Source organism: Patescibacteria group bacterium, from assembly GCA_035529375.1.
GTDB lineage: Bacteria > Patescibacteriota > Microgenomatia > PFEM01 > JAHIFH01 > DATKWU01.
On the sequence record DATKWU010000009.1, the window covers coordinates 57672 to 115342 of the forward strand.

General features: G+C 38.4%; 50 protein-coding genes and 2 tRNA genes (2 of these 52 cut by a window edge). 8 read left to right on the forward strand and 44 right to left on the reverse strand.

The window, feature by feature from the left end:
* The 4 genes in view from VMY36_01480 to VMY36_01495 are tightly spaced (at most 8 nt apart) and all read right to left on the reverse strand, a layout consistent with a single transcriptional unit that may run on beyond the window.
* A protein-coding gene (locus tag VMY36_01480) for a glycosyltransferase family 2 protein (GenBank protein HUV42557.1) crosses the window boundary here: on the reverse strand, positions 1-161 show its 5' end (the start). 748 nt of this gene lie to the left of the window's left edge; the window shows 161 of its 909 coding nt (coding positions 1-161); it begins with the start codon at positions 159-161; its stop codon lies off the left edge, out of view.
* Positions 161-1063 carry a glycosyltransferase family 2 protein gene (locus VMY36_01485; GenBank protein HUV42558.1) on the reverse strand — a complete coding sequence of 301 codons (903 nt, stop codon included), beginning with the start codon at positions 1061-1063 and terminating at the stop codon, positions 161-163. Before VMY36_01485 ends, VMY36_01480 begins: the two co-directional genes overlap by 1 nt.
* An 8-nt stretch (positions 1064-1071) precedes the next feature.
* Positions 1072-2766: a hypothetical protein gene (locus VMY36_01490; protein HUV42559.1), complete on the reverse strand. Its 1695-nt coding sequence runs from the start codon at positions 2764-2766 to the stop codon at positions 1072-1074.
* Positions 2744-4237: an oligosaccharide flippase family protein gene (locus VMY36_01495; GenBank protein HUV42560.1), complete on the reverse strand. Its 1494-nt coding sequence runs from the start codon at positions 4235-4237 to the stop codon at positions 2744-2746. The genes VMY36_01490 and VMY36_01495 overlap by 23 nt, the downstream gene beginning before the upstream one ends.
* Positions 4238-4284: 47 nt before the next feature.
* Between VMY36_01495 and VMY36_01500 the strand changes: the two genes are divergently transcribed.
* A complete protein-coding gene (locus VMY36_01500; protein HUV42561.1) occupies positions 4285-5046 on the forward strand; it encodes an alpha/beta fold hydrolase in 762 nt (253 codons plus the stop codon).
* Here VMY36_01500 and VMY36_01505 read toward each other — a convergent pair.
* The 7 genes from VMY36_01505 to VMY36_01535 are packed head-to-tail and all read right to left on the reverse strand — an operon-like array spanning position 5043 to position 16226.
* Complete coding sequence (locus VMY36_01505) at positions 5043-6743, reverse strand: 6-pyruvoyl-tetrahydropterin synthase-related protein (GenBank protein HUV42562.1); 1701 nt, start codon at positions 6741-6743, stop codon at positions 5043-5045. The two genes, VMY36_01500 and VMY36_01505, sit on opposite strands and share 4 nt — an antisense overlap.
* Positions 6721-8400: a 6-pyruvoyl-tetrahydropterin synthase-related protein gene (locus tag VMY36_01510; GenBank protein HUV42563.1), complete on the reverse strand. Its 1680-nt coding sequence runs from the start codon at positions 8398-8400 to the stop codon at positions 6721-6723. Before VMY36_01510 ends, VMY36_01505 begins: the two co-directional genes overlap by 23 nt.
* Positions 8397-9983: a glycosyltransferase family 39 protein gene (locus VMY36_01515; protein HUV42564.1), complete on the reverse strand. Its 1587-nt coding sequence runs from the start codon at positions 9981-9983 to the stop codon at positions 8397-8399. Before VMY36_01515 ends, VMY36_01510 begins: the two co-directional genes overlap by 4 nt.
* Positions 9976-10728, reverse strand: a complete 753-nt coding sequence (locus tag VMY36_01520; GenBank protein HUV42565.1) for a glycosyltransferase — start codon at positions 10726-10728, stop codon at positions 9976-9978. The genes VMY36_01515 and VMY36_01520 overlap by 8 nt, the downstream gene beginning before the upstream one ends.
* 30 nt (positions 10729-10758) lie before the next feature.
* The gene (locus tag VMY36_01525; protein HUV42566.1) at positions 10759-13953 is read right to left on the reverse strand and encodes a 6-pyruvoyl-tetrahydropterin synthase-related protein; all 3195 of its coding nucleotides are present in this window, start codon (positions 13951-13953) and stop codon (positions 10759-10761) included.
* Positions 13928-15508, reverse strand: coding sequence for a glycosyltransferase family 39 protein (locus VMY36_01530; protein HUV42567.1), 1581 nt, complete (start codon positions 15506-15508; stop codon positions 13928-13930). The genes VMY36_01525 and VMY36_01530 overlap by 26 nt, the downstream gene beginning before the upstream one ends.
* A complete protein-coding gene (locus tag VMY36_01535) occupies positions 15495-16226 on the reverse strand; it encodes a glycosyltransferase family 2 protein (protein ID HUV42568.1) in 732 nt (243 codons plus the stop codon). Before VMY36_01535 ends, VMY36_01530 begins: the two co-directional genes overlap by 14 nt.
* Positions 16227-16275: 49 nt before the next feature.
* Between VMY36_01535 and VMY36_01540 the strand changes: the two genes are divergently transcribed.
* Positions 16276-17439, forward strand: coding sequence for a phospholipid carrier-dependent glycosyltransferase (locus VMY36_01540; GenBank protein HUV42569.1), 1164 nt, complete (start codon positions 16276-16278; stop codon positions 17437-17439).
* On the opposite strand, the gene VMY36_01545 is transcribed toward VMY36_01540, so the two are convergent.
* The gene (locus VMY36_01545) at positions 17434-18333 is read right to left on the reverse strand and encodes a PEP-utilizing enzyme (GenBank protein ID HUV42570.1); all 900 of its coding nucleotides are present in this window, start codon (positions 18331-18333) and stop codon (positions 17434-17436) included. The two genes, VMY36_01540 and VMY36_01545, sit on opposite strands and share 6 nt — an antisense overlap.
* Before the next feature lie 10 nt (positions 18334-18343).
* Entirely contained in the window at positions 18344-19510 is a 1167-nt protein-coding gene (locus tag VMY36_01550; GenBank protein ID HUV42571.1) for a glycosyltransferase, read from the reverse strand.
* Between the two features lie 40 nt (positions 19511-19550).
* Between VMY36_01550 and trmD the strand changes: the two genes are divergently transcribed.
* Complete coding sequence (gene trmD / locus VMY36_01555; protein ID HUV42572.1) at positions 19551-20216, forward strand: tRNA (guanosine(37)-N1)-methyltransferase TrmD; 666 nt, start codon at positions 19551-19553, stop codon at positions 20214-20216.
* Here the strand turns inward: trmD and VMY36_01560 are convergent.
* Genes VMY36_01560 through VMY36_01580 form a run of 5 tightly spaced genes read right to left on the reverse strand, consistent with a single transcriptional unit; the run spans position 20213 to position 23627 of the window.
* Complete coding sequence (locus tag VMY36_01560; protein ID HUV42573.1) at positions 20213-21100, reverse strand: NAD(P)-dependent oxidoreductase; 888 nt, start codon at positions 21098-21100, stop codon at positions 20213-20215. The genes trmD and VMY36_01560 overlap by 4 nt on opposite strands.
* Positions 21097-21645: a dTDP-4-dehydrorhamnose 3,5-epimerase family protein gene (locus VMY36_01565; protein HUV42574.1), complete on the reverse strand. Its 549-nt coding sequence runs from the start codon at positions 21643-21645 to the stop codon at positions 21097-21099. The genes VMY36_01560 and VMY36_01565 overlap by 4 nt, the downstream gene beginning before the upstream one ends.
* Before the next feature lie 6 nt (positions 21646-21651).
* Positions 21652-22542, reverse strand: a complete 891-nt coding sequence (locus VMY36_01570; GenBank protein ID HUV42575.1) for a TPM domain-containing protein — start codon at positions 22540-22542, stop codon at positions 21652-21654.
* Positions 22539-23111, reverse strand: a complete 573-nt coding sequence (locus VMY36_01575; GenBank protein ID HUV42576.1) for a LemA family protein — start codon at positions 23109-23111, stop codon at positions 22539-22541. The genes VMY36_01570 and VMY36_01575 overlap by 4 nt, the downstream gene beginning before the upstream one ends.
* 18 nt (positions 23112-23129) lie before the next feature.
* On the reverse strand, positions 23130-23627 hold the full coding sequence (locus VMY36_01580) for a ribonuclease H-like YkuK family protein (protein HUV42577.1): 498 nt from the start codon (positions 23625-23627) through the stop codon (positions 23130-23132).
* Between the two features lie 41 nt (positions 23628-23668).
* Here VMY36_01580 and VMY36_01585 point away from each other — a divergent pair, with 41 nt between their 5' ends.
* Positions 23669-25081, forward strand: a complete 1413-nt coding sequence (locus VMY36_01585) for an RtcB family protein (GenBank protein ID HUV42578.1) — start codon at positions 23669-23671, stop codon at positions 25079-25081.
* A gap of 42 nt (positions 25082-25123) precedes the next feature.
* A complete protein-coding gene (locus VMY36_01590; protein ID HUV42579.1) occupies positions 25124-26371 on the forward strand; it encodes a hypothetical protein in 1248 nt (415 codons plus the stop codon).
* On the opposite strand, the gene VMY36_01595 is transcribed toward VMY36_01590, so the two are convergent.
* The 26 genes from VMY36_01595 to VMY36_01720 all read right to left on the reverse strand — a co-directional run bounded on the left by VMY36_01595 (position 26368) and on the right by VMY36_01720 (position 54672).
* Positions 26368-26619: a hypothetical protein gene (locus VMY36_01595; protein HUV42580.1), complete on the reverse strand. Its 252-nt coding sequence runs from the start codon at positions 26617-26619 to the stop codon at positions 26368-26370. The genes VMY36_01590 and VMY36_01595 overlap by 4 nt on opposite strands.
* Positions 26616-27554 (reverse strand): CAP domain-containing protein, encoded by a 939-nt coding sequence (locus VMY36_01600; GenBank protein HUV42581.1) that lies wholly within the window; start codon positions 27552-27554, stop codon positions 26616-26618. The genes VMY36_01595 and VMY36_01600 overlap by 4 nt, the downstream gene beginning before the upstream one ends.
* Positions 27555-27598: 44 nt before the next feature.
* Positions 27599-30913 (reverse strand): SdrD B-like domain-containing protein, encoded by a 3315-nt coding sequence (locus VMY36_01605; protein HUV42582.1) that lies wholly within the window; start codon positions 30911-30913, stop codon positions 27599-27601.
* A gap of 108 nt (positions 30914-31021) precedes the next feature.
* Complete coding sequence (locus VMY36_01610) at positions 31022-33136, reverse strand: DUF4215 domain-containing protein (protein HUV42583.1); 2115 nt, start codon at positions 33134-33136, stop codon at positions 31022-31024.
* An 84-nt stretch (positions 33137-33220) separates the two neighbouring features.
* Positions 33221-33796 carry a sortase gene (locus VMY36_01615; protein ID HUV42584.1) on the reverse strand — a complete coding sequence of 192 codons (576 nt, stop codon included), beginning with the start codon at positions 33794-33796 and terminating at the stop codon, positions 33221-33223.
* The gene (tsaB, locus tag VMY36_01620; GenBank protein HUV42585.1) at positions 33789-34088 is read right to left on the reverse strand and encodes a tRNA (adenosine(37)-N6)-threonylcarbamoyltransferase complex dimerization subunit type 1 TsaB; all 300 of its coding nucleotides are present in this window, start codon (positions 34086-34088) and stop codon (positions 33789-33791) included. Before tsaB ends, VMY36_01615 begins: the two co-directional genes overlap by 8 nt.
* Entirely contained in the window at positions 34085-34525 is a 441-nt protein-coding gene (gene tsaE / locus VMY36_01625) for a tRNA (adenosine(37)-N6)-threonylcarbamoyltransferase complex ATPase subunit type 1 TsaE (protein HUV42586.1), read from the reverse strand. The genes tsaB and tsaE overlap by 4 nt, the downstream gene beginning before the upstream one ends.
* Positions 34459-34872, reverse strand: coding sequence for a VanZ family protein (locus VMY36_01630; GenBank protein ID HUV42587.1), 414 nt, complete (start codon positions 34870-34872; stop codon positions 34459-34461). Before VMY36_01630 ends, tsaE begins: the two co-directional genes overlap by 67 nt.
* Entirely contained in the window at positions 34859-35935 is a 1077-nt protein-coding gene (locus tag VMY36_01635; GenBank protein HUV42588.1) for a hypothetical protein, read from the reverse strand. Before VMY36_01635 ends, VMY36_01630 begins: the two co-directional genes overlap by 14 nt.
* 49 nt (positions 35936-35984) lie before the next feature.
* Positions 35985-37220, reverse strand: coding sequence for a hypothetical protein (locus VMY36_01640; GenBank protein ID HUV42589.1), 1236 nt, complete (start codon positions 37218-37220; stop codon positions 35985-35987).
* Position 37221: 1 nt separating this feature from the next.
* On the reverse strand, positions 37222-38091 hold the full coding sequence (locus VMY36_01645) for a permease-like cell division protein FtsX (protein ID HUV42590.1): 870 nt from the start codon (positions 38089-38091) through the stop codon (positions 37222-37224).
* Positions 38092-38099: 8 nt separating this feature from the next.
* Positions 38100-38780 carry a cell division ATP-binding protein FtsE gene (ftsE, locus tag VMY36_01650; GenBank protein HUV42591.1) on the reverse strand — a complete coding sequence of 227 codons (681 nt, stop codon included), beginning with the start codon at positions 38778-38780 and terminating at the stop codon, positions 38100-38102.
* Positions 38781-38782: 2 nt separating this feature from the next.
* Positions 38783-39304, reverse strand: coding sequence for a hypothetical protein (locus VMY36_01655; GenBank protein HUV42592.1), 522 nt, complete (start codon positions 39302-39304; stop codon positions 38783-38785).
* A gap of 62 nt (positions 39305-39366) precedes the next feature.
* Positions 39367-40371 (reverse strand): peptide chain release factor 2, encoded by a 1005-nt coding sequence (gene prfB / locus VMY36_01660; GenBank protein ID HUV42593.1) that lies wholly within the window; start codon positions 40369-40371, stop codon positions 39367-39369.
* Between the two features lies 1 nt (position 40372).
* Positions 40373-40765, reverse strand: coding sequence for a hypothetical protein (locus VMY36_01665; GenBank protein ID HUV42594.1), 393 nt, complete (start codon positions 40763-40765; stop codon positions 40373-40375).
* Between the two features lie 5 nt (positions 40766-40770).
* Entirely contained in the window at positions 40771-41583 is an 813-nt protein-coding gene (locus tag VMY36_01670; GenBank protein ID HUV42595.1) for a hypothetical protein, read from the reverse strand.
* A 19-nt stretch (positions 41584-41602) separates the two neighbouring features.
* Entirely contained in the window at positions 41603-44269 is a 2667-nt protein-coding gene (gene secA / locus VMY36_01675; GenBank protein HUV42596.1) for a preprotein translocase subunit SecA, read from the reverse strand.
* Positions 44270-44301: 32 nt separating this feature from the next.
* Complete coding sequence (locus tag VMY36_01680) at positions 44302-44931, reverse strand: methyltransferase domain-containing protein (GenBank protein ID HUV42597.1); 630 nt, start codon at positions 44929-44931, stop codon at positions 44302-44304.
* Positions 44932-46761, reverse strand: a complete 1830-nt coding sequence (locus tag VMY36_01685) for an ABC transporter ATP-binding protein (GenBank protein HUV42598.1) — start codon at positions 46759-46761, stop codon at positions 44932-44934.
* The gene (gene serS, locus VMY36_01690; GenBank protein ID HUV42599.1) at positions 46758-48002 is read right to left on the reverse strand and encodes a serine--tRNA ligase; all 1245 of its coding nucleotides are present in this window, start codon (positions 48000-48002) and stop codon (positions 46758-46760) included. The genes VMY36_01685 and serS overlap by 4 nt, the downstream gene beginning before the upstream one ends.
* A 1-nt stretch (position 48003) precedes the next feature.
* Positions 48004-48570, reverse strand: coding sequence for an HDIG domain-containing protein (locus tag VMY36_01695; GenBank protein HUV42600.1), 567 nt, complete (start codon positions 48568-48570; stop codon positions 48004-48006).
* Entirely contained in the window at positions 48567-50048 is a 1482-nt protein-coding gene (gene lysS, locus VMY36_01700) for a lysine--tRNA ligase (GenBank protein ID HUV42601.1), read from the reverse strand. Before lysS ends, VMY36_01695 begins: the two co-directional genes overlap by 4 nt.
* 35 nt (positions 50049-50083) lie before the next feature.
* On the reverse strand, positions 50084-50557 hold the full coding sequence (greA, locus tag VMY36_01705; GenBank protein ID HUV42602.1) for a transcription elongation factor GreA: 474 nt from the start codon (positions 50555-50557) through the stop codon (positions 50084-50086).
* Positions 50558-50687: 130 nt separating this feature from the next.
* Positions 50688-50760, reverse strand: a tRNA-Glu gene (locus VMY36_01710).
* 706 nt (positions 50761-51466) lie between these two features.
* Positions 51467-53905: an endopeptidase La gene (gene lon / locus VMY36_01715; protein HUV42603.1), complete on the reverse strand. Its 2439-nt coding sequence runs from the start codon at positions 53903-53905 to the stop codon at positions 51467-51469.
* A gap of 65 nt (positions 53906-53970) precedes the next feature.
* Positions 53971-54672, reverse strand: a complete 702-nt coding sequence (locus VMY36_01720) for a L,D-transpeptidase (protein ID HUV42604.1) — start codon at positions 54670-54672, stop codon at positions 53971-53973.
* Positions 54673-54738: 66 nt separating this feature from the next.
* Between VMY36_01720 and VMY36_01725 the strand changes: the two genes are divergently transcribed.
* The 3 genes from VMY36_01725 to VMY36_01735 all read left to right on the forward strand — a co-directional run.
* Positions 54739-54812, forward strand: a tRNA-Gln gene (locus VMY36_01725).
* Positions 54813-54848: 36 nt separating this feature from the next.
* Entirely contained in the window at positions 54849-55997 is a 1149-nt protein-coding gene (locus tag VMY36_01730) for a hypothetical protein (protein HUV42605.1), read from the forward strand.
* Between the two features lie 161 nt (positions 55998-56158).
* Positions 56159-57671, forward strand: the 5' portion of a protein-coding gene (locus VMY36_01735) for a hypothetical protein (GenBank protein ID HUV42606.1). 401 nt of this gene lie beyond the right edge of the window; the window shows 1513 of its 1914 coding nt (coding positions 1-1513); its start codon is at positions 56159-56161; its stop codon lies beyond the right edge, outside the window.

The following is a 57671-nucleotide window of genomic DNA, read 5'->3' on the forward strand; positions in this document are numbered from 1 at the left end:
AATTTTTTCTTCAAATCATTAATCTTCTCTTGAGGATTATTATTAACAACAATTGTTTCCAGCTCAAAACCTTTGCTTTTCAGTTTATTAATTGATTGAAGGCATTGAAGAGTTAAATCCTTACTTTTATAGTGAACCGTAACAATCGTAATTTTCTTCATTAACTTAATTTGCGTTTAACTCTTAGCTGAAGCTTTTTCAGGGGATTCTTGAGCTCTTTTATGGCGGTGGTTGTCCACCAATAGGCTGTTTCCTTACCCAGAGCCTTCATTTCACTAACAAAATCTTGCAAAGGCAGTTCTTCGGCTTTAAAACCTTGTTTTTCCCAAATTTTGAGATACAAGATAAACTCGGAAAAAGCTTGGAGCAAAGCCAAAACCAAACCATGGAGACCATCTTTGTAACCTTCACCCGCAAAAAAACGGCTCAAAAATTCACCTGTTGGTTTCTTAATTAGATCCGGCCATTGAAATTTATAACCAGATTCAACTAACCCCTCAAGTTGAATATCAGTATAACGATTAACTCTCTCTAAATACTGGGAAATTGATTGATAGTGATAGTGAACAATCGCTTGGCTTTCTTTAGCTTCTAAATCTTTCCCCTTACCTCTGGTCAGGGGAATACTATGAATCTTATCAGACCATTCAACCGCGCCTTTTTTGAAAAAACGAATATTCCAATCCGGCCACCAACGAGAATGTTTAATCCATTTACCAAAAATAATGTTTTTTCTGGGCAAACGGAAGAAACTCGCTCCTTGAGGCTTGGTCGCTAATCTTTTTAGCGTCTTGGCTAGTAAAGGAGGCACTTCTTCATCAGCATCGAGGATAAGAAACCAATTCCCTTTCGCCTTGGCAATAGAAAAATTTCTAACGGGTTCAACATAGCGAGGATAAGGATGAGAAAAAACCTTGGCCCCAAGCTTCTTGGCGATCGCCGCTGTCTTATCGATTGATTCAGTATCGACCACAATCATTTCATCCGCCCATTTAACTGAATCAAGACAGCGTCTAATATTTTTTTCTTCGTTATAAGCAACAATAACCACCGAAATTGACATATTTCTCCTTAAATGATACCACGAACCTGATAAATTCTCGCCTGATCATTCCCAAAAACCTGATCGATGCCTAATTGCTCTTCCGTCAGCCTAAATTCCTGTTGATCAACCAGATAAATGTAGCCAATCTGATTATTTAACAAAAAGCCCCTGGCCCAGATCTCGTTATCAGTGGTAAAAAATTTAATTTCATCTTCAGCTCTTTTTTCAAAATCATAGCCAGAAATAATCAGATTCATTTCGTCTTCTAAAAAAGTTTGTTTATTAGCCAAAGCCGAAACATAGGCCGTTGTTTCATAAGCATATAAGGGAATTGGGGTCTGCTTAAATCTTTGTTTTTCAAAAGGATTGTAAAAATAAGTCAAAACCACGGCTTTTTTCTGATTTTTGAGAAAGGAGAGGGCCTCTAATTCACCTTGAGAGATGGCCGTGGGCGGTGGCCAGCCTAAATAGCCTCTAAGGGTCGCTAAGCTCGTAGGTATGGTTAATAAAATAACTAAGCCTAATAAAAACCACTTGAAATTGGCCTTGATTTTCATTAAATCAGCTAGAGCTACGGCCGCATAAAAATTAGCAAAAAACAAGAAATAATAGAAAAACTGAATCGTGTTCCAGGCCGTGCCTTTTTGAACAAAAACAAGGGGAATCAATAAACCAAGAGCACCACCAATCATAATCAAGACATCAAGTTCCGTGAAATCTTTTTTAAGATTTTTCTTAATTAAAGTTACCAAACCAACCATTCTCATTCCCAAATTTCCCACTAGAAAGATAATCAATCCTCCCAGTTCCAACACAAAAAGCCTGAAAACCATTTTATTTTCAGTAAAAGCATATCTGGCAACCGCTAATCTGGGTAAGTAAAGCCGATCAGGCGTTTCGATCATCGTATGAATAAACCAGAAAGGCTGGAAAACGAGTAAAGAAGCGGCTTCCCGATTAATAAGTAAGAAGGTAATCAAAGAAGTTATCAAAGCAATCAAAAAGATCAACCAAAACTCTTTCTTTTTCTTAAAAAGAGCAAAAACAAACAGCGCTGGTAAAGCAATAATGCCGGCATAAACCTTAATATTAATCAAAATCCCAAAAAGCAAACCTAAACTAATTATCTGCCAAAGCTGTCCTTTTTTTAGCCGCAACAAACCTAAAATCCCAGCCAATAAAACTACTAAGGATAAGGCAAAAGAGGGATTAATCAAAGTGGAAATTGACTGCATTGACCAAAACAAAGATTCGCCCCCTAATTCTTTGGTCCGCCATAAGGTAATCAAAAAACCAAAAGAGCCAGCAAAATAATTGAAAAAGGCCAACCAAAAACCAGTCCAAAAATCCTTGCGCCAAAAATAACCAACTAAAAACGAAAGCAAGCCAATACCCAGAGCCAAGAAAACAGGGAAAACCTGAAAATAGAGATAGCGAATCGGAATTGTGGTTAATCTATTAAAAACAGCTAAGAAAAGGTCGTAAAAATAGTGGTAATTAGTTAATTCAAAACCAGCTAGAGTTGGATGAGGCGGTGGAAAACCTTCTAAAACTTGATTCGCTAGGGCTAGGTGCCAAACCGCGTCATGACCATTGGGTCCCCAAAAACCCATGCCAAAATCATAGATTAAACCGCTCCGGAACATGGTGACTCCTTGAGCTAGAACGCCGAAAAAAAGGAGAATGGCTAAAAAGATTTTAGATTTTCTTTTTAATTGCATAGATTAATTTCTGACTATCAATAATCAATTGCTGGCCGACCATTAGATAAATAACCCCAAAATAAACTAAGCCGCCTAAGATAATAGAAAAAATCAGACCAAAAAGACCTTTAGCTAAGAATGATTCAAAAAGGAAAACAACGACTGCCATGATTAAACTGGCGATTAAAGGTTTGATAATCGAACCAATAAAATTAAATTTAATATGTTGCTTGGTAATCCAAATCGCCACCACCGAACTAAAGGCAACCAGAGCCGAGGCCGCGGCGACGCCGTTAAAACCAAACTTAAGTGCTAAAAGAGGAAAGAAAATCCAAGTTAAAATTGTCCACATGACCATTAATTTAAAAACGGTTTTAATCTTGCCAATCGCCGTCAAAGCATTGGTCAGAGGTGTCGTCACCGCTCCCCAAAGACTGTTAATGGCGTAAAGATACAAAGCCAAGATCGCTATTTCCCACTTACTGTAACGAGGTATAATCATCACCAAAGGCCGGGCTACCAAACAAAGACCAATCACTAAAGGAAAAACTAAGAGGGTAATAAAAAACAAGGTTTTTTCAATTGCCCGAGTTAACTCTTTCTTGTCATCTTGCATTCGGGCATAAGCGGGAAAAGTAACTTTAATAACCGCATCCATCACAAAACGAAGGGGCATTTGGGCCCACTTTTGCGCCCAGCCAAGGATACCAACACCAGTCGCCCCGATAATCTTCCAAAGAAAAACATTCATTAAACGATCTTTAATCACGGCTAAAAAAGAGTTGGTCTGATAAGGAACACCAAAGCGAAGCAGATGTTTTAAAGAATCTTTTTCAAAAGCAAAACCAATCTTCCAAGGAGAAAGCAAATAAATCAAGATAACACCAACAAAGCCCCGAGCTAAAACGGCCCAGGCATAACTGGTGACGCCAAAGCCTTGCCAAGCTAAGAAAACGGCTAAACCATAAAAAAGCAAACTTTCAACAATTTCGACGACAACTAATAAATCAAATCTTAACTTTCTTTCTAACAAAACCGAAGGAATTGTTTTTAAAGAAGCTAGGAAAAAACCAACTGTCAAAGCCCAAAGTAACCAAATTCCAGACTGACTAATATTATAAAAACCGCGCAACCAGGGGGTGAGGAGGAAAACCAAAATAACTAAAGTTAAGACTAGAGCTTGTTGAATCGTAAAAGTACTCCGAATATCCGCTAATTTCGGCTTCTCTTTTTTCTGAATCAAGGCTGCCGCCAAACCAATGTCAGAAAAATAGCCTAGAATGGCAATTAATTCAGAAACAGCAAAAAAAAGACCAATCTCGGCCTGATTTAAAAAAACAGTCAGAATAAAAAAACCAAGAAAAGAAATAATTTGAAGAATAAAAGTCCGTCCGGTTAGAGCCACGACCCCTTTGACGGCCCGTCCCTTAACTGTCTCTAAATCAATCTCCAGAGCGCTTTCGGGCATGCCTGCGATCATTTCTTCCATGCCCATATTTTAGCATAAAGCTAATGAAAGGTGATAAAATATCAACAATGAAAAAAGTTAGTTTCAAAAGTAATGGTTTTAAGCTTGTCGGCATTCTTCATTCACCTTCTAAATCAACAAAAAAAGCAATTATTATGGCTCACGGATTAAAGGTTGATAAAGACGAAGGTGGTATTTTTATTCGAACTGCTAACAAACTAACTCAATTAGGAGTAGCAGTCTTCCGATTTGATTTTAGAGGTTGTGGTGAAAGCGAAGGAAAATTCGCCGATAGAACTATTCGCAGTGATATCCAGGATTTAGCCAATGCCTTCGGATTCATGGAATATGAAGGTTATCAGAAATTCAGTTTATTAGGAGCCAGTTGGGGTGGTGGTATTGGAGTTTTGTTTCTTAAAGATAATCCTAAGTTTATTAAATCATTAGTATTATGGAATCCTGCTCTTGATTATAAAAGCGGAATAAACAAACTTATCATTCCTTATTTAAAAAGGAAAATTATTGAAATGATTAAAAAACGCACTTTTAAGATAAAAGCAGAAAAATTTGATTTCAACAAAAAATTAGTTATCCAGATGATAAAATATAAACCTTATCAAGCTCTCAGACAAATTAGTTGTCCAACTTTAATCATTCATGGCGATAAAGACGAAAAAGTTCCGTTAGAAGACTCAATTAAATACTACAAATTAACCAAAGGTCCATCAAAGCTAGAAATAATTAAAGGTTCCTCACATGGATTCCATATACCAGAGGCCGAAAAGAAAGTAATGGAGCTTACCTTAAACTTCTTCAAAGAAAACTGTTAATTTCTCTTTCTCTCCTGCCAAGCAAGCACAAAAAACAAACAAACAAAACTTAAGAGACTAATAGCATTAGCTATTCCCCTTAATCTTGTGTTCCTGAACCAGCCAGTGACGGTCCGTTTGTTGACCGGCACCTCAACTTGAATTAAGCCTGTCTCTGGATTAACTTGGTGGTTTACTTTTTCTGAATCAACAAAAATCTCCCAATTGGGAAAATCGAAAACAGGCACTTCAACAATTGAATTCTGATCACCGATAACATCAATGGTAAAACGCCAAAAATTTGACCTTTTATTAAAATCTCTCACCTTTGCTTCACCGGCAATCACCCAGGGTTCTGTTGGCGCCAGGTCGGTGGGAATTTTTTCTACCTGCTTTGGTACATAATCTGAAAGGGTGGCCATTGATTGGAGCCGCCATTCTTCTCCAGAAAGCTTCTCCTGATCAGTGAGTGGTGAATAATATTCTTCCGGATGAAAATAATCCAGATTCAAAACTAGAACCAAAAGGATTAAAACCAGACTTAAAAACAATTGGCTTCTTTTCTTTTCCGAAAAGGCGACTAAGCCGCCAACTAAGAATGAGCTGGCAAACATCGCTAAAGCTAAGAAGCGCCAGGGAAATTGGACGAATGATAAAAGGGGAATTGCTTCCCAAATAAAAACTGATTTAGCATGAGTCATAAAAACAGTGATGGCAAAAAGAAAAAAGAAAAAAACCAAGGACCAAGAAAGCTTTCTTTTTCGTTGCCACCAAAGATAAAGAAAAATTCCGCCAGTAATAATGACCAACCACCAGTGCGGCCAGCCGATTTGAAAGGCAAGATCATCATCAGGCCCAAGCCGAGAAGGACCATAACCCCAGCTTCGATCTAAGAATAACTGTCTCACCGTGGCAAAATGATGACGAAAATCATAATAACCTGAAGTATGCATCTCGATCGTCACCAGCGATTTCTCAAAAAAGGCTGGCAAGATAAAGAAAGCCGCCAGACCCGCCGCCCAAACAAAAACAATGCCTAAAGGAATAATTTTTTTCCAATCTTTTGTTTGAACAAGCCAATAGAAACCCCAAACAAAGGCAATGGGAACAAAAAGCAAGGCCATGATATTGTGAGAAAGAAATAAAAAAGTCAAAGAAAAAAGACTGGTTAAAAAGAAGGAAAATTTACCCGTCTTAACAAATTTGTAAATTCCCCAGAGAATCAGAGGGAAAAAAACAATCGCCCAAGATTCGGTCAAGGCCCCCCGAACATAAACATCAACCGCGTGATAAGGAGCGAGAACATAAAAGACACCAGCTACCATTCCTGCCCACTTGCCAAAAAACTCTTTAGTCAGAAGATACATAAAGATTCCTGATAGCAAAAAACTTAGGAAAAAAAGAATCTTAGCCACGTCAAGGAAATTCATCCCCAGTAAACGGAAAACCATGCCTAAATAGTAGGGAAAAACAGGGTGATAGTTATAAATCGGATGACCATAACCAGCCCCCATGTCAGGCACCCAGCGACAAGGAATTTGGCCATCCTGAAAACATCTTTCCATCTCATAGAGACGCATGACCTGGACATCATCATGCATCGAAAAATAACCTGGCCTAAGCAAAGCTAAGCCCGCCAAAATAGCTATGATTATTACCAAAATGAAAGGAATTTGATTTCTAATTTTATTTAATTTATTTAGGTTTTCTTTTTTCATTGATTAACCAACCGCCGATAAACAAAAGACTCGACAAAGTAAGAAAATCACCTATTATTCTGATTGGCGTTCTCTTTAGTTTGACATAAAAGTCATGTTCTCCTTCAGCGACGGCAAAGGTAATTAGCCCCAAATCATTTTGATAGTCAATCGGAGTTTCTTGACCATCAACCCGTAATTCAAATTTGGGAAAATAAAACAAAGGCAATTGAATCTTGGCTTGTTCAGAAATAACCTTAATTTCTCCTTTTTGCCAGTCAGTCCCCTTTTCAAAATAGAAAACTTCCGCCTCACCAACAATCACTTCTGGCTGGGCTGGCGCTTTTCCCGCCGGCGGCGCTTTAGCAAAAACCGGCAAGTAATCAAAGATACTCGCCGTTACTTGTTTCTCCCAAAGTTCTCCAGAAAACTTATCTTGGTCAGTAATATCGAGCCAACCTATCGGCCTAAAATAGTTAACATTCAAGATGATCACTCCTGAAATCAATAAAATCCCCACTAACAGAGAATATTTTTTAAAATAAGAAACTATTGCTCCCGCCATCGTGGAAAAAGCAAAAATAACTAAGGCTAAAAAACGCCAGGGAAACTGAAGGTAGGCTAAAAGGCTAATTTTATTCCAGATAAAAGTTGATCGCTGGTGAGCTAAAAAAGCACTGGCAAGCCCGACCGCTCCTAAAAAAATCAGGGTGAAAAAGGAAAACTTTTCCTTTTTCCAGAGTCGAAGACTAAAAACAAGAGCTAAAAAAGCAAAAAGCCAATGAAAAGTGCCGATCGCAAAAGTAAAATCATCGCCAGGCCCAAAGACGCTCGAACCATAGCCCCAATGGGTCGAAAAGAATAATTGGCGGAGAGAAACAAAGTGAGCCAGATAATTAAAGTAGCCGGAAAGCATTGATTCAACATGAACAAGATTTTTTTCAAAAACAACTGGTAAGATAAAAAAACCAGCCAGGCCGATACCAAGAATCGCCCCTCCAAGAATTTTGGGCAATAATTTCCACTCTCGATAATACCAAAGCAAAAACAGTCCCCAAAAAGCCGCGACGGGTGTAAAAATCAAAGAAGTAATATTATGAGTTAAAAGCAGTCCTCCGTAACTCAAAGCCAAAAAGATAAGATATTTCGTCTTTTTTTGACGAACAAATTCAAGGATCGCCCAAAAAATTAATGGCAAAAAAACCAGGGCTGTAAATTCTCCTACGGCTCCCCGACTGTAAATGTCAGTCGCTCGATAGGGTGCATAAACATAAAAAACAGCCGCCACTAACCCGCCAAAATCGCCCCAAAGGGACCTTGACAGTAAAAACATGGCTAATCCGGAGAAAATAAAGGTCAAAATAAATTCAATCTTAATTGAAGCCAGGAAAGAAAAACCAACCAAGTGAAAAACTTCCATCAGATAATAAGCTAAGGGAGGATAATAAATAAAGAGAGGATAGCCATAACCATAACCCAAATCAGGTACCCAGCGACAGGGAATTTGGCCATCCCGAAGACATTGATCAATCCCTAAAACCCTGATGGGCTGCATATCGTCATGCATCGGAAAATAACCAGGTCTCATCAGAGAATTAAAAGAAAAAAAGGCTAAAAAAAGCACCAGGAAAATAAAAAGAGGCAGTTTTAATTTTTTCATTAGTTTTAATTTTTTCATTTTTTCTGCCAAAATTCTTTCTTAACTTTAAAAAATAATAATTTATCCTCAATCCCCTTAGGGTTAATCGCTTTAGGATATTCTTGAATTAACTCCAACCCAGAAGCTTCCGGTGCTATCTGCAAACGACTCTGGTTGACCACCAGATAAACCTCATTATCAACCAAAGAATTGACTAAGCTGGGAGGAACACTAACAATTGGATAACCCACCCCAATCACGGTTACGCCTGGGACTTTTTCCAAATAAATCTGCAAACCATCAGGCAGGGTTCCAAAAAAGCCTTCTGTGCCGACCAAGACACTTTTTTCTTTGGCTTTTTCCTTAACCAAGTCAGCAATTTCCTTAATTCCTTGGCCGGCTGACCATTCTTCAAGATAACCAGAACGCATTCTTCTTGGCAACGGCGCTTTTTCTGGTTGGGTCAATAAGAAATAATTATAATAAAGAGAAGGAATGATAATTAACAAAATCAGCAACCAAGAAACTGATAAACTAGATTGGACTTTTTTTTGGAACGAAACAGCCAATTTCTCAATCACCGCCACATAGAAATAGGCCGCTAAGATAATTAAAGGCCAAACAGTGAAAAGAATATAACGGGGCGTAAAGACCTTGGCAAAAACGGCTTGACCAAATAAGGGCAAAGTACTGATGAGAAAAAGCCAAGTGGCCTGTTGCCAATTTTCTCTCTTAAGCCACATCCAGGCTAAAGCCGCCAAAGCCAAAATTAAGATTGGCCAAGTCAGAAGATTAGGTAACCATCTAACCAAATCAAAAAAATGGGGTTTAAGAGGATCGAGAGGGTGAGCCAGAATATCTTTAAACGAAAAGACGTAATCTTTATTTCGTAAAGCGATCATCTGGAAGTTAGCACCTAAACGGAGTAAATTATAAATCCCAAAAGCAAAAGCATAAACCACACCCCAAAGAGAAACTGCCTGGCCAAAATGACGCCACTTCGCCAATTTTTTCAGCCGTCTAGTGGGAAAGGGATGAAATAAAAAAACAGTTGGTAATAAAATGGCAAAAAAGAGCGCTGGTGATTTGGTGATTAAAGCGGCGCCCAAAATCATCCCGCTAATCATCGCCAGATCAAGACGCAAATGGCGAATTAAAAGAATCCCAAAATAAAAAACCCAAATCCCCCACATCGCCAATAAAGAATCAACTAAAGCCATCCGGTCAAAAAAAACAAAAAAGGGCACTATCGCATAAAACAGGGCAGCGATTAAAGCCGTCTTTTTATCTTTAAAAAGAGCCAGAGTTAAAAGAAAAATACCAATTAAGGAGCCTAAGCCGGCCATGACTGATAAAAATCTGCCAGCCGCCAGCGGGTTCTTAATCACCGCCAAAATTCCCATTAAAAGCCACATGAACAGGGGCTGTTTGCCGTCAGAAAGAGGTAAAAAACGCAGCGTCGGTTCGGCCTTCATTACTTGAGACCAGCGAATATAAATGGCCTCATCAGCAAAAATAGGGAGAATGGTTAAATTAATCAGTCGTAAGAAAAAGAAAATCACTAAAATAACCATCCCCAAGCCCAACACCCAACCATAATCTTTTTTTAGCCTTTTAATCATAATCGCCTCGCCAGTCATTGATTTTAACTCTTAAAATCTCGAAAAGCATTTCCTTCGACTCTTTGATAAAATTTTTTTGTTTGCCGCCAACCACATCTCTATCTTCCCAGGCCACCGGCACCTCTTTAATCCGATAGCCTTTTTTTTCAGCCACAAAAAGCATTTCGACATCCCAAGCACCTACCCGCCAACCTTTTATTTCAGTTATTTGTTTAAAAATCCGCATCTTTCTAAAAACCTCCTTACCGGCCTTCCTCTTAAAAGCCTTAAAACCACACTGGGTATCAATAATTTTGGGTAGGAAAAAGATTTGCCGAAAAGACCGGAAACCCCAGGAAATAATTTTCCGGTACCAAGGAAAGCGTTTCCTTTCTTTGCCTCGAGAGCCAATCACAATCTTAAAATCTTCTTCAAACCAGGGAAGTAATTTTTCCATCTCTTTAATGGGGACTGACAAATCCATATCCGTAAATAAGATAATCTCTCCTTTTGCTTTTTCCAAACCCGACTTAATGGCAAAAGGCTTACCAGCATGTTTATTTTTCTTTATTTTGAAACGAGAATGATATTGAGAGAATTTTTCAACCATTTTTAAACTCTTATCAGTTGAACCGTCATCAGAAACAATGACTTCACTAACATAATCTTGTTTTTTAAGATATTGATCAATTTCCTCTAAAACGCCTCTTTTGAGATTTTTCTCCTCGTTGAACATGGGAATAACAACAGAAAGATAGGGCTTCATTTTTCTTTAAAGAAATTATACCTTATCCGCCTAAGGTTTAAAACCTGGAGGGATTTTGAGCCCAATGCCTCCATAAATTTCCTCAACTTCTTGAGGAGGAATGACTATTTGAAAAAGAGGGTCATCAGGATTTTGGCTTGGTTTGACTTGATAAAAGTCAAAGAGATAACGATAGCCGGCATTCATTCCCAGAGGGACTGAATAAGAAACATTGAATTTTTCTTCCTTGGCAATCTCGCCAATTCTCAAAACTACTTTTTCCTTATAATTTAAGCCTAATTGTTTGGACCCAAGTTGATTGACTAACTGACTACCTCTGAATAATAAAAGAAACAAGATTAAGAGAAAAACCAGTTGCCATTTTCTCATCACTTTAATTAAAAAGAGAGTCAAAAACAAAGCTAAAAAGGGATAAAGGAAATTAAAATAATATTCTGAAGGTCTCTGGCCAAAAATAGTAAAACCAAAAGGAAAGATTAACCAAAGAATGGTGGTGGCTAAATAAAACTTTTTCTTAAACTCTTCCGATTCTTTCTGCCAAAGAAAGATAATTATTCCCAAGGGCAAAAGATAAAATAAGAGAGGGAAAAAAGGAAGGTTAAAACCGCCAAAACCAGAGCTAATATTTCGCCAAACGGGCAGCCAGGCAAATAAATCGACTCCCCCGTTTTTCGGGGTAAGAAAATTAATCAATGATCTGGTATTTAAGAACTGATGGCGCCAATCAAAAAGAAAAAGCGGTAAAAAAGTCAAGCCGATACCGATTAAAAAAGTAATTATTCTTTTGAAATTCAGTTTTTTATTAATCAGGAAAACTAAACTAAAAGGAATTAAATAGATTAATTGAAAATGAAAGTTAATTCCCATGCCGATTACTAAACCAAGGATTAAGCTAAAGACAAGAGAAGGTTTCTTAAAATACTTTGCCAAGAAAAACCAACTAAAGATAACCATTAAGGGCACTAAAATTGGATTCCAGGCAATTTGATCAATCTCAATTAAGGATGGATGGAGTGACCAAATCAGGAGAAAAATCAAAGCGATTTGGCGATCAAACAACTTTTGCAATAGCCAATAAGCCAAAGCAAAAAAAGAAAGATTATAAAAGACAATAAATAAAACAATTGCTTGGGGATGAAGGGTAGTGATGAAGTAAAAAGGAGTTAAAAGATAGGTAAAATAAGGACCAAGGAAAAAGCCTTCTGGCCCCAAAACTCGAGGACCGATTAAAGTCAACTTCCCTTCCGTCAAGATCTGCTTAACGACCAAGGCGTCTCGTTCTTGATCCCAATCAAAAATGACTCTTTCGTTAAGATGATAAAAACGGAAAAAAGAAAAAATTAGGAAAACAAGTAAAAGAGGAATCAGAAAAGAAAATTTTTTGAATTTTGGCAAATTTAATTTCGTTTTCCAAAAAAGTAAAACTAACCATGAAAGTAAAAAGAAGAGGCTAAGGCCATTGAAAAATTTCTGGGTTGGTGTTTGGACAATTCTCCATTCAACAGAATTATCACCTACATCTAACTTCACATTTTTTAAACAAATTCTGCCTTGACAATTAAAGTCATTTTGAACCAAATTTTGGTTAAAAAATAACTGATAAGCTCCAGGAAAATATTCCAAATTGAGCCTGATGTCAGTCTCCAGCTCAACTGGACTCTCAAGAGTGATTTTGCCAAAGGTGTTGCCGCGTTCTACCTGATACGGGATTTCCACTCCTTCTTCTAAAGTCTTTATTGTTCCGCTCTGTTGGGCAAAAGGCGGCGGTTGATATTCTTCTGGAGAAGGTTTAATTCTAGCAACGAAAGCATCGGCTTTTTCTATTGGGCCGACAAGAATGAAAGGTTCTTCAAAAGTACATCCCTTCTCGCTTTCACGATATAAAACATCATCTTCAAAAGTAGTGGTGGAAAACCGGTGAATGTGGCGGCTTTCAAATTGGTAATAGGGGGTGATATCGTTGGTCGGTTGGGATAAAAGATGATTTCTATTACCCACCAGGGCAAAAAAGATAAAAATAAAGGCTAAGCCTAAAGAAACCTTTTTCTCCTTTATCTTAGCTAAAAGAAATCCAGCGAGAGCGGCAATCGTAAAGCTAGTCACCCCCAAAAGTCGCCAAGAGAATTGAATTTTTTGAAGAAAAACTACTCTTTCCCAAAGAAAAAGCGAGTAAGGCAAGATAAGAAAAATTAAAAATAAGGAAAGAAAAAACCAGGAAAGAATCAGCGAATTTTCAAGGAAATATTGTCGTCTTTTTTTACTTCTTAGCCACTCCCAAACAAGAAACAAACCAGAGAAAAAAAGAACTAACCATTGGGCATAACCAAGCATAAAGGACATTTGATCATATTTTGTTCCCGGAGAAGAGTAATAATAGCCCCAAGGAGAACGAATTAACTGTCTTAAAGTAGGAAAATGGTCCTGATAATTAATTGTCTGGAGGGTCGCGAGTCTAGTTTGACCTTGTTCCACCCAGGCGGGACCAATAAAAAAGGCAGCTAAACCAAAAAAACTTAAAAAAACCAAAAGGATAAAAACAATTTTCGTTTTGTCAAAAAACTTAAGCAAAATCATTTTATAAAGAATAAAAAAAGCAATAATCGGCAAGAGAAACATCGCCGCAAAGTTGTGGGAAATTAATAATAAGCTACCAACAATCACGGTTAAAAATCCTTTTAAATAAAGCGATTTACCTTTGAGCTTGTCTTCAAACAAACCACTGATCAGAAAAAGCAATAACGGTAAAATCAGATAACTCATAAATTCGGGGCTGCCACGGACGAAAATTAGTAAAAAACGATAGGGGACAAAAAGATAGAGAATGGCGCCAACAAAACTGGCTAAGTAGTTTTTAGTCTCTCTTGAAAGCCAAAGATAAAAAAAGACGGGAGTCAAGAGAAGGGTGAAAAAATAAATAAACTTCAAAGAGAGAATCACATCGTTTACCAAAAAGTTGATAAGAAAAACGAGATAATAAATCAGGGGGTAGAAAAAATTATAGATAGGGATACCACCGTAATGATTTAAACTCCCGGCCCAGCGAAGAGGAAAATGGCCTTCTTTCAAAGTCGTAATTGCATCAAAACTCCGGGCGATATGGTGGTCGCCATCGTGGGTAAAAAAAGCATAGTGAGTAAAAAGACCTTTTGAGCAATAAACTCCCAGAAAAGCTAACACCAAAATAGCAATCAGCGAGAATTTATTTTTTTTCAAGAATTTCTTCATTAGGGTAAGAGTGGATCAATTTGTAAATTTTAATCCCTTTGACTTCCCACTCTTGGTCAATTTTAGACCAACCAAAATTAGCGATTTCTGCTTGAGGATCAGTGGTCGGCTGACAAGGCAGTTTTTCGCAGACAACAAAAAGCTGGTCCGTAATCGTCTCTTCAGTTCTTAGGGGTTCGATTGCCGTTGGCGGTATCCCCCACTTCTCCATAAAAAAGGCATAAGCCGCCGCGTAATTTCTTTCGGCAATTAAACCAAGATTAAAAGGCTTGCCCTTGGCTTGACCAACGAGAAATTGGGCTATTTCCTGAGTCCTCCCTAATTGATTATTCGAAGCTCTTTTTAAAAGATTGTTTTGACAGGCTAAAGAGATAAGAAAAGTGAAAATAACGAAAAAAATAATTTTCCCGTAGATTTTTTTCTGCCAAGTTTGAGACAAAACCCAACCAACTAAAAGAAAAGGCGCGGGAAAGAAAAAGCCGAAATAATGATCATAGATATGCTGTTTGTAATTACCTAAACCAAACAAACCAACAATTAACCAAATTAAGATGAGAAACAGGGGTTTGTTTTCCTGCCAAATCTTTGACCAGTTTGGCTTTCTAGAATAACGATTAAAACTAAAACCAACTAATCCTAAAATTGTTAGAATTACCAGCCAACCACCATAGGCTTCGTTTTTAGCGGCAATTAATCTTGTCCATACCTGTGAAGCTAAATTCCAGATTTGAGGAATAGCTTTATAAAACTTAAGATTAACGGTTGTCTGACGAACAGTGAAAAAGGCTTTAAAAGCCTTAAAATTAATAAAATTATGACGTAAATCAAACCAAGCTAAAGGAAGAATTGTCAGAACGCCAAAAATTAAAACACAGACCAGAGTGTAAAGAAACAAAGATTTTATTTTAGCCTTGTTTTTCAAGACGTCTTTTAAAGTTAAAAGCCAAAAGAAACTGACTGTCGGAATTAAAAGTAAACCCAGATAATGAGATTGCAGGGCAAAGGATAAACCAAGACCAACAATCGGAATCCACCAAAATCTTTGTTTGAGCCAAAATTGATAAACACCATAAATTGTTAGTAAAGCGAAAAAAGGCATAATATTAGGATTCCAAGAAGAACGAGAGTAAACAATGACCACCGGTGAAACCGCGTAGAGTAAGGCCGCAATTAAACCAGCTTGTTGATCAAACCATTCACGGCCGACCCACCAAACAAAACCGATAGTCACCACCCCTAAGAAAGCTACCATCGCACTCGGACCAATTGGTGATAAACCAAAAAGAAAAAACCAAGGTAAGGCAAAATAATAATATAAAGGGCCAAGATACATATTACCAATGGAAGTCACCGGACCAATTAAAACAAACTTTCCGTTTCTAATCATCCTTAACCAAACAAGAGCGTCTCGACCTTCATCACCCAAAAAAGTCATGTACTCAGGGAGGCGATAAAAACGTAAAAAAGCACCAACCAGAAGAATCAGACTTAAAATGATGACTTCAGTCTGATTATTTTTAACAAACTTGACTATTTTCTTTTTAAATATCTTCATTTTTTAATTTCTTTAATTTTTTTCTTAATCTAAAAAGATCAGTCAAACCACCCAGAATCACTTTTAAGCTTGCTCCCGTGGCTTGGCCTTCTTGCCTGGGAAGATGACGGACCCCTATTTCTACAATTTTGAAGCCCGCCTTTTTGGCTTTGATTAATAACTCACTGGTAATAAAAGGACCTCTTTCGGATTCAAGTGCCGGTATTTTTTCAATTACTTCTTTTTTAATCATTTTAAAACCACAATCAATGTCTTTTACTTTTAAACCAAAAAGAAAATAAACCGCTGGTTGCCATAAATATTTTGACCCCCAAATCCGATAAAAAGGCACTTGGCGCTTCAGGTAATAACCAATTACCAAATCCGCCTTAGTTTCCTGTTGAGTTTTAATGAATTCTGTCACTTCACTAAAATCAAACTGACCGTCACCATCAGTAAAAACAATCCAGGGATATTGAGAATGATAAAGACCGGATTTAAGCGCCGCCCCATAGCCACGATTGGGGGTGTGGGTAATCAAGCGAATACGGGATTCTTTTTTTATCAAGCTCCTAACAATCTCACCCGTCTTATCAGTTGAACCATCATCAATCACCATTACTTCCCATTTTTTGGCTACCTGGGGAATAATCTTAAGAGCTTTAGTGACGGTAGCCTCAATATTAGCTTCTTCATTGTAGGCCGGAAAGAAAACCGAAAGGGCGTCTAGCTTCTCCATCAGTTAGAATTATAGCAAATAGGAATGAGCTTATGCTATTATAGAGACGATGAAAGTCATCAAAAAATCTTGGCGCGATCTCCTGATTATTAGCCTGGTCAGCTTAGCTTCAACCGCCCTTATCTGGCTACCTTTTTTCTTAAGACTACCTCGCTTTTGGAATATTAACTTACCGGCCGGAGGAATGGCGACGATTATGAAAAATTTTGACGGCCTTTATTACGTGGTGATTGCCAAATCTCTTTACAATCCAGAGATTATTAAGAACCTTGTTCCTTTTGATTTACCGGTTATCTATTATGCCGCCCACTTTCCTCTTTATCCCCTTTTAATCAGAATTGGCAGTCTGGTTATCAATTCCCTTTGGTCAATGCTTTCGATTAGCGTTCTGGCGGCCCTCTTATCGGCTTTTGTTTTTTATCTTTTTCTTAAAGAATTCAGACTCTCAAAAGAACCTCTCTGGCTAGCAATTGTTTACCTTCTATTTCCGGCTCGCTGGCTGATTGTCCGCTCCGTCGGTTCACCCGAACCTCTATTCATTCTTTTCTTGCTTCTCTCCTTTTACTTTTTTAAGAAGAAAAATTGGTGGCTGGCTGGGAGTTTTGGGGCCCTGGCCCAACTAACCAAACCGCCGGGAATTTTGCTTTTTCTGGCTTACGGAATCTACATCTTCTGGCAAAATTGGCAGGCAATTAAAGAAGATTGGCAAACCAAACTAAGTCAGCTAACTAAAACCTATGCTCCTCTTTTCTTGATCCCTTTAGCTCTTTTAGTAGTCTCCCTATACTATTTATATATCTATGGCGATTTCTTTGCCTATTTTCATTCAGGTGACAATATTCATCTTTTCTGGCCACCCTTGCAAATTTTTAATGCGGCTGCCGCCTGGGTAGGCACTTATTGGCTAGAAGAAGCAATTTATATTTATTTAATAGGAATTTTAGGGGTGATTTATTTGTTTAAACAAAAACGTTATGAACTGGGATTTTTTACGGCGGTCTTTTATTTCACCACTCTTTTTATCTCTCACCGGGATATTAGTCGTTACAGCCTACCCATGCTCCCTTTCATTCTGATTGCTTTTGACAAATTTTTAGTCAGAAAAGAATTTAAAATTGCTTTTGGAGTAATTCTCTTACCAATCTATCTTTATGCTATCAATTTCATTACGGGGAATACTTTAGCCATTGCTGACTGGACTCCATTTTTATAACTTCCTCACAACCCCCTTCTCCGCATTAACATCAACTAGATCACCATCTTTCAAGGCTTTAGTCGCTATCTGCGTTCCCACTACGCAAGGAATTTTCATTTCTCTTGAAATAATAGCCGCATGACACAATATTCCGCCTTCGTCTGTCACAATTGCTGAAGTTTTTTGAATAATAGTGGTAAATTTAGGGGAAGTCATCTTAGTAACTAAAATCTCACCCTTATTAAACCTTTCTATTCTTGCAGGATCCAAAATAACCCGAACTCTACCACTGGCTTTTCCTTTAGAAGCAACTATTCCAGAGATTTTCTTAATTTTTTCCGGAGCTTTCGGAATTTTTCTTTTTTTAATAAGGAAGCTATATTTTTTGATTAAATCACCATAGGTTTCAGCTAGTTTTTTCTCTCCTCTCCTCAAAAATACTTTTCTTTGGTCATCAACAGAAGTAAGAACTCGTGCGCCCTTATCTTCTCCCCATCCCTTATCGTTGCACTGAGAGAGAAGGAGGTTTAATTCTCCCAAGCACCCCCACGGAGTGTGAACTAGGATTTGTTTTCTATTAGGAAGAGAATACCTGATAGTCTTCTTAGACCTTTTCTCAAAATCTAACGGTGATCCGGGAATAATATCAACCTCAAACCCCGTCTTTTTTACAAATTGGTGATATTGTCTAGCGGATTTTGTTCCTTTAGGCGGATGAATCTCAAGCCCCTCTCCCACTTTCCAGGGAAGTTTATTTTTATTGACTAGAATATTGAAATGCCCTTCCCTAACTTTTACTTCATAGCCTAAAAGTCTGTAGGCGTACTGAGAAGTAAACACCCAATCGTCTTGAGATAATCCCCAATCCTTGAGAAGCTCTTCTAAACTCTCTAATGCTTTTTCTATTCCCATAAAAAGACACCTATCCTATCCTTCTTTGAATCCGGCCAAAAAGTTTAGATTTTCTTGTTTTCCAGATAAAAGTGGTATACATAAAGAAATTGTAAGGAAGAACCAGAAAACCAATCGCCAAGATTAAGAATATTTGACGCCATTGATCGCCAAAGAAACTCGTCCCGGCCCAAACAACGATCGTCTGGATAATCAAAGCTCCCATCGAAGTTAAATTAAACTGAATGAATTTGTAGGGCAGTTGTTTTAGCGAAACAATCTTTTTCTCGGCAAAAGTCCAGATATTATTGAGAATAAAATTGCTAATAATAGCCAATTCGGTAGCAATGGCTGTGGCCGGACCAGGCGAAAAGCCAGCCCGATAGAAAACTTCTAAACCGATGGCGTTAACTAAATAACCAATAAAGCCAACTACGGCAAATTTCATGAATTGAATGGTCTTAGGATCTTGAAGCCGCAAAAGAATCACGGAAATAAGAGTCACAATCACGTCTTTGCTACTTAACTTAGATCTGCCGATTTCCCGAACTTTGAATCTCAAGGGAATTTCCACTATTTTAGCTTTATTTTGAACTAATTGATAAAGAATTTGGGTTTTGTAGAAAAAACCACTGGAAAGGCGAGAAAAATCAATCTGATCAAGAACGCCTCTAGTTCTGGTCAACTTCAAACCTGTGGTCGTGTCTTTAACAATATTAATCTTAGGAAAAAAGAGAACGATTCGACTAAAAAGACCACCAAAAGTGGTTAAAATCTTTCTAAAAAGACCCCATTCTTTGGGGATTAAGCCGCCTTTAATAAACCTTGAGCCGATAACATGATCATAACCTTGGTCAAATTTTTTGACTAAATCAATAATGTATTGAGGGTCGTGCTGAAAATCAGCGTCAAATTCAATTACCGCCACCGCCTCCATCTTTTCCATTGCCTGCTTCATTCCCCGAATATAAGCTGCCCCTAAACCCTCTTTCTTACCTAAAGAAAGCTCTACATTCTTGTACTTCTTCATCTTCTCTTTAACCACCTCCGCCGTCCCGTCAGGCGAATGATCATCAACCACTAAAATACTCATCTCATATTTCTTGATCTTAGGAAAAACCTCTTTTTCTAAGACTTCAATCATCTTGGCAATATTTTCTTTCTCGTTGTAAGTAGGAATAATGACAACAATCTTCATGGTTTTACTCTAACAGATAATCCTGATAAAATGCAAACGTATGAAGATCGATATTCTCACCCTCTTTCCAAAGATGTTTAAGGGCCCCTTTGCTGAGAGTATTATTAAACGGGCCCAGGAGAAAGAATTAACAAAGATTAAAATTCATGATCTGAGAAAGTGGACAAAAGACAAACACCAAACCGTTGATGACCGACCTTTTGGTGGCGGCCCAGGGATGATCTTAATGGTTGAACCTATCTACCAGGCTCTAAAAGAACTTCGGCAAAAACAAACTAAAACAATTCTTTTAACCCCTCAAGGTAAAATCTTTAAACAAACCATGGCTAAAAAACTGGCCAAGGAAAAACATCTAATTTTTATTTGCGGTCATTACGAAGGGGTGGATGAAAGAATCCGGAAACATTTAGTTGACGAAGAAATCTCGATTGGCGATTATGTTCTGACGGGTGGCGAACTACCAGCCATGATTGTCATTGACACCATTATCAGACTAATTCCTGGTGTTTTAAAAAAAGAAGAAGCGGTTAAAAACGAGTCTTTTACTAATAATCTCCTGGAGTACCCTCAATATACCCGACCGGCTAAATTTAAAGGCTGGCAAGCTCCAGAGATTCTTCTCTCCGGCAACCATCAAAAAATCAAAGAGTGGCGCCAAAAGAAAGCCAAAGAAAAAACTAAAAAAAGAAGGCCGGATTTGCTTTAATTAGACAATTGTATTTTCATCTTCTCCAGTCCTTCTCTTAAAGTCTTCATCTTAATACCTAATTCCTTCTCTATTTTTTCATTAGAAAGGCCTAAAAACTTATGCCAAGGACGATCTGATTTTGATTGTTTCTTTTGATATTCTGCTAAAGAACCTTTTTTGACTAACTTTTTATCAAAACCAAAAACATCAGCTATCTCCAGAGCTAAATCATAGGGTGATTGAAAACTTGAAGAGACTAAATGAAAAACGCCTTTTGGTTTTGATTCAAGAATCTTTTCTAACCCAAAAGCAATATCGTCAATGAAGGTTGGTGTCGTAATCTGATCAGCAAACATCGGATAAAGACTCTTTTCTTCGAAACCCTTAATCATTCTCCTAATCAAATCAATTTTGGGTTCAAATTTGGCCCGATAAGGAAAAGCAATTCTCAAGATACAAAAATTATTTGTCAGTTTTTTTATTTCTTCTTCAGCCCAATATTTAGTCTGGCCATACCATTCGATTGGCTGAGGTTTATCCGTTTCTTTGTAGGCTGTTTTTTTCTTGCCATCAAAAATAAAATCAGTGGAAAAATGAATTAGATATTTGTTATATTGCTGACATAATTGAGCCAGATTGCGCGTTCCCACAACATTAATTTGATAACAAGGTCCTTTTTTATCACCGCGTTGTTCCCAGGCCTGATTAACATCAGTAAAAGCAGCCAAATGAATTAAGGAATCAGCCTGACTAGAACCAATAATTTTCTCTAACTGATCTTTATCAGTAATATCAATATTGGTGGTTAAATCCAGATTTTGGAAATCAAATTTTTTTCCAAGAAGCTCAACAATTCTTGAACCAACTAAGCCTGACAAACCAGTACCTAAAACCTTTTTCATTTCTTTTTAACTAAGTCCCAACTAAAAATAGCGTTATTTAGAGACTTAACTTTTATCTCTTTAAAAGAAATTCTGCCTTCATCCTGAGGATTATATTCTTTGGTTGGATGATTAACTAACTCCGCTTCACCAGGACCGGGCGCCATAATGCCGTGATAAACTCCTTCAGGAATAGTAATGGTATAAACAGGCACCGTTTTTTTTACTTTTATCTTCAAATCAGCTCCTTTTGCTTCAACCACTTCAAGTCTTCCATAAGTAGAAGAATTTTTTCTCATATCCAAAAGTAAAATCCACATTGTCCCGCGGACAATGGTAAAACGATCTTTTTGATGTTTATGGAAATGATATTGATCCTTATCTCTTGCCTGACCAGGTCTGGTCACTGAGTTGTAGCTGTAAATACTTTTGCTTTTCTCCTTAGCAGAATCAAAAGTCTCAACTAAAAAACCTCTTGGATCATAAAAAATTGTTCTCTTGATAACCTTAACCTTTTTTATTTTAATTTTTTCCGGACTAATCAGAACAATTCTATTTTTCTTCATTTTTTATCACCACCCTCCACTAGCACCGCCGCCGCCGCCACTACCACCGCTAAAACCACCAAAGCCTCCGCCGCCACTACCACCGCTACCGCCACTAAAGAAGCCACCCCAGCTCTTGGTAAAATTGGTCGGTTTCTTTTTCTTTTTCAGTTTTTTGTAATTCTTGGAAAGAACATAATCTAAAAGAAGACCAAAGATACCGAGACTAAAAGTCAGAAGGGCAAAGGATAAGATTGTCCCGATAATTAGGCCTAAAACACCTCCCATTATTCCTCCAATTACACCGCCTGGCCAAAATCTTTTACTTCTTCCTAGAAAAGAAGAAGCGTAAATCAGAATAATAAAACTAATAATAATCAAGGGTAAAATTGCCAAAGCCTTTACCTGAATTTCTTCCTGACTAGAAGGTACTTCGCCAGAAGTAATGTATCCCTGGATTTTTTCGACAGCTAGTTTGATTCCTTGATCATAATTATCTTCTTTAAAAGCCGGTTTCATTTCTTCCCGAATAATTTTACCGGCTCGGCCATCAGTAATCACTGGCTCTAAACCATAACCAACCTCGATTCTTATCTTTCTTTCTTCCTTAGATACTAGAATCAGGAGGCCGTTATCTTTTTCTTTTTTACCTATGCCCCACTCTTCAAATAAACGAACCGCGTAATCTTCAATTGAATCACCTTCTAAGGAATTAATCGTTACCACCGCAATTTCGGCGGTTGTTTTTTCCTCAAACTCAGTTAAATTTTGTTCTAAAGAATCACGGTAATCAGGGGAAAGAAGCTGGGCAAAATCATTAACATAGCCAGTTGGTTCAGGAAAATCCTGAGCCAACACCGGCAAGGCTACTAGGAAAAATCCTAGCAATAAAAGAACTGGCAGTTTAAAAAACTTCATTCAGGTTTCTCCGGCTGAATATTAACCTCAGGCGCTTGTTCCGCTCCCTCAACGGCTTCGAAATAAGAGCGCTCGTTAAAACCAAAAGTACCGGCAATCAGATTTGCCGGAAACTTCTTGATAGTTGTATTGTAATCTCGAACTAAATCATTGTAGCGTCGTCTTTCGACGGCGACTCGATTTTCTGTCCCAGCCAATTCATCCATTAATTGAGAAACATTTTCGGCTGAACGTAATTCAGGATAATTCTCCATGACCACCAGCAATCTACCTAAAGCCGACTCTACTTGAGTGGCGGCCTTAGCTTTTTCTTCAACCGTGGCCGCGCCTGAATAGCGAGTTCTCGCTTCGGCAATTTGACCAAAAACCGCTTGTTCTTGGCTCATAATGCCTTCAACTGATTTGACCAAATTAGGAATTAAGTCAAAACGACGCTGGTATTGAGTCTCGACCTGGGCCCACTGATTCTCAATTGCTTGGTTTTGGGTAACCAGATTATTGTAAAAAGTCGCCAAACTTAAACCAGCAAAGAGAACAACTGCGCCAATAATAATCAAAATTTTCTTCAAATTTCTTCACCCCCCTTCTTAGGTGTGCTTGTCAGCAACAACAAAAGCGCCATAAGCTTCCGGTTTAGTTTTGGCCACAAAACCATTACCATTAACCATACCAACGACTTCCTTAATCATTTCTCGAGTCGGACCAACATCACCGACATCAATGTGAATTTCCAGTTTATATCTTTCCCCATTTAATTTCTGGGTTAATTGAGGAACAATTTTTTCGGCTAAACGAATTGAAAGAAGGGTTTCTGTATAAATTTTATCTCGAAGACTTTTTAAATTGGTAACTTTCTTTTTCTGCCAGAAATAACGACCGCCCTTACTTTTCCGGTGAATGACTACGGCCGTAACAAAACTCACTTTCTCGCCACCAGTCAATTTTTTAGTCTTTGAGTCCGTGCCAATCACCAGCCGATAAGAATAGTCCGGCTGTTCACTCATAAAAGCCACTAAATCATCAACCACTTTATCAATGGCCATCTTACCTTTAGTAGGACTAATAAAAAAATTACCTGCCCTCATCACAGCCATATTTTATCATAAATCCCTGTTATAATAAAACCATGGAGATTCAACTTAAAAACATTGGTCTTAACCGCTGGCAGATAGAAAAACTTCCCCAAATGAGAGCCGATGTTGTAGTTTACGTTAAAGAAGAACTCTTGGCAAAAGTCAAAGAAGACCGGTCTCTAGAACAACTCGCTCAAGCGGCTTCTTTACCCAAGCTTGTCTCACCGGTCATTGCCATGCCTGATGTCCATGAAGGTTTTGGTTTACCGATTGGCGGCATCATGGTCACTAATGGTCTTGTTTCTTCAGGCGCGGTTGGGATGGATATTAACTGCGGTATTAGGTTTCTCTATAGTCAACTTAAATATGATCCCAAACTCTTTCCCTCAGAAACTCTAAAATTATTAATCAATAGAATTCAAAGAGAAATTCCTGTTGGTTTAGGTCAAAGACGCCGAGAAGCTATTCCCAATCTACCTTTCCGGGAAATTGTTTATCACGGTGCCCAGGCTTTGATTAAAAAGGGTTATGGCGAAAAAGAAGACGTGGAATCAATTGAAGAAAACGGTCGAATGGCTGGCGCTGATCCCAATAATCTCTCTGAAAGAGCCATCAAGCGAGCTGAAAAAGAAGTCGGGACACTCGGTTCTGGTAACCACTTTATTGAAATCCAGGTTTTAGAGAAAATTTATGATCAAGATTTGGCTAAAAAATGGGGCCTTTTTGAAAACCAGATTTGCGTGATGATCCACACTGGTTCCCGGGCTCTTGGTCATCAAACCTGTATTGATTACACTAAGAGATTCTCTGAAGAAGAAGCCAATTATGGTATTAAAGCGCCTATTCCTAATTTAGCGGCTCTACCAACTGATTCACCGGCTGGAACCGCTTATCTTTCGGCCATGGCCGCTTGTGTTAATTTTGCCTTTGCTAATCGTCAATTAATCAGTCATTATGTTCGTGATGTTTTTAAAAGATTATTTAAAACCAAAGAAGCAAAATTAACTCTTCTTTATGATGTCGCTCATAATATTGCCAAATGGGAAAAACATCAAGGTAAAGAAGTTCTGGTTCACCGTAAGGGGGCGACCCGGGCTTTACCAGCCAACCATGAACAAAATCCTAAACATTACTTAGAAACCGGCCATCCTTCGTTGGTGCCTGGCAGCATGGGCGCACCTTCTTATATTATGGTTGGTTTGCCTGACACCAGAGAAACTTATTTCTCCATTAATCATGGCGCCGGTCGGGCCATGAGTCGAAGCGAAGCCAAAAGAAGAATTAAAAAAGAGGAATTCGAAAAACAAATGGGAGGAATTATTTATAATAAACCCTTTCATGTCATTGCTGATGAAGCCCCCCAGGCTTATAAAGATATAAACTTGGTGATTGAGACCTTAGTTGAAGCAGGTTTAAGCAAAAAAGTTTGTCACCTTCGACCCCTAGCGGTGATTAAAGGCGATTAACCCCTTTAAAAGTTCCTCTCTGTTTGTTAAGATAAACTAGAAATGTTAAATACATCCTTGGTTCTTCACGCTAATCTTCAATACGCCGAAATTCCTACTGCAGAAATTCCTAAAATTATCAAAGAAAGTTATTTACCTACTCTTAAAGGTCTTTTAAAAATTCCCAAATCCAAAATTTCTTTTAACTTTACCGGTGTCACTCTGGAAATTTTGGAAAAGGAATATCCAGAAATAATTGATTTAATTAAAAGAGGAATTGAAAAAGGCCAGTTTGAATTGCTGGGTTTTGCTTACTCTCAACCGATTCTTCCTCTTATTCAGGAAGTTGACATTAATCTTCATATTCAAAAACATCTTGATCTTCTAGAGCGTCTGCTGGGGGTAAAAAATCCTAAAGGATTCTTTTTACCAGAAGCTGCTTGGAGTCCAAACTTGGCTCCGATTTTAAAAAAATTTGGTTTCTCTTGGACTATGATTGATTATGACCATTTAATTTTATCCCAAACAGCAGCCGGAGAATCAGTCTCTATTGAAAGAAAACCAATTGGTTTCACTGAAAGAGGGACGTATTTTTTTACTGCCTCTCTTTTTAAACAAATAGTCAGCTTACCAACTTTAGCTTTAAAATTTCGTCATGACGTCAACCACCCTGATTTTGAACCCATTATCATTAAAGGCGCCGGTGCAGAAATGCAAGCTGTTTTGATGAAGCAAGTTTGGACACCTAATTATTTTGAGGCAAGTTTGGCGGCACCCAAGGCTCTCCGTTGGCTCTTCAGTCCAAATCGCCTCAAAAAAAGACTCAAAAAAATGGCTCGGTCAGAAAAAGTTAAAGGATTGGTTATTCCATTTGGCAGTGATTTTGAAATCATTGGCTACCGAGGCAATATACCAGTCTCTATTCCGGTAGAACGGTTTTTAGACTTTGTTAGTTGGGCAACGAGTGAAAAAGATATTAATCTCACCACACCTACTGATTATCTGAGGAAAAATCCACCTAAGAAAAAAGTTTATTTAAGAACTGGCAGTTGGGCGCCAGATAGATCATTAAAAGTTTGGGATAAGGACCCTGATGATAAAAAACTTAATAGTCTTTGTGATGAAGCTCGGTCTTATCTAATTCGTGCCGGAAATTCCAGAGAAGCTGAAAAAGGTTGGCACCACCTACTTTTAGCAGAAAATAGTGATGGTCGTGGCTGGAATCCCATTCCAGAACGACGTCTTTTCTGTTATAAACACGCCTTAAAAGCGATTGAAATCGGAAGAGAATTAACCAAAAAACAAGATTAAGTTCTCATCAGAAGAAAAACCACGATAACACTTGCGACGGTCGCCACAAGAACATACTCCAAAATAATTCTAATGTGTAATTCCTTTTTAATCGAATGATGAACAATTCCCCAAACAACATAAACAGCTGACATAATCAAAGCAATTCCTATTTGAATTTGACGATTGTAATTGAAAAGCAAAAAACAACCCAAACCAATTGACAAAAAGGCAATCAGGGCTAAATAGTGTTTTAAATCTTTGGTCATAGAATCGCTCCTTGACTAGTTAAGACGACGGCTAATAAAAGGAAAGTAATAAAAATCAGATGAGCGAGGTTCTTTCCCGAAAGACGAACAATTCTCTTTTGAGATACTAGAATAACATCTAAAATCAAAGCTCCTAAAACAATTCCTAAAATTAAAACCGCTAAAGTCTTAGTCAAAGCAAAAGGTGAAGTGATTGGCGAGGCCGCGCTTCCCTCTTTTTCCTGAGCCAAAGCCGCCGGAGCAAGAACAATTTTTTCCTCTTCTATCTTCTTTTCCTCAACGGTTGAAGCTTCACCTAATTCCGGAGTTTTTTCTGGAGTGGAAACTGTTGCCGGCGTCGTCCTTGATTGTTGGGCCACGTAAGCCGAAGCTGGTGTTCCAAACATCTGAACTACCAAGGTTGTCTCCACTCCCTCAAGAGTACCGTTAACCACTGCTAAACCAATCTCTTTATAGTTTCCATTAAGAAGATTATCCCGATGGGTTGGTGAATTCATCCAAGCTTCAACCACAGAACTGGAATTCATAAAATCCCGAGCTAGATTTTCACCAGCGTAAAGGTATTTATAGCCAACCTCTTGAAAAAAAACCCAAGGAGTCCTACCTGAAGGTGAATTGTGAGCCCAGTAATTAAAAGCAAACATGTCACCCGCTTTTCTTTGCGCCGCTTCATTTAATTGAGAATTAATCGTTAAGGGCGCTAAGCCGCTCTCTAAACGTTTCTGATTGGTTAACTCAACCACTTGTTCCGGGGTAATATTTGAGGCATAACCCAAAACTGAAGGCAAGAGAAAGACATAAAAATTAATGGTGAACTGATAAACCAAGAAAACCGCCACAATCACAGTAAGAACTGAAGGCTGAAGAATTTTCGCTTTGTGATTATTAGATTGGTGAGGAATGAAAAAATGCCTCGCCCACTCGAGCAGGTTCATATAAGGCTAATTATGGGTTAAGCCTGAAATGAAGTCAAGCGAGATTAACGCTTTTTAAAGAAGTAAACTACCAAACCAATTAGACCACCAATGACCGCTACTAAACCAATTGTCTTCCAGGTACCCAGGCGAGAAATGGTTTCACTTGCGGTCTGACCCAAACCACCAATAAGACCTGATTCTGGTAAAGTTTCATCAGTTTCGCCCCCTAGAATTTGACCTTCTTCTGATGGAGCTGGACTAACTACCGGAAGAGCAATCGGAGCCGGTGAAGCACTTGTTTCGGCGCCAGCCACTTGTTCGGTGGTGGTGACGGTCACTTCAGAATCACCAACGACTCCAGAAATATTACCGGCCTGGTCAATCACTCTGGTAACGTAATAATAATTCTTGTCATCAGGAACATCATTTTCCCAACATTTTTCTTCATTCTTGGCACCACCCACGCGGGTGATTAGGGTTGAAGAATTAGCGTCAAATTCAGTTTTATCTGAGCGATAAATCAAAACTTCTTTAAAATCATCTTCATTGGGGTTCTTCCAGCAAACTTTATATTTTCGACTGTTAACTTTTTCTTTTCGATAATCGCTGACTGGCCCCGGTGCCTGACGATCAATGATGACTGTTTCTTCGTCACTCTGAACCGTGACCCCATCACTGGTCGCTTTGACTAAGAAATAATATTTGCCATCACCAGAAAGCAAGCTACCATCAACATTAAAACTACCTGAAGTTTGACTAGAAGTGCCAAATTCAAACTTAGACTGACCATCCTTATTCATAAAGGCTTTAACCTCGACCGGTTTACCTTCAACTTGAAGAGCGGTGTAATAAATCTCAAAAGGATCATAGTTAATGTATTCAGGTAACTTGCCAATCTTCACGATCAAATTATCAGCGGCTCGAGCCACTCCAGCCGCAAAGATAAGTAAGCCAAGAGCAATCAAAAAGCTTCTGAATAATTTCTTAGTATTCAATCTCGCTAAAAGTTTCTTTAACCTCTCAAGATTCAAGAGAGCCACACCCGCCATAATCATTAACAAGGCAATAATAAGAAATAATGTTGGTGAACCCGTAGCCGCACCCAAAACCTGACCCGCTTCGGTGGCCGCACCTAAAACCAAACCGCCAACCGAGGTGGAATAAGAAAGACCAATCCCTAGGGCAGTGTAGACAAAGGCAAAGTTAGAATAAGAGGTGCTATTATCTTCAGAACCAGAGGGTCGATTAGTCCCCCGGGCAACAGCAACATTAGGATATTCTCCGACCGGCAAGCCATCATCTAAATCAACATCGTAAGTAATTATTTTAACTTCTCCTGGAGCCATGTCACCTAAACTCCAAGTCAGCTGCTGGCCACTAACAGCGGGAGCAGTAGGAACACCATCAACTTCAGCATTACCAGCATAGCTAAAGTCATCCGGCAAAACATCACGAACCGTCACACCATAAGCCGTTGAATCAGAATCATTAGTCACAGTTAAAGTAAAGTTAAAGGAATCACCTGGACTGGCAGTGGTTCCCATTTTATCATGAGTCTTGTTTAATCTAAGAGTGATTGTTTTGAGTTCATTGAGAAATTCAACTGTTTCCTCTTGTCCAGAAGTATCAAGAACAACCGGGACTGAAGTAGGACTGGTTGGTTCATAGCCCGCCAGTTCAGGATCTTCGGTATCTTCTTCAACGTTGTAACTTCCTAAATAAAGACCGTCAAAAGTACAACAACCTGTTTCATCTGTCTCGCAAGAATCAACTGGTTCTTCACTATTACCATTAATTGGTGGTTCTTGATCTGAGGCTTCTCCTCTAAAAATATTCTGGTAAAGATTTATTGTTATCCCGTTCATACCTGGCTCGCCTTCATCCTTTACACCATCGTCATTATAATCGTCATATTTACAAGCTATAATCTCGCCTTGTTCAAAGTTGCCAAAATCTTTACCACTAATTTCATCACCAGAAGCAACAGTTACCTCAAAATAACAATCACTACCAGGTTGAGTTCTTGTCCAACCAGGTTGAGGAACTTCACAAACTTTATAAACTCCTGGAATTAAATTATTAAAAGAATAACTGCCATTACTATCAGTTTGGACTGAATATTTGAAAGCATCAGGTGAGTCATAAAGTTCGATTGTCCAGTTAGGCAAACCTAATTCACCCGCATCTTGCTGATTGTTACCGTTTACATCCTCATACTTCATTCCAGAGATGGAACCATAATTCAAAGCATTGAAAGCAACACAGTAATAGGTCTGACCGTATTGAGGATTATTAATCCATTCCCAGTTATCGTAATTGTAAACATCACCCGTGCAGTAAAATTCAGCACTAACATCACTACCATTACTAAAAGGAACATAATCATTACTGAGAAAAACCTCTCTCGTTTCAATTATACCTCCAAAGTTAGAAAGATCATTTATTATTGCCGTTGCCAACCCCCCCACTGTTGGACCAAAACTTACCCAAGAGCCACCCAATACCTGAGTATTGGTTTGGAAACTATCAAAACTACCTGAACCAGCTGGTCCATATTGGAAGCTCCAACCATCAGCCAATTGACAGTGACCACCAGAATTATCTACATAATCCTGGGCTGTAGTTGGTCCAATTAAGCTACCATGATTACCCCAGTTAGGCAAATCAGCTTCACTATCACAAACAACTTTATAAGCCTCAATCGCGACCGGTTGTAGCTGACATTCATAAATATTCAGAGTTAAATTGCCTGAATTATCTGACATTCCACTTTGATTATTCCAGCTTGTGTTAAACCAGTTATCATAACGATCACTAATTAAAAATTGAAGTGAAGAAACGGTCGGTTCATAATACTTTTTATAAACATGGTTGGGGTTGTAATTTCCCCAATCAACTACTCCCACACCACTGCCTAAATTGGCCAATAGGGCATGAGCAGCGTAATCGTCACCACTTCCCTGGATACCATACTGAGAAGCAATTGAACCGTTGAGAAGAGTATAACCTGCATCTGACAAATAACCTGGTGCACCAGTGGGAATAAACGTTCCTAAAGCTTCAAAAAGATATTTTCCGCCAGGAGTGACGGAAATATTAATTCCATCAACATCATTTCCGAAAACTTCATATGGTCCACCTACTTGAACCGGAACCAAATCTCCTGGACAAGAATGCTCTCCATCATAAATCGGTACTAACTGACAGGTATGAGTGCAGAAATTTACTCCAGGGGTGGCTCCGTCTTCTCCATCGCACTCTTCTTGTCCTTCTTTTTGCCCATTACCACATTCTTGTTCTTCACCTAAACAAATAACACTGACATCATCAATAAAGGTCCCCAGAGAATCAGCGCTTCCTACGTCAGTAAACTGCAATCGGGTTGGTGCACCTGTAGCAGCAAAAGTGTAATCATGCTCTGACCAGTCGGTATTACCACCACCCGCTCGACTAAAGGTATCAACAACGCTATTATTCCAGCTAAATTAAAGTTGGTTGTTAGCCGCATTGGTGCTTGGCCTGGGTGAAAAATGAAACTTAATCTGGTAATTGTAACCCGGGATAGTAGGTAAATCTTGATAAATTTTAACTGAGGCTGGTTCGCCATTCAAAGTGCTGGTATGATCATTCCAATCAGTATCCAATTCGGCGTGCTGGGAACCACTGTATGGCAACCAGCCACTAACACCTCGGTGTAATTCTAGATGAGCCGGATCAGGGAGAGTCCAGCCACCATAATCAAAAAAGCTCTCCCGCCATTCAACTGTCCAACCCATTCCAGGAGTACCAGAATCAAAAATGTCCCAAGCTTGAGAAGTGGTTACAACCGGACTCTCAAACCCACTATTGACCACCATGTTGACATCAGGTAAACAGACTTGATTCCATTGACAATTATTAGAACAATAATCATCGTTATTCTGATTCCCGTCATCACATTGTTCATTCTCTTCAACAACCCCATTACCACAAGTCCCGTGATTGCCTGGTTCTTCACAAACTTGCTCGGTAGCATCAACCGCATCAAGATCATAACCATCAGCATCATTACCAAAAGGACCGTAGTTGGTGGTGTCGGTAATCTTGACAAATTTTATCCAAGGCAAGCCTGTAGAAGAAAAATCAACGTAGCCAATACCATTACCACCATCATGATTGGTCACTTCCCAGCTTCCTTGCCAATTGCTTCCATCCTGACTAACTTCAACCTGGGCTTTTTCTTCGGGATAACCAACTCTTCCCCATGTCGTTTCATGAAAAGAAAGGTCGTCACCTTCAACATCGACGACCCAGCCGGTAAAAGAAAGAATAATCGAACCACCTACTCCTAAACTGACGAAATTAACATCAGGCTGGGGACTATCAGGTATGCCTAGGGCATCATTAGGATCTGATCTTTCAGGTAAAACTGGTGTAGTATCTTTTCTTGTTCCCTGATTGAAGCCTGCTACTCCTGAAGCCCAAGTCGGACCTTCTACACATTCCTCTTCTTCACTTACCACCTTAAAATTATCAGTTTTAGAACATGAGTTTGGAAAAGTTGGATCTGGGCTAAGCCAAACTTTATATTCACCTCCAGGGTTAGAGGTATCACTAAAATTGGTTAAAGTAAAAAGGTTATAGCAGGAACTAAAAACGCCACCTAAGACAGTGACATCAGCCCCCAAACTTTGACCTAAGAGTGTCCCGTTTGGCTCGGTTACCTTGACATGATAGTTACCATCCGGTAATTCTGATCCACCGCCTTGAGGTCCACCATTTAAATAAACATCATTTTTACTACTATAAAGGTTTAAATTAACGCTTGAGCAAGTAACATCAGTTGTCCAAATCGCTCCACTCAACGGCCCACAAGAATCAGCTGGACGCGAATCTGTAAAAATTCTTGTCGCTAAAACTGTTCCCCCAAAAAAGACTTCTATTACATATTCTCCCTCAATTCCATCCAATTGATAAAGATAGATAAATTTGCCTTCAGCGTCAGTAGTAACTTCATCACTCCCTTCTTCAAAACTGCCATCACCCTTAACAACAGAACCATCGGGGCGAATAACTTTAATCAATAAGATGCTATTTATAGGAAAATTTTCACCGGAAATTATAACTGTTTCCTCCGGCGCGTAATCGTCTTTATCAGTAGATATTGATGCTAATTGACCACTCGGCTCATCTGTCTTTGAAGAATCAAGATCAAAACCACCCATTTGATCCTCTGTGTCTTTTCCATTTTGATTAACGTTTAAGTTTGGATTTGCTAAAACACCAGGATTACTTGGTAACGGGGAGGGTGAAAAACTCGGGCTTGGATTTGGACTCGGGCTTGGATCTGAACTTGGTGACGGACTAGGAGACGAACTAGGAGAAGGGCTTGGATCTGAACTTGGTAACGGAGAGGGTGACGGTAACGAATCTTCTGGTGGTTCAGAATCAAAAGTGGGGGTTTGTCCACCAGAACCAGATGCTTCTTCCTCAGCAAAAACAGATTGAGTTAAAAAGACACTACTATTTAATTGAAGTATTAAAGAAAAAATAGCAAACCAGGTGAAAACCTTGTGGGCTTTTTTGATTTTTCTGGGAGTTAATTTAAAAATATTAAACATCTAAAATAGGAGCAGATTGTTTGTATTATAACGGCCTATATTCTATTTTGTCAAGCCACCAGGAGTCAACTGGAACTTTTAGACTCAATCTGCTTCTTTTGCAATCACGATTAATCTCTTAAGAGTTGTTCCGGGTGGATAGCAAGTTTGCAGGGTTAGAGTCTTACCCTCTAACGTTCCCAGGAATTCCTCAAGCTCTTTTGGCGATAAAATTTTCTTATCAGTTACCTGATAAGTATATTGTCTCTTTTGATAATAGATAATGATTTCATCACTAGGATTCAATTTACCAATTAAATAAAAAACGGCGTTGTAGCGGGTAATGTTTAAAGGGGTATCGCTGGAATGGGCAAAGATAAAAACATTCCCCTCTTTCCCAGGGAAAGCGCTGCCTCGAGCTTGGGCCACACCTTGGGTCAGAACAGGCAAATATTCACTGGGGTTGGTCGGATCAATCCCGGAAAAGATTTGTTCATTAATTTGGATCCTAGGAATGACCAAACCAAAGTCTCTGGATTTGGGAATAATCTTTTCTTCTGAAATTCTTGATTGGGCGATACTGGCTTGGTAACTAAACTCTTCTTTAACAATTGGCAGGTAAATCATACTGATCAGAACTAAACCGCCAATAATTAATAGTATCCCAATTTTTTTAATCATATTGAGGTTCGACTAACTCCCCTTTTCTTTTATCATTTAAAGGAATTTTTAAAGCCCAACTCAGAGTATTGGCCACGGCCACACCGACTCTCAAACCAGTAAAAGAACCTGGACCCAGATTAACTTCGATTTTAGTCAAATCCTTTAAACTTTTTTTGTTCTTTTTTAAAGTCTGATCAATCAAGGCCAAGAGTTTTTGAGATTTAAACTCCTTTGTTTCAAACTCCCAACGTTGATTATCTAAACCAACAATTGTTTTCTGGCTTCTGGCGGTATCAATATAGAGCTTCATAACTTATTCAAACCACTAATTTTAATTTTTCTCTGGTCTTCATCAAGATATTCAAAAAAAAGATCAATTCTTTTTTTAGGTAGAACTTCTTTAATTCTGTCAGCCCATTCAATGACGCTAATTCCCTCTTGATCAGCAAAAATTTCTTTTAAACCCAAACCTTCAGCTTCGCTCTCATTATTAATTCGATATAAATCAATATGATGAAAAATTCTTAAACCGCTTTTCTTAGGCAGTGGATACTGACGAATAAAAATAAAAGTTGGAGAAAGGACTCTTTTCCTAATCCCTAAACCTTGAGCCAAACCCTGAATAAAAGTTGTCTTGCCACTGCCTAATTCACCGTAAAGAGCTAAAATATCGCCTGGTTTTAAATCAACTGCAATTCTTTTGCCCAATTTTTGAGTTTCGCTGGCGCTCTTGGTAATAATTTCCATATCCCTAAACCTCCAAGAAAAATGCCTGACATATTAACCAGTAAATCCCTTATCTGAAAAGTCCTGGTGGGAATAAATGATTGATGAATCTCGTCAGAAAGCGAGTAAAAAAGGGAAAAAATTAAAGGCCAGAGATAATCTTTCTTTTCCTTAAGAGCGTTAAGGGCTCTAAAGAATAAAACAAAAAGAATAGTATAGATAATGAGGTGAAGAAAGCTTCTAATAATCTCGTCCCAAAAAGGATTTTCCGCGGCTCTTAATCTGGGAATCGAAGAAAGATAGAAAATCAAACCACACCAGATAATGACTGGAACCCAAAGAAAGACATTCTGTTTAACTTTCTCCATGTTTTAACTCCTTACGATGAGTATAGCACACCCAAATACCAGAAACGACCAAAAAACCAAAGCCTAAGATTAAAAATAATTTTGGTAATAATTTCCCCCTAGCCGACAGGCTTGACCCTTCTTCCTTGGCTTCCTCGGTTGCTTCCCAAGGAAAAAGACCAGCCGGGGAAGATTCTTCTTCCCCTAAAACTTTGCCTAATAAAGTCGAACCAATGACTTTAACTGGTTTGGCACTAGACGTGAGGCTGGAAGAAGGGCTGGGTGAAGAAATAGTATCAGAGTCTGATTCAGCTAAACTCATGATTGGATTAACTTCATAAAAATCACCAGTTTTAATTATCTTTGTTTCAGTCCAATCCTTGTAATTAGTTTTTTCTAAACGAATTGTATGTTCGCCAAAACCACAACTCACAGAGGTATCACACTGACAACCATCACAAAAAGTCAATGTTTCCGGAGCATAATGATGAAGATAAACATCATCAAGGTAAACTTTAACGCTAGAAAGAAGGTCGCCTTCATCATTTTTAACCTCATTTATTTGAAAAGTGGCGGTGACTAAAATCGGCGAGGGGCTATTAATCGCTTCAGGAGAAGGTGATGGAGTCGGTAAAACTGGACTGAGAGGAGGAGAAGTAGTGTCGGTTAAAGAAAAAATTGTCTCTCCTTCAGAATAAGATTTTGACTTACCATTTAAGCAAGAGGCTTCTGTATACTTAATAATTTTCAGGATGTATTCTCCTAGGCTTCCATCAAAACCTTTCTCTCCGTAGATAATTTTACCAGTCAGGTTGTTCTCCCAAATTTCTCCATTAACTACCACTAAAGGAAAATCAGCACAATTATTATCTTCCATTTCCACCCAATTGTCGTTATTTTTTGTTAAACCAAAATATTCCTGACCGGCTTCCTTATGAACTCCGATACCTAGATAGTGGGAACCACTAATTTTAGTCAACCGGACTCTGACCGTAAATTCTTCATTAATTCCTATTTCATGAGGCGAATCAGTAATTTCTATTTTGGCCAATACTTTTCTGGGAGAAAATAAAAAAATCGCCATTAAGGCGATAGAAAAAGCAACTATTTTAAACCGGATAGGCATTAACTAATTAATAGACATGCAAGTAAAGAGTATCAAGATTGGAATCATCATGATCAACTCGAACATAAGTTAAGCTACAACCAACTCCATAAACACCTTGATATAGCTTACCGGCTTTAACCGCTTTTACTTCACTCGATGAATTACTAACTATGTCAATACCATCATGAAAACTGTAAATTCTTCCTACCCAAGTATGGTGAATCGCCCAAGTATCACCATAACCTTGATTAAATTTAATTGGTGAATTAATCGGCCAAGTCCAGCTACCAGAAGGATTGAAAGGATCACCATCACCACTATTACATTCTGAACCAGAACAATTCTCATAACTAATACTATTATTTAGGTATTTAAAGGGATTATGAGTATTGCCATTTTCGGCGACCATAAAATGAAGGTGCGCGCCCGAGGAATTACATGAACTACTGTCATCTTCACCCCATTTAAGAATGGTGGCGATTTTTTGCCCCTCAGAAACATGACCCGCTTCTATCTCCTTACCTTGACCGGCAAGAATTCCCTGAATAGCAATTAACTCTGCTCTGGCGCTCGAAATCAACTGCTGATAAAGTTTTTCGTCATTTTGAGTGGCCGCCAGGAGTCTTTGTCTGTCCGCTTTTTGTTGAGCTAAAATATTTTTCTGGGATTCAAGTTTTTCTTTAGCGGCTTCTAACTCTGCCTGTTTTTCTTCCTTAACTGTTTTTTGATCAGCGTAATTAGTCCTTACCGTCTCCATCTGAAGCATTAACTTCCGATCATGAAGTTGGATGACTCGAAGATATTTATAACGGCCAACAAAATCAGAAAAGTTCCTGGAAGAAAGAAGTAAAGCAAAGGAATCAATCTTGCCTTTTTTGTAAGTTTCGGCAATCCGTTTGACTAGGATTTGAGAAAGTTGATCAAGAGAAACGTCTAAATAGCCAATCTTGGTGGAAAGAGCCCCAACTTCTTCTTCTATCTTCTCTATTTCAGCGACAGTGGTGTAAATTTGGGCGGTGGCCAAAGCAATACTGGCATCAAATCTGCTTAGCTCGGTCTTAAGGGTCGTAATCGCTTCCGCTTTTTGACTTGAAAGCTTATTCCAAACATCAATACATTCTTCCAAATGTTTCCGCCCGGTTTCCAGATCTCGCTGACATTCTTCATCCGTAATCTTGGCGTTAACAACAGGAGTTGAAAGAAAAAGGGAAACAATTAAGGCAATTAAAAGAAAAAAATATTTTTTTGGGATAGACAACATCTTACTTCAGATATCTTCTAACCGCAATGAAGCTACCTAAGGTTCCGATGATTGCACCCAAAAGAAGTTCTCCTCCTAGAACCGCCAGCATAAAGAAGATGGGCACTGGCAAGATAGGAATACCTGCCAAGAAATCAATCAAAAATGGTGTGGCGTAAAGTAAGAGAAGATAGGCAACGCCCCAGGCAATCAGAGCACCGATAGTTCCATAGAAAATACCCTCAAGAAGAAAAGGAACGCCAATAAAACCCTTGGAAGCCCCAATCAACTCCATAATTTCCACTTCCTCCTTACGCAGGGCGACTTTCATCCCAATAATCACCAGAATGGTCAGTAAACCGGCTAAGCTAAAGGCAATTGCCAAACCAAGACCAACGAGACGAATATTGGTTGTCCATTTATTAAGGGCTTCAACCACATCTTGCTGGAAAATGACTTCCTCCACCCCTGGCTCCTGGCGCAGAATTTCCGCGATTTCCCCCAGATAATTAATATTGATTGTTGAGACTTCTAAAGAAGCGGGCAGAATATTGGCGGTGACCATTTCCAAAAGTAAAGGGTCGTCTCTATTCTGTTCTCGATAAATGGCTAAGGCTTCTTCTTTAGAAATATATTTCATTTCCTTAACCTTGTCCGTTTCGGCTAGCTTGGCCTTGAGTAAATCAATTTCTCCAAGAGTGACTTGATCTTCAAAAAAAGCCGTGACTTGAGGCCGAGTCTCAAAAAAATTAAGAATTGCCTGGGAACCAGCCCCCAGTAGGGTAAAAACAGAAATAATGAAGAAAGTTAAAATCATAATCGACAAGGCCGCCAATGATTGATAAGGCGAACGGCGAATATGAGTCCAAGTGGTTCTAAAAATTTGTTTCATCTTTTTACTTATTTTATCTTATATTTGCCTTGCTTTTTATCAGAAACTAATTTACCTTTATCTAATTCAATCACTCTTTCTTTCATCGAATTAACAATTTCAAAATTATGAGTGGCCATAATCACGGTTTTACCGGTTTGATTAATTTTCTGCAAGAGCCTGACAATCTGCCAGGCCGTGGCGACATCGAGATTACCGGTCGGCTCATCGGCAACCACAATCTCTGGCTGGCCAACGACTGCTCGGGCTAAACCAACTCGCTGAAGTTCGCCGCCGGCTAATTGGGAAGGAAAAAGATTAGCCCTTTCTTTTAAGCCCACCAGTTTGAGAATTTTAGGAATTTCTTTTTCAATTTCTTTTTCATCCTTACCCAGGACCCTTAAGGCCAAAGCGACATTTTCCCAAACCGTTCTGTCAGTCAATAATTTAAAGTCCTGAAAAACCACCCCAATTCTTCTTCGCAATTGAGGGATATCATTTTTCTTCATTTCTATTAAGTTAAAACCGTCTACTTTAATCTTGCCTGAAGTAGGCAGATAGTCCCTTAACATTAAACGAATAATGGTTGTCTTGCCAGCGCCTGATGGTCCGGTCACAAAAACAAACTCTCCGGGTTCAATCTCAAAAGAAACATCCTCCAGAGCCACAATTTCACCAAACTTCTTGGTAACTTTTTTAAACTTGACCATCTTTAAACACCATCAGGACAAGAACTAAGAACTTTAACCCGACCGACATCCATCAACCAACCTGCCTCTTGACCAGCAAACGTCTCTCCCCAAACCTGAACACATTTATCGACGAATTGATTCAAATCCAAAACTGAACTGGTTAGATAAGCCGTCTGACTTTCGCCACCCGGCCGGATTAAGATATGGGAACCATCAAGCACTTTCTCGTTATCGTTAACCTTGATTCGTCCTTGGGCAGTGTCCCGAAAAACCTCTTCATCTTTAATGCCCACCTCATCTGGTCCTTGAATAGCCTTGCCCCCTCCTATTAACTCAGTTTCGGTGGTTGGCCCGGTTGATTTTCGGTTGGCAAGAACATAGCCACTACCTATCCCCGCTAAAATAATGACAACAATGGCCACCGCCGGAATCAAGTTCTTTTTTAAATCAAATGATCTTACTGAAGTAGGCATTTTTTTTAACAAACCTCCTCTCTCTGGAGTAGCACTAGTAATATTAATTTTTTGTAATGACTCTTCCATAATCACCTCCTTCGCTGAATTAGGTATATCTCTTAATTGAGCTCCTAATCAAACAACATTCACTATACCACAATTTTAATAGCCGCCTCAACAAAACCATCCAGATTGCCATCAAGAACGGAATCAACATCACCGGTTTCGTAGTCGGTTCTCAAGTCTTTGACCATTTTGTAAGGGTGAAGGACATAGGAGCGAATCTGGGTTCCCCAGGCAGCCTTGGTCCGGCCACCCTTGAGTTTGTTTTCTTCCTCTCGGCGTTTTTTTTCTTCCTTTTCCCAAAGCTTGGCTCTTAAAATTTCCATGGCCATTTGCCGATTTTGTTCTTGATAACGCTGAGCTTGAGATTCGACCACAATCCCGGTAGGTTTATGCTTTAAGCGAACCGCGGTTGAAACCTTGTTGACATTCTGACCGCCATGACCTGAAGACCGGAAAGCTTCAAATTCAATTTCATCAGAATTAATCTCAACTTCTGTCTCTGGTAAAATTGGTAAAACTTCAACCAAGGCAAAAGAAGTCTGACGAAGATTGTCAGCATTAAAAGGAGACCGACGAACTAGTCGGTGAGTTCCGGCCTCATGTTTAAGATAACCATAAACCAAACTGTCTTTAACTCTCACTGTTACCCGCTTGACACCGGCCTCTTCACCTAAAACCTCATCCAGAATTTCGTACTGCCAACCTTTTTTTTCAAAATATTTTAAATACATCCGCTTCATCATTTCCGCCCAATCCATGGCTTCAGTTCCCCCTTGGCCAGCGTGAATCGAAAAAACAACATTAGAGCTATCATATTTACCAGCCAAAAAAGTTTTAGTTTCTAATTGATCAAGTCTCTTTTCAGCCTCTTTTTCCTTACCCTCTTTTAAAAGCTTGTCCAAGGCTTCTATCCCTTCAATTTCTTTTTGCAAATCAGTCATTCTCTTCATCTTGGCTGAAGCTTTTTCCTGATCCTGCCAAAAATTAGGTTGGGCTGATTCTTTTTCAATCACCTCAATCTCTTTCTGAAGCTGATCAGGATTAAGTTTTTGTTTTAATGTTTCAAGACGTTGTTTTAAATCTGCCATTTTATTCCTCCTCACCTAAAACGCCTTCACAAAATTCTTTGCGAATTTGTTTTTTGGTAGCTTCTAACTGGTCTTCAGGTAATTTTTTAATCGCCTTAATCAAATTGTCTGTTTGTTCTTGGATATTAGTCATTGGTTCTTTAATTGGTTCAATATCCTCTCCCTCTTGAATTTCTATTTCCAATTGAGGTGCGCCTGGAAGAATCTTAATGGCTTGACCTAAAATCTTACCACCTAAATCTTCCAGTTTTCTCTGTAAGGATAGATTAGGTAAGCTAATAGAAGCGCCAGCCACATTTGCCTGATTCTGCCAATCAGCCAAAGACTTAGCTAAAGCCACAACCACCAAAGCCAAAAAAACAATAATAAAAACCCTAATTAATCTTTCTCTCATTTTGATTACTTACCTATTAATTGTTGAGAATATTTACCCAAAATTAACTTTTTTCTCTTTAATAATTCTTTTTTCTTATTTATATCACCCCAAGTATATAAACCAATTTGAGGCCAAGCTTGCCTTCTTCCTCTCCCTTTTTCCCATTTTCGCTCGCCATGAACTGGTTCTCGCTCAATTATTCTTAGCAAATGCTTATCAGCATCTTGCCAAATAAGATTGCCATCATGATTATGAATCTTTCCAAACCAACTAAAGTAGTTATACATAAAGGCTACTTCGACTAAAGGAATACCCCATTTAAGATAAAAGTAATCCTTAAATTTATCAACAAACTTTTCGTAATCCAAAGGAAAAACTTTTGCCTTCTGATTCCACTCCAAATCAACAATAAAAAAATCTGTTGCTAAAGTATGGGGTTTTTCTGGAAATTTAGCAAACCAAGCACAAGTAGCAATATACTTCTCTTCTTTATTCATTCTTTTTATCAAATTCTCTAAAAATTTAAGGTTAATCATCCAAGTATCAGCGGCAGTGACTAAGCAGTATTTAATCCCTAGTTTCTGACTTTTTTGAGAAATTGCCTTGATACCGGCATCAATCATATTAGCGGCGCCTAGAAAATGGCCCGGGTTGTCCATTTGGATCAATTCATCTTCAAGATATTTTTTGTAGTTATATTTTGGTCCACCATTGTAGCAATGCACCAAATAGGTGCTACCCAAAACCTTGCTTTTGGAATAAAGATTTTTGGAAATTTCTTGATTAATATAGGCGTCCGTTATTTTATTGTGAGTATAAATTAAATGGCCAATCATAATTTATTTTTATTATAGTTTATTCGTATTTCGGATAGCAGCATTTTTTATATTTTTTGTTCGAACCGCAAGGACAGGGGTCATTCCGACCAACTTTCTTTTTCCGGGGAATCGCTTGTTTTGCCTGTTGAGGTTGGGCCGTTAAACCCATATTGTCTTTGGTATCAATATTAGTTTGGATTGGTTGTCTTTGGGGTTGAGGCTGGCCAATCTGAACTCTAAAGATTTGTCTAATCAGATCGTGATCAATTGAATCTAGTAATCTTTCAAAAGAAGTAAAAGCTTCCTTTTTGTATTCCACCAAAGGATCCTTTTGGCCATAACCTCTTAAACCAACGCCCTCCCTTAAATCATCCATGGCATCTAGATGATCAACCCAAAGGCGATCAATCGTTCGCAGATAAACAAACCTCTCAAGCTGGCGCATCATTTCTGAACCAATTTGCTTTTCTCTGGATTCATAAGCATCTTTTGCTAATTTTTTGAGGAGGTCTTTGATTTTTTCTGGGTCTTTAAGATCCTTTAATTGAACTTTTAATTTTCCTTGAGAATTGGTATCAAAAGGCAAAATCTCACAAAAACCGGTAACTATTTGTTCGTATTCAATCTCGACAATGCCTTCAGGAGTATAGAGAGCCACTAAGTTATCCAAATTGCTAATCATTTTCTCCTGAATCTCTTTTTTCAATTCTCCATTACTCTTATCAGCGGCCTTCAGAATCTCTTGTCTTTTCTTGTAAATAATCTCTCTTTGGCGGTTCATGACGTCATCGTATTCAACCACTCTCTTTCGCATATCAAAGTTAAAACCCTCAACTTTTGTTTGAGCCTGTTCAATTGCCTTAGAAACCATAGAGTGCTCAATCGGTTGGTCTTCAGGCAGTTTGAGGGTGGTCATCAAACCGGCAATTCTTTCACCACCAAAAAGCCTCATAATGTCATCCTCTAAAGAAACAAAGAATCTTGAAGAACCAGGATCACCCTGACGGCCGGAACGACCTCGTAATTGATTGTCGATTCTTCTTGACTCATGGCGTTCAGTCCCAATGACATGAAGACCGCCTGATTTAATCACTTGATCATGGGCTTGCTGCCATTCTTCCATAGCCTTCTTGGTTTGTTTTTCGGGTTTCGAACCGCCCAAAACAATATCCACTCCTCGACCGGCCATATTAGTCGCCACCGTGATTGCTTTTGGTCGACCAGCTTCGGTAATAATCTTGGCTTCTCTTTCGTGCTGCTTAGCATTTAAAACATTATGAGTAATACCCTTTTTGTCCAGAAACTTGGAAACAATTTCGTTTTTTTCAATTGAGGTGGTCCCGACTAAAACGGGTTGACCTTTTTGATAACATTCCTCAATTTCTCGAACCACGGCCGCATATTTTGCCCGAACCGTTTTGTAAACAAGATCAGGATTATCTTCTCGAATCATGGGTTTGTTAGTCGGAATAACGATTGTGTCCAGGTTGTAGATTTTGATGAACTCTTCAGCTTCAGTGGCCGCCGTACCGGTCATACCCGCTAATTTTTGGTACATCCGGAAATAATTTTGGAAAGAAATGGTCGCCATCGTCACCGATTCTTGTTGAATTTTGACATTCTCTTTGGCTTCAACCGCTTGATGCAAACCCTCTGACCAGCGGCGACCGTGCATTAATCGTCCCGTAAATTCATCAACAATAATCACCTGATCATCCTTAACCACGTAATCACGGTCACGGAGATAATGGACTCTGGATTTAAGGGCGTTCTCAATATGATGAATCGTATCAAAGTCTTTTTCGTAAAGATTATCAATCCCCAACCGGTTCTCAATTTTCTTAATCCCGTGTTCGGTTAAATTAGCGGTTTTAGTTTTCTCATCAGTCAAGTAATCAGTGTCTGGTGATAAACCATTAATTAACTCCGCGAATTGATAATATTTCTGGGTTGGTTCGGTGTCTGGAGCCGAAATAATCAAAGGCGTCCGAGCTTCATCAACTAAGATTGAATCAACTTCATCAACAATGGCAAAATGATGACCGCGTTGAACCTGGTCTTCGACTCGAAGAGCCATATTATTTCGAAGATAATCAAAACCAAATTCATTATTAGTTCCATAAGTAATATCCGCCTGATAAGCCTCTCGACGACTGATCGGCTTTAAATGTCTTAATCTTTCTTCTTGTTGTTGTTTTTCGGTGTATTGAGGATCTAAAAGAAAGGCTTGGTCATGAATAATACAACCCAAAGAAAGACCGGCGAATTGAAGAGCCTGACCGTACCAACCCGTGTCTCGACGGGCTAAGTAGTCATTAACGGTGACAATGTGAACCCCTCTCTCGGTTAGACCGTTAAGATAAGCCGCAATTGTAGATGATAAGGTTTTACCTTCTCCGGTTCGCTGTTCCGCAATCCGACCCTGATGAAGAGTAATGGCGGCCATTAACTGAACATCAAAAGCCCGCTCACCAACAGTTCGTCTAATCGCTTCCCGAGCCAAAGCAAAAGCCTCGGGGAGTAAATCATCAGCGGTTTCACCATCAGCCAATCTTTTCTTAAAAGCCGCGGTCATGCCTGAAAATTCATCATCCTTGAGCTTTTTCATTTTTGGCTCAAGCTCATTAATCTTCCCGACCATCGGTGTTAGTTTCCTAAGCTGCTTCTCGTTAGAATCAAGGAGGTGGTCAAAAAATTTAATCATTTTTACTTTGATTATTATAACTCAAATGAAGCTCAGCTTCTAGCGATGAAGAAGAGATTAGTCGGGGTTTTGATGGTTTCAACTTGAGAAAAATGTCGATCTAATTTTTCCTCAAACCCAGTTAAATCCTCACCTGGCAAACGAAGTCGATTAAAAACAACCAAGGCTTTTTTAGAAAGAATTTTTTTAAGACTCTCTAAAAACTTATCAGTCTCCGCTTGTTGGGAAAACTTAGAACCTAAATAAAAATCAACTAAAACCAAATCAAACTTTTTACCTTGGTACTTAGCTAACCATTGAAAAGCATCTTTGTTAATGATTTCTAAATTTTCAACCCTATCTAAGCCAAAAAACTGCTTACCAATCTTAATAATCTCTGGATCAATTTCAATCCCTAGAATTTTTGCTTCTGGCCAAGGTGATTTAATTAATTGAACTACGGTGCCTCCGCCTAAACCTAGAATTAAACAGTTTTCGACGTTTAATTCTTTCTCTAATTTTTTAAATGGCTTTTTCCAAATTCCTTTAATTATTCCCCCTGACTGAATCAGACCCTGAACATGAAGGGTATAGCGCCCAAAATGTTCTTTGACAATAATCTCACCGCTTATCTTTGATTTTGTTTTAAAAATTGTTCGCGGAATAAAGGAAAAAGACATCATTTACCGATAACCCTTTGCTTGAAGTTCAAAGAGTTGGGCATATCTCCCACCTAATTTTATTAACTCATCGTGATTCCCGCTTTCTATTATCTTTCCATTATCTATCACGTAGATCTTATCCGCTCTTCTGACAGTTGAGAATCGATGAGAAATGAGAAAAAGAATTTTCTCTTTCGAGTAATTAATAATCTCTTCAAAAATCTCTTCTTCTGCCTTTGGATCGACATGAGAAGTTGGCTCATCCAAAATAACTACTCGGGCATCTTTCAAAAAGATTCTGGCTAAACCAATCCGTTGCCATTGCCCCATAGATGGTCGGATTCCTTTTTCAAACTGAGGATCTAGAGGATTTTGATATTTCAATCTCAAAGATTCAATGTAGTCATCAATTTTTGCTCTTTTGGCTGCCTTTTTAATCAAATTACTTTTATTAATCTTAGTAATATCGCCATAACCAATACTCTCTTTGGCTGAAAAAGGATAAACTTCAAAATCCTGAAAAAGAACTGACAAATTTTTCCAAAAATCTTCAACCGAATACTTTTCAAGTTCAACTCCATTTAAAAGTATTTTTCCTTTCTGAGGATCATAAAAGCGGCAAATAAGTTTAACTATCGTCGACTTGCCTGCCCCATTTTCTCCAACAATCGCCACGTTTTCTTGAGGATTAATTCCCAAATTAACATTTTTTAAAACCCAAGGGCTATTATTGCTGTAGCGAAACCAAACATTCCTAAATTCAATCCCCTGGCTAATTTCTCGAGGAAATTTTTTTCCTTTCCTGTCCAACGCCAATTTTGGCTTAAGAGAGAGTAGCCAAACAAGATCAGTAACGTACAAATAATTTTCATAAAGTTCAAAAAAGTTCTTTACCAACCCAGTAAGATTTTGTCGAAAAGTATTAATTGCCCGAAGAATCATTTCGGCTGAACCCACAGTTAACTTCTTGGCAAAAACAAAAAAGGCGACGTAGATACTAAAAATCAAAAGAAATATATTTTGAGGAATTGAGGCAGTAATCTTCCAAAAGGTCTTTCTTTTCTCAAGATTAAGTCTGCCAGAAAAAATTTGATTATAAATTTTCATCATTCTTTTAGAAAAAGGCCTGGCTAATTTTAGAAGTTTAATTTCAAGAATATTTCTTGGTACTAAAAGATAATGTTCAAGCCAGGAACTAATACGATAGAGTGGCATTATCTTATTTCTAAATCGATAATCCTCTTTAACAAACTTGGCATCAATCCAAAAAACAGGCACTGAAAGAAAAAGAATGATTAAAGTTACCAATGGATTAAAAGAAAAAATAATTACGATAGTTGAAAGAAGTCCCGCTAAAACCATCGGTGTACTCGCAATTGGCCAAATCATTCCCCAGGCCCGTGTCGAGCTTTCTCGTCTAATCTTCGAGATTTTGTCTTGAAATTCGGGATCATCAATTAAAGAAACATCAAGCTCAACGTGTTTTTTGGCAATCAGAGAAAGTAAATAAACTGATAAAATTTCCGACATCATTCTTCGGAGGAACTCTCCTGTTCTGTAGAAAATATCCTGGCCAATTCCTACAATAAATCTCAAAAACAAAATTAGAATTACTATTTTGCCTGATGTTCCCCAAAAATCGGTACCAATACTATTGATTAGGCCATCAATGAAAGCCTTTTCTAATCTCAAAGTTGGATAAGTCAAAATACCAACAACAGTATTGGTAAGAAGGGTTAATAACAGAAGTCTAGGACTGATTTGCCAAGATAATTTTATAACCTGAGAAAAAACAAAAAAAACTTGACCAAGACGACTCTCTTGAAGTTTAGGTAAAGAAACTCTTCTCATTTATTTTTAGGAGAAATTTTCTTAAAGCCAGTATATTTCTGAAGAACCTTAGGAATTATTACTGAACCATCTCTTTGCTGATAGTTTTCGAGAATCGCTAAAATCATTCTGCCAATCGCAAAAGCGGTCCCATTAAGAGTGTGAACAAAGTCTGTTTTACTTCCTTCTCGATATCTAATATTCAATCTTTTGGCTTGGTAGTCGGTACAAGTCGAAGTTGAGTGGGTTTCTCGATATCTTTTCTCGGCCGGAAACCAACAGTTAACATCATACTTTCTCACTTGGGGATGAGCCAAATCACCAGCGCACATTTTGGTAATTTGGTAAGGAATTTCTAAAGCCCGAACCAGTTTTTCTTCTAAAGATAATAAATAATCATTTTCTTTTTTGTCGCCATCTTTTTGGGGTTTAATAAAAGAAAACATCTCCATTTTGTCAAATTGATGAACCCGAAAAATGCCTTTGGTATCCTTTCCATAAGTGCCGGCCTCTCTTCGCAAACAAGTCGAAAAACCAAGATAACGAAGAGGGAGATTTTTAGCCTCAAGAATTTCATTGGCATGGATTGGTCCGAGTGACTGTTCGGCCGTACCAATCAGATAAAGTTTGTCTTCTTTAAGATGATAGGTTTGATCTTCACCCCCATGCTCCAGATAACCCATTCCTTTCATCATTTCGTCCTTAATCATGATTGGCGGAACAACAGGAATAAAACCTTCCTTAACTAAAACTTCTAAGGCCAATTGAACCAAAGCAAATTCTAGTTGAACCGCTTCATTCTTCAAATAACCAAACCTTGTGCCGGAAACCTTACTGGCGGTTTTAATGTCAATCAGATCTAATTGTCCACCTAATTGCTGATAGTCTTTGGGTTTAAAACTAAATTTCTTTAGCTTTCCCCATTTTCTGACTTCAACATTTTCTGACTCGTCCTTACCTTCAGGAACATCATCGGCCGGCAGATTAGGAATTTCCATGAGAAGATTCTTAAATTCTTCTTCAACCGCCCGAAGATCAGGTTCTAACCTTCGGAGCATCTCCTTAATTCTCTTGCCTTTTTCTTTTTCACTCTTTTTCAACTTATTTCTGGCTTGGCGCCACTTGTCGACTTCGGCCATTAATTGCCTTCGGGTTTCATCTACCTTTAAAACCCGATCAATAATTTTCGCGTCATAGCCTTTTTTCTTGATTCCTTGTTTAACTTTTTCTGGATTTTCTTTAATGAAATTAATATCTAGCATTTTAGAGTCCTAAGTCTTGGTTAATCCCTTGCATCGCTCCTAAAGCAATTTTAACAAATTCTTCTAAGGAAATGTTGAGTTTTTCCTGACACAGCTTGATTTGTTCTCGGTCAACGGCCGCCGCAAAAGATTTGTCTTTCATCTTTTTTAAAACTGATTCCGGTTTGACGCTAGTAATTTTTTTATCCGGCATCATCAAAGTCGTAGCCACAATCAAACCGGTTAATTCATCACAACAATAAAGAGCCCATTCCATTTTAGTCTGGGGTTTATTCTTGCCGGTCATCTCGGCATTATGAGACAAAATCGCCTGCAGGATTTCTTCATCAGTTTCACCGGCCTCTTGAAGCCATTGAAACATTAAAAGAGTGTGTTCTTTTGGTTGGTCCTTGGTTTTTTCGTAATCACCATCATGAAGGAGACCAACCAAACCCCATTTTTCTTGATCGCCATCAAGTTTTTTGGCTAAGGCCCTCATAACCGCTTCAACGGCATAGCAATGACGCCGCAGATTTTGATTCTCCATGTTTTGCTGAAGAATTTTTAGGGCGGCTTCTCTAATTATCATTGTTTCTTTCTTTCTGGACGAAGGGTGGGAAATAAAATGACGTCACGAATATTTTGATTATTAGTCATCAACATCACCATCCGGTCAATTCCTAAACCCAAACCGCCGGTCGGTGGCATCCCATACTCCATGGCCTCAATATAGGGTTGGTCCATGGGATGGGCTTCTTTGTCTCCAGATTTAGCCGCTTTAACCTGTTCTTCAAAAAACTCTTTTTGGATTAAGGGATTATTCAATTCACTGTAAGCATTGCCTAACTCGAAACCGGCGGTGTAAGGTTCAAATCTCTCAATGATAGTTGGCTCATCTTCTTTTTGCTTACTCAGAGCTGAAGTTTCCCTGGGAAAATCATAAACAAAAGTGGGCTGGATGAGATAAGGTTCCACTAATTCAAAAAGAGTAGCAATCGCCACCCCGCGATTAAAACCAGCTGCTACACCGCTTAGAGTTGGTTTTTCTTCTACTTCCAGATTATGCTTTTCTAGTAATTTTTTTATCTCTTGATCAGACAGTTTGTCGACATCAATCTTGGCATATTCTTTTAAGCCTTCTTTCATTGTCATTCTTTTCCAGGGCGTTTTAAAATCGATGAGGTTCTCACCAAATTTGACTTTAGTGGTCCCCAAAACTTTGCGGGCCACAAAAGCATAAAGCTCTTCTGTTAATTTCATGATGTCATGGTAATCAGCATAGGCCCAATAACATTCCATTTGGGTAAACTCGGGATTATGGATCCGGTCAATGCCTTCGTTTCTAAAATCCTTATCAATTTCATAAACTTTTTCAAAACCGCTAACAATCAAGCGCTTGAGATAAAGCTCATCTGAAATCTTCAGATAAAAATCATGATCTAGAGTATGATGACGAGTTTTAAAGGGTCGAGCCGTAGCTCCACCATAAATCGGTTGAAGGGTTGGGGTCTCGACCTCAACAAAACCTTCTTTGTCTAAAAATTCTCTGACCGCCGTCGTAATCTTGGCCCTCATCTCAAAAGTTTTCTTGACCTGAGGATTCATGATTAAATCCAGATACCTTTTTCGATATCTTTCCTCAACATCTTTTAAACCATGCCATTTTGAAGGTAACGAACGAATTGATTTGGTTAATAAATGAAAATCCTCTACAGCAACAGAAGTTTCGCCAGCATCAGTCTTAAAAACCTTTCCTTGAACATCAATAAAATCACCAATATCTAAAAGACTTAAAAGTTCTGCTTTTTTCCCTTTTATCTTTTCTGATTTAAAAACTAATTGGATTTTGGCTGATTCATCTTGAAGATCAAAAAACTGAATACCACCATGACCCCGAACAGACATCACTCTCCCGGCCACGGCTACTTTTTTGCTCATCATCTTTAAAGACTGGGCAACTGTTTGTTCTCTTTGACAACGAGCCGGATAAGGGTTGATTCCTAATTTTTTAATTGCTTCTAATTTTTGGAGACGAATTTTTCTTAATTCTTCAAGAGGTTTAGCCATCTTGGCTTAGAGTGTATCATAAAAGAAGATGAGGCTCAATTAATTCCTTTGATCGTGTAAATAATCTTTCCAGCCGGAGCTTCAACTTCTATCTTGTCGCCGACTTGTCTACCTAGGAGTGACTGACCTAGAGGTGACTTATGAGAGATTCTCATTGAAGCCGGATCAGCTTCCCATTCACCCACTAGATGAAAAGATTGATTCTTGCCATTAAACTCAACGGTTACCTTACAACCCAAATTAACTTTATCTGACCCTCCGTCTTTTTGATTAATAATTTGGGCATTATTAATTACCTCTCCCAGCTCACTGATTTTTCCATCAATAAAAGCCAGGTTCTGTTTGGCCTGAATATGTTCATTATCTTCAGTCAGATCACCAATCGTTCTGGTCTCGGCCACTCTTTGAACCGCTTCCAGTCTCTTGGTATTAACCAATTCACCGTATTCTTTTTTAATTCCCTCTAGACCTTCTTTGGTGATGGGAATTTTATTTTGATTATTGTCCATATAATTCAGAAACTTCCTTATTTTTAATTAATTTAGGGCACCGGCAGTTGGAGATTCAACGTCTCTGATAATAAAGTATTTTAGCATTATCTGTCAACAGGCCTATAGAGAAGAGATGAGGCAATTTCGGTGACCCCATGGGGATTTGAACCCCAGTTTCCAGGATGAGAACCTGATGTCCTAGGCCACTAGACGATGGGGCCAGACAAACCTAATTTTAGCTTAAAATAAGAAGAAAAACAAGAAATTCAAAACAACAAAAAACCCACCTTTTCGGTGAGTTCTTTGTTAGTAAGGAAACGCAACGTCTGAATGAGAAATAAGATAGATGGGGAGAGACTCCGGAGAGTCTCTCCTTCCGACGAAAGTATCACACAGCACTACAAAGTGAGGAGGTATTCTTTTTTTTCTAGATCGTCTTAGGTGAAAATCTCCTCCTTTCTCACTGCGAAAGATCTTCCGGAAACAACCAGTCCTACTTCACTCGTCCGTTGCCAGGGCCAGGCGCCGCCTATGGCTCGTTGTGCGGCGTGTGCCCGGGGACGGAGGCGTCCACGTCCACGATGCTGCGGCTTGATGTTACAGCAATCAACGTCGTCACGACACAGGGAGATCCACGACACATACTCATCTTGCTTCTCCTACCTCTTCTCTGTTCTGTGCCAGTGAGAGATCTGACAAAAAATACCCTTTCTTCCTCCTTTCTTCTCTCATTAATAGCGAACGGCAAGCTGGATACAACCTTGATTATACCCAATCTGCCACTCACTATTCTTTTGAGAAAGAAAGTTAGAACGTCACGTTTCCTTTTTTAAAGTACTGCCTTTTATCTTTTTTTTCTGCTTTTTTAGAAAAAGGATTATAGGCTGTTTCTAGTATAAAATATTTGTTTCTGTTTGTCAAGAAATTTCAAGAAGCAAGAGAAACCGTTCGAGAAGGGATGTTTCTGGTAATTTTTTTAGGTCTTTTTCTGGTTGTTTTGGTCTTTAAAACAATTCCCAAAACCTCATCCATATGTTCAGCAAATTTAAACTTAATATCTTTCTTGACTTTAGTAGGAATTTCTTCTAAATCCTTTTTATTGTCTTTGGGAAGAACGACTGTCTTTAAACCAGCTCGATGAGCGGCAATGACTTTTTCTTTAATACCGCCGACTTCTAAAACCCGACCTCTTAAAGTAATCTCACCGGTCATCCCTACATCTCGCCTTACCGGAATCTTAGTAAAGGCGGAAACTAAGGCCGCCGTAATCGCCACCCCGGCTGAAGGTCCATCTTTAGGCACCGCCCCTTCGGGAATATGAACATGGGTATCAATTTCTTTGTAAAAATCTTCTCTTAACTGCAAAGGCTGCCAGCGACTCCTGACATAAGAAAGAGCGGCCTTACCAGATTCTTTCATTACCTTGCCTAGTTTTCCAGTCAAGAGCAATCTGCCTTTACCCGGCATCAGGGCCACTTCAATTAAAATAATATCGCCGCCTGCTTGGGTATAAGCCAAACCAGTGGCCATTCCAATTTGATCTTCTTTTTCAATCATTGTTTCTGAATATTTTCTGGGTCCAAGATGTTTGACTACATCCGCTTTAATGACTGTTCCTTTAACTCTTTTCTTTTCCGCTTCTTTGCGAGCAATTTTCCGGCAAATGGTGGCCAGGTTTCGCTCTAATTCTCGGACACCCGCTTCCCGAGTATAACGATTAATCACTTCACTAAGGGCGCTATCAGCAAGCTTGATTTTCTTTTTATCCAGACCATTAGCTCTTAATTGTTTTTGCCAAAGGAATTTTTTGGCAATATTGAATTTTTCCTCTTCGGTATAACCTGGAAAGCGAATAATTTCCATTCTGTCTCTAAGAGCTGGTGGAATCGTGTCTAAAATATTACCGGTAGTAATAAACATTACTTTGGAAAGATCAAAGGGCACTTCCAAATAATTGTCCGAGAATTCATAGTTCTGCTCTGGATCAAGAGCTTCTAACAAAGCGGCTGAAGGATCGCCCCGAAAGTCAATCCCGACTTTATCAATTTCATCTAACATGAAGACAGGATTATTGGTGCTCGCGTTCTTAATACCTTGAATAATCCGTCCGGGCATGGCCCCAACATAAGTCCGGCGATGACCCCGAATTTCGGCCTCATCCCGAGTCCCACCCAAAGACATTCGAACAAACTTTCTTCCTAAGGATCGAGCAATTGATCTACCGATTGAAGTTTTGCCGACTCCAGGTGGCCCAATGAAACAAAGAATCGTTGGTCCCCCAATCTCTTCTTCCTTTTTTCTGCCTTTTTTGGGATGTTTTTTATTCTTTTCCTTTAACTTCATCACCGCCAAATATTCGACTACCCTCTCTTTAGCTTTTTTCAAACCATAATGATCTTCTTCCAAAACTTTAGCCGCTTTGGTAATCGAGTGTTTATTAGGCGAAGATTTGGCCCAAGGCATTTCCGTTAACCAATCGAGATAAGTTCGGATATAGCCAACCTCTGGGTGATTAGGATTAAGTTTGCTTAAACGCTTCAGTTCTTGCTTGGCTTTTTCTTTGACCTCTTTAGGCATTTTCGCTTTTTTAATTTTCACTTCGTATTCCTTCATCTCCGTGTCTTCTTCACTAATCTCACCTAATTCTTCTTCAATCGTTTTCTTCCTTTCCCTTAAAATCGCTTCCCGCATGGTTTTGTCAAACTTTTTCTGGGTTTTGGAAGCAATGGCTTTTTCCAAATCTAAAACTTTAATTTCGTGAGAAAGATATTCAGTCACCTTTTCCAAACGAAGCCGGACATCCGTCAACTCCAAAAGTTTTTGCTTTTTATCAGTTTCCAGATCAAGAACATAGGCCACTTGATCCGCCAATTCAGCCGGATTAACCCCGCTCATTAAGCGAATAATTACCCGGGCATCAACGGACTTACCCAGATTAATAGCTCTTTGAAAATCATTAAGAAGATTTTTATAGAGGGCTTTAACTTCACTAGAATCCTCCGCAATATCATTAACTTCAGAAACACTCCCAATCAAAAAAGGTTCTTTAGTTTGCAAAGACTCTAAACGTACCTTAACCAAGCCTCGGATTAAAGCATGCTTTAGTTTCTTGTCTTCAAGAACGTCTTCAATCCTAGCCACGGTCCCGATGCGATAAAGATCATCAATATCGGGATCATGGACTCGGGAATCTTTTTGAGTAAAAAGACAAATCAAGCGATTACTCTTAAAAGCGGCTTTGATCGCCGCTAATGATTTGGACCGGCCAAAAGTTAAAGTCATTTCGGCATGAGGAAAAATGACGCCTTGGCGAATGGCCACAACTGGAATAATTTTTTCTTGATTGTTATTAAATAAAACCGTCATCTTTAAAATTTACCTTTATCTTTAGCAATCTAACAAAAGGTCTGCTAAATGTCAACCCCTAAATTCTATTGGTGAATGACAACCTTGGTTCCGGGGTTGCCTTTAGAAGGATAAACCACATTCACCCCCTGGGGAACTGAAGGTGAAGTCCAATAAAAGAGTTTTTCGGCATCAGGCGTCGCCATGTTAACACAACCATGACTCATCGGATGACCAAAATTATTGTGCCAATAAGTTCCGTGGAGACCAAAACCCTTGTAGAAGTATTGAGTATAAGGGACATTCGGCAGGTAATAATAAGTGCCGGTTCCCCTAACGCCTCCAGACATCTTGGTGTATCTCAACTTAATCCAAACCCTAAATTCACCAGTGGGTGTTGGCGCCCATTTACCAGTGGAAACCAAAAACTCATAAACAATCTTATCACCTTCATGGGCATAAAGTTTTTGATCAGAAAGATCAATCTCAATCCAACGATAATCATCCGTCGCCCCTAAAACCACTCCTTCTTGTTGTTTTAAAGCTTCGGGATTAGGAATTAACTTAGCCATTTTAGTTTCCACTGGCTGACCATTAAAAATAGCAACCTCATCTATTTCTTCATATTCACCGTTTGCCTCAGCCGAAGGCAAGCCACAACCACAAGATCGTTCAAGAATAAATTGTCTTGCCGAAAAAAACAGAACTCCCCCAGCAATAACAGCCGCAATCGGAAGACCAAACAAAAACAGTTTATTAATTTTAGAAATTTTTAATAAAAGCTTCATCAAAAAAATAGTAACATAAAATATTTTTTGTTTCTAGGTTTAAAAAATGATAAAATTGAAACATATTGCGGGGTGGTGTAATGGTAGCACTGATGGCCCTGGACCATCCGATCTAGGTTCGAATCCTAGCCCCGCAGCCAAGATGGGCAACCTTGTGATGGAGCTCTCTTTCTAAAATGAAAATATTATTAATAGACTGCGATACTAAAATCGAAAAGGCGCTATCAGCTATGGGAGCTCGGGTATCTGTTGGAACCCTAGGTTTCGAGAGTGGTGAAAGATATATACCAGTCGCATTATATGAACAAGACATTATCGTCTTTAATCCATCTAGTGTCTCATTTATTGAAGATGAAATTGTTGAGGAAAAAGAGGGAAAACTATACTTTCCATCAATCAAGATGACAGGCCCTCTAGTAACGCGAGACGACATGAATGATTTTTTCGACAAAGGAGGGGTGTTTATTGTTTTCTATAATCCTTTAGTAGCCGACATTAAAAAGGAGATGGCTATTTATGAATGGCTTACTAATCAGATCATTGCAGAACCCAGCAATGATAGGGATTTAACAAAAGTAATGTTTCCCGACGATGATGAATATATTCCATTCAAGTCATTGTTGAGAGATTTTACACCCAAAATTCCGGTTGAAAGAAAATTGTATTATATTGATGAAAAATTATATCCTAGGGTTCTCATTAAAAATATTCGAAATGATAAGATTGCCATTTTTGCTAAGAAATCGGATGGGCTTATTATTGCACTGCCTACATACGAAAAAAATAACGATGTAATTAAGCACATAGTGAGTTATGTATATCCTCAGTTATATGAAATTGAACCAAAACTACCTAAAATATTGGATGTTAAGAAATCTCAATTACAGTTGGAATTGGAGGATGAGAGAAATAAAAAACAACAAATCATAGACAATACCCAAAAAAAGATTGAGGACATTAATAGCAAAATAATAAATGAAACCTTGAGAATAGAGAAACTTACGACAACCGACCCTACAGCAGTTGTAATATTGGGATATCTAAACGACATTCTTGATGATCCGAAAGATAGTTTCCATGCAGCTTATAAAATAACTGAAAAGTTATCAGAAATTTACGGAGGTGATAACGCTGCGAAAACTAAACTGAATATAAACAGAGGGTTTAATTTTATACGTAGAATATCGAATGAGGCATTTAGAGACACTCGGCATACTCCAAAACAAAATGAAGTGATAAAACCGCCCACGCCTGAAGAAAATAAAAAGCTTGTGGAGAATTCTATTGTTATTGTAAGAAAGTATATAGAAGAGCTGACTCAATAAAGGCTTTGAAATATAGATCAACATGGTGAGAGTTATAAGGTCTAGACGGGGGCAGACCGGTATGCTCAGCAAAATTTATAGAAGTTCCGATCGACCGAGGGTTCTCTTTTAAAAATTAATCAACTGAGAAAATTTCGGAATGAAAAAAGAATAATAATTCTATGAAAAACCAACTAGTGACCCTTGCAGCAATAAAAAGCTTTTATGAATCTGGTTGCGATTTCATTGACGTATTCTCTAACCTTGTATTACAAGAAATACCTACCAAGCCGATAATAATAATAAATATACAACAAAAAGTTATTGATGAGTGGAATATTAATATTCCACTTGATGTAATAAGAACAATAGTTAAAAGACTAAAAAGAAAGTCACTTATAGATTATAAAAATAGAGAGGAATCAATTTGGACGACGAGTGATGGTGAAACAGAGAAAATAAAGATCAAAAGCACAATAGACAGTACAAAAAGAGAAAGTCTCGCCCTAATTAAAAAATTAAAAATCTTCATTGAGAAAAAAAGTCGTAAAAAAATCAATTCCTCTAATGTTTCTCGAGCACTCGATGCATTTATTCATAAAAATTACTACAGTGTGGCATCAATATTAGCAAAAGAACAACAACCAACCTATCCACAACTCCAAATCGAAAAAATGATTATGGATTTTTTTATTAAGACAGAGGAATCCGATCCTGAAAATTTTGAAAGACTAAAAGCCATAGTATATGGGAAAATTATTTCTTCTGTATTAGTAAGCCAAAGGAAAAATTTTGTGAAAGAGGCAAAATTTGAACCCCTTGATATTTATCTAGATACAAACATTTTATTTAGTGTTATGGGATTACATGAAGAATCTTTTAATAAACCCGCTAGAGAGTTGATAAAAATTCTAAAAAAATTAGGTTTTAATCTATTCATTTTTGGTTTTACACGAGATGAGGTTGTAGCCAAACTAAAAGATTTTATACGTGAGTATGATAATTATTCTGAACAAATACCAGTAGACTCAATATACTACCAACTAAAACGATTAGGTTTCTCAAAACAAGACATTATTTTGAAGATTCAAAAAATTGAGGAAGAACTTAAAGCTCTTGGTATAGAAATAGATTACCAATGGGACATTGATAAATTGCTTGACGAGAGAGAAGAAAAATTACAAAAACTAGAAGAGAAAAAGTTAAAATCAGGTTACTCTATAAAACATGATATAGCAGCTATTGAGGCAATCAGACAAATACGGGGAAAGCGGGTATATTTGATTGAAAAATCTAAGGCAATATTTTTAACAGCGGATAGTAGGCTTTCTATTTTTAGCTTTAAAAACTATGATCATAAGTTAAATAGTTCTCTACCGGAGGTAATTTTTAGAACTGAATTGACTAGCATCTTGTGGTTAAAAAATCCCGGCATAAATCCTAGTATGCCCATTCATGATCTTATAGCAGGCTATGCTAAGAATTTTCTTTTAAAAGTCTCTCTTTGGGAAAAGTTTATTGCCGAAATTAAAAGACAAAAAAAACAAGGAAAAATAAATGATGAAGACATTTCAATATTAATCTCTAGCAACGAAACAGAAAAAATTCTTTTTGATATTCAGTCTGGCGCTCAAAAAGAAAACTACATTCCATTATTAATTGATGAACAAATAAGAAAAAGAAAAAAAGAAAAAA

Coding starts and splice junctions, on each gene's coding strand:
- VMY36_01695 (HUV42600.1), bottom strand. CDS start 48,570: ATGATAATTAGAGAAGCCGCCCTAAAAATTCTTCAGCAAAACATGGAG.
- VMY36_01565 (HUV42574.1), bottom strand. CDS start 21,645: ATGAAGAAAAATAGAATTGTTCTGATTAGTCCGGAAAAAATTAAAATA.
- VMY36_01585 (HUV42578.1), top strand. CDS start 23,669: ATGGAGATTCAACTTAAAAACATTGGTCTTAACCGCTGGCAGATAGAA.
- trmD (HUV42572.1), top strand. CDS start 19,551: ATGAAGATCGATATTCTCACCCTCTTTCCAAAGATGTTTAAGGGCCCC.
- VMY36_01525 (HUV42566.1), bottom strand. CDS start 13,953: ATGAAGAAATTCTTGAAAAAAAATAAATTCTCGCTGATTGCTATTTTG.
- VMY36_01530 (HUV42567.1), bottom strand. CDS start 15,508: ATGAAGATATTTAAAAAGAAAATAGTCAAGTTTGTTAAAAATAATCAG.
- VMY36_01495 (HUV42560.1), bottom strand. CDS start 4,237: ATGGAAGAAATGATCGCAGGCATGCCCGAAAGCGCTCTGGAGATTGAT.
- VMY36_01630 (HUV42587.1), bottom strand. CDS start 34,872: ATGGAGAAAGTTAAACAGAATGTCTTTCTTTGGGTTCCAGTCATTATC.
- VMY36_01560 (HUV42573.1), bottom strand. CDS start 21,100: ATGAAAAAGGTTTTAGGTACTGGTTTGTCAGGCTTAGTTGGTTCAAGA.
- VMY36_01680 (HUV42597.1), bottom strand. CDS start 44,931: ATGATGTCTTTTTCCTTTATTCCGCGAACAATTTTTAAAACAAAATCA.
- VMY36_01730 (HUV42605.1), top strand. CDS start 54,849: ATGAAAATATTATTAATAGACTGCGATACTAAAATCGAAAAGGCGCTA.
- VMY36_01490 (HUV42559.1), bottom strand. CDS start 2,766: ATGCAATTAAAAAGAAAATCTAAAATCTTTTTAGCCATTCTCCTTTTT.
- VMY36_01645 (HUV42590.1), bottom strand. CDS start 38,091: ATGAAACAAATTTTTAGAACCACTTGGACTCATATTCGCCGTTCGCCT.
- ftsE (HUV42591.1), bottom strand. CDS start 38,780: ATGGTCAAGTTTAAAAAAGTTACCAAGAAGTTTGGTGAAATTGTGGCT.
- tsaE (HUV42586.1), bottom strand. CDS start 34,525: ATGGAAATTATTACCAAGAGCGCCAGCGAAACTCAAAAATTGGGCAAA.
- VMY36_01640 (HUV42589.1), bottom strand. CDS start 37,220: ATGTTGTCTATCCCAAAAAAATATTTTTTTCTTTTAATTGCCTTAATT.
- VMY36_01635 (HUV42588.1), bottom strand. CDS start 35,935: ATGGCGATTTTTTTATTTTCTCCCAGAAAAGTATTGGCCAAAATAGAA.
- VMY36_01580 (HUV42577.1), bottom strand. CDS start 23,627: ATGAGGGCAGGTAATTTTTTTATTAGTCCTACTAAAGGTAAGATGGCC.
- VMY36_01505 (HUV42562.1), bottom strand. CDS start 6,743: ATGAAAAAAGAAAACCTAAATAAATTAAATAAAATTAGAAATCAAATT.
- VMY36_01485 (HUV42558.1), bottom strand. CDS start 1,063: ATGTCAATTTCGGTGGTTATTGTTGCTTATAACGAAGAAAAAAATATT.
- VMY36_01510 (HUV42563.1), bottom strand. CDS start 8,400: ATGAAAAAATTAAAACTAATGAAAAAATTAAAACTGCCTCTTTTTATT.
- greA (HUV42602.1), bottom strand. CDS start 50,557: ATGGACAATAATCAAAATAAAATTCCCATCACCAAAGAAGGTCTAGAG.
- VMY36_01570 (HUV42575.1), bottom strand. CDS start 22,542: ATGAAGTTTTTTAAACTGCCAGTTCTTTTATTGCTAGGATTTTTCCTA.
- VMY36_01515 (HUV42564.1), bottom strand. CDS start 9,983: ATGATTAAAAGGCTAAAAAAAGATTATGGTTGGGTGTTGGGCTTGGGG.
- VMY36_01670 (HUV42595.1), bottom strand. CDS start 41,583: ATGATTGGCCATTTAATTTATACTCACAATAAAATAACGGACGCCTAT.
- VMY36_01545 (HUV42570.1), bottom strand. CDS start 18,333: ATGGGAATAGAAAAAGCATTAGAGAGTTTAGAAGAGCTTCTCAAGGAT.
- secA (HUV42596.1), bottom strand. CDS start 44,269: ATGATTAAATTTTTTGACCACCTCCTTGATTCTAACGAGAAGCAGCTT.
- VMY36_01665 (HUV42594.1), bottom strand. CDS start 40,765: ATGAGAGAAAGATTAATTAGGGTTTTTATTATTGTTTTTTTGGCTTTG.
- VMY36_01655 (HUV42592.1), bottom strand. CDS start 39,304: ATGGAAGAGTCATTACAAAAAATTAATATTACTAGTGCTACTCCAGAG.
- lysS (HUV42601.1), bottom strand. CDS start 50,048: ATGGCTAAACCTCTTGAAGAATTAAGAAAAATTCGTCTCCAAAAATTA.
- VMY36_01600 (HUV42581.1), bottom strand. CDS start 27,554: ATGAACCTGCTCGAGTGGGCGAGGCATTTTTTCATTCCTCACCAATCT.
- VMY36_01610 (HUV42583.1), bottom strand. CDS start 33,136: ATGTTTAATATTTTTAAATTAACTCCCAGAAAAATCAAAAAAGCCCAC.
- serS (HUV42599.1), bottom strand. CDS start 48,002: ATGCTAGATATTAATTTCATTAAAGAAAATCCAGAAAAAGTTAAACAA.
- VMY36_01520 (HUV42565.1), bottom strand. CDS start 10,728: ATGAAGCCCTATCTTTCTGTTGTTATTCCCATGTTCAACGAGGAGAAA.
- tsaB (HUV42585.1), bottom strand. CDS start 34,088: ATGAAGCTCTATATTGATACCGCCAGAAGCCAGAAAACAATTGTTGGT.
- VMY36_01615 (HUV42584.1), bottom strand. CDS start 33,796: ATGATTAAAAAAATTGGGATACTATTAATTATTGGCGGTTTAGTTCTG.
- VMY36_01535 (HUV42568.1), bottom strand. CDS start 16,226: ATGGAGAAGCTAGACGCCCTTTCGGTTTTCTTTCCGGCCTACAATGAA.
- VMY36_01550 (HUV42571.1), bottom strand. CDS start 19,510: ATGAAGATTGTTGTCATTATTCCTACTTACAACGAGAAAGAAAATATT.
- VMY36_01500 (HUV42561.1), top strand. CDS start 4,285: ATGAAAAAAGTTAGTTTCAAAAGTAATGGTTTTAAGCTTGTCGGCATT.
- lon (HUV42603.1), bottom strand. CDS start 53,905: ATGACGGTTTTATTTAATAACAATCAAGAAAAAATTATTCCAGTTGTG.
- VMY36_01685 (HUV42598.1), bottom strand. CDS start 46,761: ATGAGAAGAGTTTCTTTACCTAAACTTCAAGAGAGTCGTCTTGGTCAA.
- VMY36_01590 (HUV42579.1), top strand. CDS start 25,124: ATGTTAAATACATCCTTGGTTCTTCACGCTAATCTTCAATACGCCGAA.
- VMY36_01720 (HUV42604.1), bottom strand. CDS start 54,672: ATGAAGCTTTTATTAAAAATTTCTAAAATTAATAAACTGTTTTTGTTT.
- VMY36_01540 (HUV42569.1), top strand. CDS start 16,276: ATGAAAGTCATCAAAAAATCTTGGCGCGATCTCCTGATTATTAGCCTG.
- VMY36_01595 (HUV42580.1), bottom strand. CDS start 26,619: ATGACCAAAGATTTAAAACACTATTTAGCCCTGATTGCCTTTTTGTCA.
- prfB (HUV42593.1), bottom strand. CDS start 40,371: ATGGCAGATTTAAAACAACGTCTTGAAACATTAAAACAAAAACTTAAT.